The 57,671-nt window shown below is 43.1% G+C and carries 49 protein-coding genes (1 of these 49 running past the window's edge); 2 read left to right on the forward strand and 47 right to left on the reverse strand.

The window, feature by feature from the left end:
- From MHH50_RS28530 to MHH50_RS28545, 4 genes are all read right to left on the reverse strand, one after another.
- On the reverse strand, positions 1-137 hold the start of the coding sequence (locus MHH50_RS28530) for a prepilin-type N-terminal cleavage/methylation domain-containing protein (RefSeq protein ID WP_076303612.1). 340 nt of this gene lie to the left of the window's left edge; 137 of the gene's 477 nt are visible here — the first part of the coding sequence; its start codon is at positions 135-137; its stop codon lies beyond the left edge, outside the window.
- A 190-nt stretch (positions 138-327) separates the two neighbouring features.
- Complete coding sequence (locus MHH50_RS28535; RefSeq protein ID WP_076123841.1) at positions 328-1,533, reverse strand: type II secretion system F family protein; 1,206 nt, start codon at positions 1,531-1,533, stop codon at positions 328-330.
- Positions 1,533-2,582, reverse strand: coding sequence for a type IV pilus twitching motility protein PilT (locus tag MHH50_RS28540; RefSeq protein WP_076192431.1), 1,050 nt, complete (start codon positions 2,580-2,582; stop codon positions 1,533-1,535). The genes MHH50_RS28535 and MHH50_RS28540 overlap by 1 nt, the downstream gene beginning before the upstream one ends.
- A gap of 43 nt (positions 2,583-2,625) precedes the next feature.
- On the reverse strand, positions 2,626-4,290 hold the full coding sequence (locus tag MHH50_RS28545) for an ATPase, T2SS/T4P/T4SS family (RefSeq protein ID WP_076099665.1): 1,665 nt from the start codon (positions 4,288-4,290) through the stop codon (positions 2,626-2,628).
- Between the two features lie 364 nt (positions 4,291-4,654).
- On the opposite strand from MHH50_RS28545, the gene MHH50_RS28550 reads away from it, so the two are divergent.
- Complete coding sequence (locus MHH50_RS28550) at positions 4,655-9,259, forward strand: DUF5057 domain-containing protein (protein WP_340033756.1); 4,605 nt, start codon at positions 4,655-4,657, stop codon at positions 9,257-9,259.
- An 85-nt stretch (positions 9,260-9,344) separates the two neighbouring features.
- Here MHH50_RS28550 and MHH50_RS28555 read toward each other — a convergent pair whose 3' ends face one another.
- Genes MHH50_RS28555 through MHH50_RS28565 form a run of 3 tightly spaced genes read right to left on the reverse strand, consistent with a single transcriptional unit; the run spans position 9,345 to position 12,236 of the window.
- Entirely contained in the window at positions 9,345-11,144 is a 1,800-nt protein-coding gene (locus MHH50_RS28555; RefSeq protein ID WP_340033757.1) for a hypothetical protein, read from the reverse strand.
- A 14-nt stretch (positions 11,145-11,158) separates the two neighbouring features.
- The gene (locus MHH50_RS28560; RefSeq protein ID WP_340033758.1) at positions 11,159-11,701 is read right to left on the reverse strand and encodes a prepilin-type N-terminal cleavage/methylation domain-containing protein; all 543 of its coding nucleotides are present in this window, start codon (positions 11,699-11,701) and stop codon (positions 11,159-11,161) included.
- A complete protein-coding gene (locus MHH50_RS28565; RefSeq protein WP_340033759.1) occupies positions 11,685-12,236 on the reverse strand; it encodes a type II secretion system protein in 552 nt (183 codons plus the stop codon). Before MHH50_RS28565 ends, MHH50_RS28560 begins: the two co-directional genes overlap by 17 nt.
- Positions 12,237-12,424: 188 nt before the next feature.
- Between MHH50_RS28565 and MHH50_RS28570 the strand changes: the two genes are divergently transcribed.
- Positions 12,425-13,213 carry an alpha/beta hydrolase family protein gene (locus MHH50_RS28570; protein ID WP_076123851.1) on the forward strand — a complete coding sequence of 263 codons (789 nt, stop codon included), beginning with the start codon at positions 12,425-12,427 and terminating at the stop codon, positions 13,211-13,213.
- 113 nt (positions 13,214-13,326) lie between these two features.
- Here MHH50_RS28570 and MHH50_RS28575 read toward each other — a convergent pair whose 3' ends face one another.
- From MHH50_RS28575 to MHH50_RS28770, 40 genes are all read right to left on the reverse strand, one after another.
- Positions 13,327-14,163, reverse strand: coding sequence for a phosphoenolpyruvate hydrolase family protein (locus tag MHH50_RS28575; protein ID WP_038573568.1), 837 nt, complete (start codon positions 14,161-14,163; stop codon positions 13,327-13,329).
- A 43-nt stretch (positions 14,164-14,206) separates the two neighbouring features.
- Complete coding sequence (locus MHH50_RS28580) at positions 14,207-15,415, reverse strand: Tm-1-like ATP-binding domain-containing protein (RefSeq protein WP_076220518.1); 1,209 nt, start codon at positions 15,413-15,415, stop codon at positions 14,207-14,209.
- Between the two features lie 149 nt (positions 15,416-15,564).
- The gene (locus MHH50_RS28585; protein WP_076303606.1) at positions 15,565-16,764 is read right to left on the reverse strand and encodes a phosphoenolpyruvate hydrolase family protein; all 1,200 of its coding nucleotides are present in this window, start codon (positions 16,762-16,764) and stop codon (positions 15,565-15,567) included.
- Between the two features lie 138 nt (positions 16,765-16,902).
- Positions 16,903-18,318 (reverse strand): argininosuccinate lyase, encoded by a 1,416-nt coding sequence (gene argH / locus MHH50_RS28590; RefSeq protein WP_036678523.1) that lies wholly within the window; start codon positions 18,316-18,318, stop codon positions 16,903-16,905.
- Positions 18,319-18,412: 94 nt separating this feature from the next.
- Positions 18,413-19,648, reverse strand: coding sequence for an argininosuccinate synthase (locus MHH50_RS28595; protein ID WP_076123861.1), 1,236 nt, complete (start codon positions 19,646-19,648; stop codon positions 18,413-18,415).
- A 293-nt stretch (positions 19,649-19,941) separates the two neighbouring features.
- Positions 19,942-20,910: an ornithine carbamoyltransferase gene (argF, locus tag MHH50_RS28600; RefSeq protein WP_076182119.1), complete on the reverse strand. Its 969-nt coding sequence runs from the start codon at positions 20,908-20,910 to the stop codon at positions 19,942-19,944.
- Positions 20,907-22,193, reverse strand: a complete 1,287-nt coding sequence (locus tag MHH50_RS28605) for an aspartate aminotransferase family protein (protein ID WP_340033760.1) — start codon at positions 22,191-22,193, stop codon at positions 20,907-20,909. Before MHH50_RS28605 ends, argF begins: the two co-directional genes overlap by 4 nt.
- A gap of 69 nt (positions 22,194-22,262) precedes the next feature.
- The gene (gene argB, locus MHH50_RS28610; RefSeq protein ID WP_339188732.1) at positions 22,263-23,093 is read right to left on the reverse strand and encodes an acetylglutamate kinase; all 831 of its coding nucleotides are present in this window, start codon (positions 23,091-23,093) and stop codon (positions 22,263-22,265) included.
- A 41-nt stretch (positions 23,094-23,134) separates the two neighbouring features.
- Complete coding sequence (argJ, locus tag MHH50_RS28615) at positions 23,135-24,367, reverse strand: bifunctional ornithine acetyltransferase/N-acetylglutamate synthase (protein ID WP_339188734.1); 1,233 nt, start codon at positions 24,365-24,367, stop codon at positions 23,135-23,137.
- A gap of 20 nt (positions 24,368-24,387) precedes the next feature.
- Entirely contained in the window at positions 24,388-25,437 is a 1,050-nt protein-coding gene (argC, locus tag MHH50_RS28620) for an N-acetyl-gamma-glutamyl-phosphate reductase (protein ID WP_217696596.1), read from the reverse strand.
- Between the two features lie 183 nt (positions 25,438-25,620).
- Complete coding sequence (locus MHH50_RS28625) at positions 25,621-26,505, reverse strand: YitT family protein (protein WP_076305772.1); 885 nt, start codon at positions 26,503-26,505, stop codon at positions 25,621-25,623.
- Positions 26,506-26,607: 102 nt separating this feature from the next.
- Positions 26,608-27,721 (reverse strand): peptide chain release factor 2 gene (gene prfB, locus MHH50_RS28630; RefSeq protein WP_139329815.1). Its coding sequence is split into 2 segments (ribosomal slippage): positions 26,608-27,648 and positions 27,650-27,721, totalling 1,113 coding nucleotides; the frame shifts between segments, so codons are not numbered across the junction.
- 365 nt (positions 27,722-28,086) lie between these two features.
- The gene (gene secA, locus MHH50_RS28635; RefSeq protein ID WP_036678509.1) at positions 28,087-30,594 is read right to left on the reverse strand and encodes a preprotein translocase subunit SecA; all 2,508 of its coding nucleotides are present in this window, start codon (positions 30,592-30,594) and stop codon (positions 28,087-28,089) included.
- Positions 30,595-30,863: 269 nt separating this feature from the next.
- Entirely contained in the window at positions 30,864-31,412 is a 549-nt protein-coding gene (raiA, locus tag MHH50_RS28640; protein ID WP_036678506.1) for a ribosome-associated translation inhibitor RaiA, read from the reverse strand.
- 229 nt (positions 31,413-31,641) lie between these two features.
- Positions 31,642-33,078 carry an S-layer homology domain-containing protein gene (locus tag MHH50_RS28645; protein WP_340033761.1) on the reverse strand — a complete coding sequence of 479 codons (1,437 nt, stop codon included), beginning with the start codon at positions 33,076-33,078 and terminating at the stop codon, positions 31,642-31,644.
- Positions 33,079-33,395: 317 nt separating this feature from the next.
- On the reverse strand, positions 33,396-33,593 hold the full coding sequence (locus MHH50_RS28650; protein WP_019915069.1) for a cold shock domain-containing protein: 198 nt from the start codon (positions 33,591-33,593) through the stop codon (positions 33,396-33,398).
- Positions 33,594-33,828: 235 nt separating this feature from the next.
- A complete protein-coding gene (locus MHH50_RS28655; RefSeq protein WP_340033762.1) occupies positions 33,829-34,176 on the reverse strand; it encodes a hypothetical protein in 348 nt (115 codons plus the stop codon).
- Entirely contained in the window at positions 34,157-34,546 is a 390-nt protein-coding gene (gene fliS / locus MHH50_RS28660; protein WP_076220647.1) for a flagellar export chaperone FliS, read from the reverse strand. Before fliS ends, MHH50_RS28655 begins: the two co-directional genes overlap by 20 nt.
- Before the next feature lie 123 nt (positions 34,547-34,669).
- Positions 34,670-36,403 (reverse strand): bifunctional glycosyltransferase family 2 protein/class I SAM-dependent methyltransferase, encoded by a 1,734-nt coding sequence (locus MHH50_RS28665; RefSeq protein WP_076220648.1) that lies wholly within the window; start codon positions 36,401-36,403, stop codon positions 34,670-34,672.
- A gap of 165 nt (positions 36,404-36,568) precedes the next feature.
- Positions 36,569-37,117: a CatB-related O-acetyltransferase gene (locus MHH50_RS28670; protein WP_076220649.1), complete on the reverse strand. Its 549-nt coding sequence runs from the start codon at positions 37,115-37,117 to the stop codon at positions 36,569-36,571.
- A 514-nt stretch (positions 37,118-37,631) separates the two neighbouring features.
- A complete protein-coding gene (gene fliD / locus MHH50_RS28675; protein WP_076220909.1) occupies positions 37,632-39,134 on the reverse strand; it encodes a flagellar filament capping protein FliD in 1,503 nt (500 codons plus the stop codon).
- A gap of 15 nt (positions 39,135-39,149) precedes the next feature.
- A complete protein-coding gene (locus MHH50_RS28680) occupies positions 39,150-39,542 on the reverse strand; it encodes a flagellar protein FlaG (protein ID WP_076107013.1) in 393 nt (130 codons plus the stop codon).
- Positions 39,543-39,621: 79 nt separating this feature from the next.
- Positions 39,622-41,499, reverse strand: a complete 1,878-nt coding sequence (locus MHH50_RS28685) for a glycosyltransferase family 2 protein (RefSeq protein WP_076310002.1) — start codon at positions 41,497-41,499, stop codon at positions 39,622-39,624.
- Between the two features lie 126 nt (positions 41,500-41,625).
- Entirely contained in the window at positions 41,626-42,522 is an 897-nt protein-coding gene (gene hag / locus MHH50_RS28690) for a flagellin Hag (protein WP_076220360.1), read from the reverse strand.
- 232 nt (positions 42,523-42,754) lie between these two features.
- Positions 42,755-43,651, reverse strand: a complete 897-nt coding sequence (hag, locus tag MHH50_RS28695) for a flagellin Hag (protein WP_076220359.1) — start codon at positions 43,649-43,651, stop codon at positions 42,755-42,757.
- A gap of 211 nt (positions 43,652-43,862) precedes the next feature.
- Positions 43,863-44,102 (reverse strand): carbon storage regulator CsrA, encoded by a 240-nt coding sequence (csrA, locus tag MHH50_RS28700; RefSeq protein WP_076107006.1) that lies wholly within the window; start codon positions 44,100-44,102, stop codon positions 43,863-43,865.
- A 1-nt stretch (position 44,103) separates the two neighbouring features.
- Positions 44,104-44,550 (reverse strand): flagellar assembly protein FliW, encoded by a 447-nt coding sequence (fliW, locus tag MHH50_RS28705; protein WP_076220358.1) that lies wholly within the window; start codon positions 44,548-44,550, stop codon positions 44,104-44,106.
- Positions 44,551-44,753: 203 nt separating this feature from the next.
- Positions 44,754-45,320 carry a DUF6470 family protein gene (locus tag MHH50_RS28710; RefSeq protein ID WP_340033763.1) on the reverse strand — a complete coding sequence of 189 codons (567 nt, stop codon included), beginning with the start codon at positions 45,318-45,320 and terminating at the stop codon, positions 44,754-44,756.
- 15 nt (positions 45,321-45,335) lie between these two features.
- Positions 45,336-46,253, reverse strand: a complete 918-nt coding sequence (gene flgL / locus MHH50_RS28715; protein ID WP_076107000.1) for a flagellar hook-associated protein FlgL — start codon at positions 46,251-46,253, stop codon at positions 45,336-45,338.
- A gap of 15 nt (positions 46,254-46,268) precedes the next feature.
- Positions 46,269-47,852: a flagellar hook-associated protein FlgK gene (gene flgK, locus MHH50_RS28720; RefSeq protein ID WP_340033764.1), complete on the reverse strand. Its 1,584-nt coding sequence runs from the start codon at positions 47,850-47,852 to the stop codon at positions 46,269-46,271.
- A gap of 54 nt (positions 47,853-47,906) precedes the next feature.
- Positions 47,907-48,407 (reverse strand): flagellar protein FlgN, encoded by a 501-nt coding sequence (locus MHH50_RS28725; protein WP_036678457.1) that lies wholly within the window; start codon positions 48,405-48,407, stop codon positions 47,907-47,909.
- A 12-nt stretch (positions 48,408-48,419) separates the two neighbouring features.
- Positions 48,420-48,707 (reverse strand): flagellar biosynthesis anti-sigma factor FlgM, encoded by a 288-nt coding sequence (gene flgM / locus MHH50_RS28730; RefSeq protein ID WP_036678454.1) that lies wholly within the window; start codon positions 48,705-48,707, stop codon positions 48,420-48,422.
- 103 nt (positions 48,708-48,810) lie between these two features.
- Positions 48,811-49,221, reverse strand: coding sequence for a TIGR03826 family flagellar region protein (locus tag MHH50_RS28735; protein ID WP_076124340.1), 411 nt, complete (start codon positions 49,219-49,221; stop codon positions 48,811-48,813).
- A gap of 169 nt (positions 49,222-49,390) precedes the next feature.
- Positions 49,391-50,245, reverse strand: coding sequence for a ComF family protein (locus MHH50_RS28740; protein WP_256716000.1), 855 nt, complete (start codon positions 50,243-50,245; stop codon positions 49,391-49,393).
- Positions 50,242-51,192 (reverse strand): helicase-related protein, encoded by a 951-nt coding sequence (locus MHH50_RS28745; protein WP_340033765.1) that lies wholly within the window; start codon positions 51,190-51,192, stop codon positions 50,242-50,244. Before MHH50_RS28745 ends, MHH50_RS28740 begins: the two co-directional genes overlap by 4 nt.
- A 391-nt stretch (positions 51,193-51,583) precedes the next feature.
- Positions 51,584-52,252 carry a hypothetical protein gene (locus MHH50_RS28750; protein WP_340033766.1) on the reverse strand — a complete coding sequence of 223 codons (669 nt, stop codon included), beginning with the start codon at positions 52,250-52,252 and terminating at the stop codon, positions 51,584-51,586.
- A gap of 138 nt (positions 52,253-52,390) precedes the next feature.
- Positions 52,391-52,834, reverse strand: coding sequence for a glycosyltransferase family A protein (locus MHH50_RS28755; RefSeq protein WP_076123908.1), 444 nt, complete (start codon positions 52,832-52,834; stop codon positions 52,391-52,393).
- A gap of 135 nt (positions 52,835-52,969) precedes the next feature.
- The gene (locus MHH50_RS28760) at positions 52,970-53,692 is read right to left on the reverse strand and encodes a response regulator transcription factor (protein ID WP_036681509.1); all 723 of its coding nucleotides are present in this window, start codon (positions 53,690-53,692) and stop codon (positions 52,970-52,972) included.
- A 4-nt stretch (positions 53,693-53,696) separates the two neighbouring features.
- Entirely contained in the window at positions 53,697-54,857 is a 1,161-nt protein-coding gene (locus MHH50_RS28765; RefSeq protein ID WP_076309999.1) for a sensor histidine kinase, read from the reverse strand.
- 57 nt (positions 54,858-54,914) lie between these two features.
- Positions 54,915-57,647 carry a stalk domain-containing protein gene (locus tag MHH50_RS28770; protein WP_081386181.1) on the reverse strand — a complete coding sequence of 911 codons (2,733 nt, stop codon included), beginning with the start codon at positions 57,645-57,647 and terminating at the stop codon, positions 54,915-54,917.
- Between the last annotated feature and the right edge of the window lie 24 nt (positions 57,648-57,671).

The following is a 57,671-nucleotide window of genomic DNA, read 5'->3' on the forward strand; positions in this document are numbered from 1 at the left end:
ATTATTCCACCAATCATCGGAATTGCAATAACCGCAATAATCCCTAAAATAACGATAACCGCCAGCAACTCAATCAGCGTAAACCCCTTTTGATTTTCCTCTTTGCTTAATCTTCTCTTAATGGCTTGTGCTAACATTTGATTTCCCCCTCTAAGTGGTGTGTGAGTGATAAAACCTATATTCTTCATTTCAGTGAATCCAGCATCATCTTTCTTGTGCTTACGGAAACAGCTCGTCCATCGTCGTCTAAATGCCAGCGTAAGTTCGTGGATCTTGCCCCGCCTCCCCGGCGTCACCCCTCTCAATATATACAAGGAACCAAGAGGTTCACATATTACCGTACAGACTGAACATCGGCAGCATAATGGCGGCTACAATGACACCTACAACAGCGGCTAGAAAAGCGATCAATAGTGGTTCAAGCAGCGATTTCAGACGGTCAACGGTATTCTCCACGTCCATCTCATAAAAATCAGCTACCTTGGACAACATCGTGTCGAGCGCCCCCGTCTCTTCGCCAATCGCTATCATCTGCGTAACTAGTGGCGGGAAGACCCAAGCTTTTTTTAGCGGCTCAGATAGTGGATTTCCTTGTCTCAGCGAATCCCCTGCACTACGGATGAATTTCCCGATGACCTTATTTCCTGCTACCTCCTCAACAATCACCAAGGACTGTAGGATCGGTACAGAGCTGGCATAAAGAGAAGAAAATGTGCGCGTAAACTGAGCAATCGAGCCTTTTTGATTCAGCTTACCAAACACAGGTATCTTAAGCTTGGCATAATCCAGAGCGTAAGCACCCTTTTCCGTACGTTTTGTAATCTGAAAAGCTATCACTAGGAGGAGTACTCCGAGTATCCAGAAATACCATTGACCTTGAATGCTTTTGCTAAGTGCCAAGACCATCTGTGTAATTGCCGGAAGCTCGGCATCCATCGATTCGAACATGGTCACAAATTGCGGCACAATCGCCCAAAGTAGATAGATAACCGCGGCAATCGCCATAACCCCTACGGTAATCGGGTACGTAAGCGCTGATTTTATCTTCTCTGTCGTGGTGTGCTGTTTCTCAAAAAACATAGCCAACCTGTCCAACGTCCCCTCAATATCACCGGATTCCTCACCGGCACGGATCATACTGACAAATAGCTGCGGGAAGATTTTTTTATGATCCTGAACGGCTTGTGAAAACGATATCCCGCGCATCAGGCTGGAATTAACATCTACTAACGCTTTGCGCAGTGGCTTACTCTCGGTCTGCTCTGCCAAAATACGCGTTGCATCCACAATCGATACCCCCGCCCGCATAAGCGTGGCAAACTGCCTGCAATAAATGATGAAATGAATCGGCTTAACGGGATTACCAATATAAATGTCCATCGATAAAATTGTGGTTTTGCGTTCAATCAGTGAAAATACCGTAAGTCCCCGCTTGCGTAGCTCCTCCATCGCCGTAGGTTTATCGGTTGCCGTTAGTTTCCCTTTGATAGATTTGCCTGCGGATGTCTTCACCTGATATTCAAAAAGAGGCATCAGCTGCTCACCTCCGCCATAAACGCCTTAGCTGCTGTTGGATCAATAAGCCCCTGCGATAAATAGTCACGGATGCTCATGTCCAAGGTGTGCAAGCCTTGTGAGCGTCCCGTTTGCATCACATTTTTGATCTGATGTGTTTTTTCGGTACGAATAAGATTGGCTACGGCTGGTGTATTGATCAAAATTTCCGTAGCGCATAAACGCCCCCGACCTCCAGCCCTTGGGAACAACCGCTGACTGACTACTGCCAGCAGCACTGATGCTAGTTGTGAACGAATCTGTCCCTGCTGATGGCCCGGAAAAGCGTCGATAATTCGGTCAATCGTCTGTGGTGCGTCTGTTGTGTGTAAAGTTGCCATCACAAGATGACCTGTCTCTGCGGCCGTAACCGCTGCTGAAATGGTCTCCAAATCCCGCATCTCACCAACGAGAATGACATCCGGATCCTGACGTAAGGCAGCACGCAATCCATTAGCAAAACTAGCCGTATCACTTCCCACTTCACGTTGATCTACTAGACAGGTTCCATGGTTATGTAGAAATTCTATCGGATCTTCCAACGTCACTATATGCTTGCTCTCCGTCTGGTTAATATAATTCAGCATAGCTGCAAGCGTAGAAGATTTGCCGCTGCCTGTGGGTCCTGTAACCAAAATTAGACCTTGTGGCTTAAGCGACAAAGTAGTTAAAATCGAAGGCATCGACAGCTGTTCCAGACTCGGAATCTCTGCAGGAATGGCCCGGGCGGCGATACTAACCTCGCCCCGCTGACGATAAACGTTCACCCGGAATCTTACCCCACCATCAAGCGGATATGAAAAATCCAACTCGCCCGCATTCCGAAATGCTTCAATTCGTTCATTACCAAGTAGCATTTTGGCCATATCTGCCGCTTCTTCAGCAACCACGGACTCACCCTCAAGCGAGTGCAGCTTTCCATCCATCCGAATAACCGGCGGTGATCCTACGGAAATATGTAAGTCAGAAGCTTTGGAGGAGTAAGCCGTTTGTAATAGTTGTCTAATATCCCGCGTATACGTTGGCATTAGCCGCTCCCCCTAAGTTAGAATGCTAAATCGCTGTTAACCTCTAATGTGAGACCGTCTCGCGCATGACTTCTTGAAGCGTTGTAATTCCTTGACTGACCTTGAGTAGTCCGTCATCCATCAGTTGAACAAGCCCTCGCGCTTTACCTGCTGCACGCAGTTCCTCTACTGAGGCAGTGTTTGTAATGAGCTGCCGTAAGTGATCATCAATACTGAGTACTTCATGAATCGCTATTCGTCCACGATAGCCAGAATTGTTACAGCTACCACAGCCGCGTCCACGCTGTAACTCTTCCGCAGGTAGTCCTAGGCTACGTAGCATAATTGCTTCCTGTTCAGATGGTTTGTAGGTTTCTTTGCAGTCAGTGCAAATTTTGCGCACCAGCCGCTGTGCTACCACACCAATCAGCGAAGAAGCGATCAAATAAGGTTCTACCCCCATATCCCGCAATCGGGAGACGGAGCTAATCGCATCGTTTGTATGTAAAGTAGACAACACTAGATGACCCGTTAATGAGGCGCGAACAGCAATTTCAGCAGTTTCAGCATCCCGTATCTCACCGACCATTACGATATTCGGATCTTGTCGAAGAATCGAACGTAGCCCAGCTGCAAAGGTTAGTCCAATAGCCGAGTTTACGTGCACCTGATTTACTCCTTCAAGCTGGTATTCCACTGGATCTTCGACTGTGATAATATTTGCGCTTTCTACATTAAGTTGATTTAACGCTGAATATAAAGTTGTTGTTTTTCCGCTACCTGTAGGGCCCGTGATTAGCAAAATCCCATAAGGACGAGCTATCATCTCCTTAAAAGCTTCTGCATTCCCCTCACTGAATCCCAAAGCATCTACGGATTTGACCCCTGTGCTTAAATCTAGCAGCCGCAGCACAATCTTCTCTCCGTGCATCGTTGGTAATGAAGACACACGAATATCTACCATTTTGTAATCGAACTGCATTTTGATCCGCCCGTCCTGCGGCAAACGCCGTTCTGCGATATTCAGGCGGGCCATTATTTTCAGACGGGCGGTGATAAAGCCCTGCATCTGCTTAGGAATAATCCGCTCTGTCCGTAAGGTTCCGTCAATGCGGTAGCGGATGGTTAAATTATTTTCACCTGGATCCATATGTATATCAGACGCCCGCAGGGCAACTGCCTGCTGAATCATCTGGTTGACCAAACGTACGATCGGAGAGTCCTCATCTGTAATCTCGGTCTCTTCTATTTCTTCCTGTGTCGGGAGTTCTACCAGCATCTGATTCATAGAATCGCGCATGCCATAGTGACGCGCAATCGCCCGCTGCAGCTCATCTCTCGTAGAAATAGCGGGTTCGATCCGGAAGCCAGTACTCATACGTAAATCTTCTATCGCAAAATAATCCAGCGGGTCCGCCATCGCAACCATCAGCTTGCCGCCCTCTTTTAAGAATGGAAGCACCTGATATCGCTTAGCCATACTTTCAGGGATAATCTGCGTGATTGCGGGATCTATCTGGTATTTAAATAAACTGACATGCGGGATGCCGAGTTGAAATTCAAGCACTTCAATCAGCTGCTGCTCCGTGATATAACCTTGAGAGATTAGCAGATCGCCGAGCTTACGTTTGCTCTTACGCTGTTCCGCGAGAGCCTCAAGCAACTGGTCCTGCGAAATAATATTATTTTCTACCAGCAAGTCGCCCAGTCTCTTTTTCGCGATAGCCAAGTCTATTCATCTCCGTATGCCGTTATTTATGCCGGCTGAAATAATGGATATTTTTTATAGAAATAGAAATCAAACTCCCAGCAAAATTCGCTCAAAAACGAAAGATATAATTACCATAAATACACCTTCCATAAATTTGTCAATTTTGAGTATTTTTCAATCTAACTAGGACTTTAGTTATAATTTAATAGGTATATTTCAATAGATTTATGTTGTCTATCAATGCTAAATGTCCTAGAATGTATATAACATAGATTGGATAATTTTACAACGACACGGAATGAAAAAGGCTGTCGGAATCTAGCATATACGAGACGGAATACGACCATATCTGCCAATAGTTAACAATCAGGGAGAGATGACAATGAAACTTGCCAGTAACAAAAAAGTTTTTATTTTTACAGTAACTACCCTGCTTCTCCTTCTGCTTGTTCTGCCAATCAAAAATCACTTTATGAATGTCGATGCCAGTTCTAATGAATACCAAATTCGTATGCTGGAGGTTACAGAGAGTGGGGTTAGTGAGCTTGCGTCTCTAAAAACGGGAATATCTAACCTTACCATCGACACGATGAGTATGAAGCGCTTTGTGGCGCTGCGGGATGATCTGGACGGAAGATATGATGCGGTATATATCGGGAAGGGGACTTACAATCCTGCACAGGTAAGTAATCAACAACCCGCCTCGGAGGAAAATAGAGCTAAGGCCCTTAATACCAAAAGTATGAAGAATGACATTACTCATCTGAAGGCTGATCAAATTACGAAGGAATTTATCAACAAGGGATTATATGTTTTTTTTCATAGCCAGCCCTTTAAAGACAAAGATGCAAAACCTCAAACTGAGCAAGGTATACTGTACAGCTCTTTTAACAGTTATCGTCTTTCCACCTCCAACCCAAATGTTAAGTTTGTAGATGACAGTGAACTGGCGGATATTTTTGCCGATTTAAAAAAACAAGACTCCAAATACATAAGCGACTTGAAGAAACGCCCTCGTCTACAAATTACGAATAGAATTCCCAACTATGACCCTAATGCAACTAACAGCAAAATCTATGTTCCTGGGGAGAAGCTTTCTTTTAATTTCAATGTCACCACACCCTCTACACAAAATAGTGCTCCACTCTCAGTCAAACTGTACGTTGGTCTTGATAAATCCATCAAAATGGGAGAAGAACAGGTCGTTGCTGAAACTGAGATTAGTACGTCCAGCGGAACTATTGAATACACTCTGCCAAAAACATACTCTGGGTTGCTCTACTGGAAGCTAGAAGTTAATGATTATCACAGTAGACAATTAAAAGACTTCGACAGCGGTGTAATTCGTTACCGTGGCGAGAAAACCATAGTAAATATTCTTCAGATTATGCCTGACACTCTAACGGAAAGCAGCCTCCTAGACACTAGTAATATGAATCCAAATTTTCTCGATACATCTGACTATAAGCTCGATATAAAAATCAAAACGATGACTGAATTTAAAAAATATGTTGATGACAGCTATGCTGCAACACATAGTTACGGATTAAATGGCACCTATGACATGCTCATCTTTGGATTTGTAGACGAATACTACAAAAAATCTAATTTAAACACTAATGCGATTAACGCTATTACACAATTTACTGGTACTTTCAAGCAAAGCGCCTTGTTCACTCACGATACCATCATTAATTTAGATGCAAATAAAAAGAACTGGATCAATAATTTCATGGGGATTACTGGTCAGGTGAATCCTGAGACCAACTTAGGCCATAATGCCATCAATCTTTCCACCAAGGTTAAGCCGGTGAATGACGGGCTTTTGATGCAATATCCTTTTTATCTAAGCAAGAGGGACGACAGCAACCAGCAAATCGATATTTCCACACCACAAATTGCACCAACACATAACCAGTACTTCACACTTAATCTGGAAGATCCTGAAGTAGTATCTTGGTATAACATTCAAAGTGAAGCATCAGGTACGAGGATAAAACCAAATGGAGAATATAATCAATACCAACGTGATACCGAGGATAGCTGGAATCAATATTACACATATTCCAAAGGAAATATTACCTATTCAGGTACAGGTCACTTTTTTGGAGTAAGTGATATTCCAGCCAATCTAAAGAAATTCCCTGTCTGGGAACAACAATTGTTCGTTAATACTATGTATCGTGCTTTTATTGGTGCCAATCATGCTCCAGAGATTACCGTGCATACGCCGGCTAATGATTCATCGATTCCGTCTTATCAAAAAACACTCCTTGTCGACTATACAGTAACTGATCTGGACTTTAACGATCGTGATCTAACAACTGAAGTCCGTTTCAAATCAGGGAACACATACTTTCCTATGAATGAAATAAGCAAGATGGACATCAAGTCCGGTCAAAATATATATAGAACAGTTGACAATCCGCTTCCTAACGGAGGTCTACTCGACATCGAAATTAAAGCTTGGGATCAAAATGGGGCGCTCTCAATTAAAACGCTCAGAGTAAATGTCCTGCCGTCGAACACCAATTTGAGTGTAACACGATCTCTCTCTCAGAATGTTGTGAATGGCAAAATAGAAAAGGGAGAACCGGTCACTCTTAGTTATTCCATCACCCCAAAATCTGTACCGTTTGATAAAGTCGGCACGGTCAACCAGACCTCTAACACACAATTAATATCGGATATTGTATTTACCGAGAATCTCCCACCTAACCTGGAGATTTCAGGAGAATTACCAGCCGGTACGATAGTCACTGGAAATGCAACCAGTGGGTTTAGATTGACACGCAATCTAAATAACATAACCTATTCATTGAAAACGGTGAACGGCGCCCAAATCTATAAACCAGACTCTGAACAGCCTATAACGTTCCAAATCACAGTTAAACCGACCGAGACCCAAACCTATATTTTAAATGATTCCAAACTTAGTTATGTCGATATTCATGCCACATTGCCACCTCTGGGAATCTTAGGTAAATACAACGCATTTATCCTTCATACCACTTCACTTCGTGGAGGCACTATCAAGGGACCACTGGCTTCCGGGGGAACAGTCAACTTCAACAACGCTGGTATTACAGTAAATGAACAATTTAAAGACCAAGTGCCATATGGTATTGTCACGGGCGGAGATGTTTCCCTTCCTGAAGGAACAGTTTACGGAAACCTAATGGTTAAAGGCACCGTTAAAGACCAACGTCCTGGTTCTATCCAAAATGGTACCATCAATTACGGAGAACTTCTCGATTTCAACAAGCAAGAGAGTTATCTCCTTGGACTCTCTGATGCTATTGCCAAGTTGCCTTCCAATGCCACGGCGACTCATGAATACGGAAAACTTACGGTCACAGGTAACTCAGATATCAATATTGTTAATATTTCTAGTTCAGCGTTAAATACGCTTAACAGTTCCGAGCTTAAGGTTCCGCAAGGATCAACGGTAATTGTTAATGTACAACAAGACAGTAACAGTGAACCATTCTTACATTTCCCACTGGGGAGCGACGGTAGCCGTGTGCTATACAACTTCCCTAACGCCAAGCCTTTGCTAATTTCCCAAGCCAACGTATACGGAACCATTCTGGCACCACGATCTACTATAAACTTTGATGGAGGACAGGTGTATGGAACAATCATTGGAGCTTCAATGAATATGAGTAGTGCCACTTTATACCATTTCCCTTTTACCGGTGGCCTACCAGCGGAAATCTATCCGCTACCTGTTCCAATCCCAACAGATCCTTCATCGACTAATTTAGCGCGGACTACGGTTTCGTTTGAGACTTTAACTTTTACAGCCGAATATAAAATTAAAACCCTGCAATTGGATGACAAAGCTATTTATGTAGGAGATAAGATTCGACTAATTCCAATAGTTACGCCTTCTGATTTAAGTAATTCTGCATTCCTCTGGACAACTAGTAATGCTTCAGTTGTACAAATAGACTCCAGCAGTGGCGATATTATCGGGTTGGCCAAAGGAACAGCACAAGTCACTGTTAAGGCTATTGATGGTAGCGAAGTTACTGGTACTGCATTCATAACTGTAGAAGAACGTAATTCTCGTTCTCTATCAATTAAAGGATATGAAACAGCGAGAATCTATGAATCCATTACGTTAAGTGCCTCGTACGTCCAAGACAGTAAAGAACCTGAGACCAACATAACCTATATCTGGTCCGTTAAAAACATTACCTCTGGGGCAAGCACTGCTGTAATTAATACCAATCCAGAGTATCCCGGTGATGATACCGAAAAGATTTTCAGTGCAACGCAGTCAGGAACTTACCTAGTAAGTCTTACTGTAAATTCAAGTAACCCGGTTCCAATTACCCAAGATAAAACCATAACAGTTACTAACCCACTAACCTCATTGTCGATTACAGGTCCAACAACGGTATTGATAGGAGGACAAATCGACCTAAGCGCAAGTAGAAATCCTACGGATGCTGATCCAGCAACGCTAAGATGGAGATTCGTGAAATCAACGGATAAAAATATTACGGATGACACTATTACGAATGATCATATTGCTACTCTTACGCCTTCTAGTGATGGATCGACCGCTAAATTGACGGCTGGTGATACCGCTAAAGAAGGACTGCTGATTGAGGTTTCATTCAAAGATATGACTTCAACACACGAGGTTAACATCGTTGATGCTTTGAAAGGGTTACGATTTAAAGAACAGTCCATTACTATTGAAGTGGGCCATACTTTCCCGTTAACCAATATTTTATGGGCATTCCCTACCTCCATCTCGATCGAGCAAATCAAAGGTAACTTGAGTTGGGTAAGCGACAATTCTGGAATCGCCAGTGTCGATAATGGAACCAATATTGATAGCAGAGGAATTGTTACAGGTGTCAAAAAGGGATCAACCACCATTACAGTTACTTATACCGGAAGCACAGGCACAACAGCAGAAGCAGATATTACAGTTAAGGTTGTAGCACCCCAGAATGACGATCGTTACTAATCTTTACATTTAAAAATAAGAAACTTCCAACGAAAAAAAGGGTATCCCTAAGCACTCGCTTAAGGATACCCTTTTTCAATTGGTCTCAATGACTCACAAGCTCCAGAGAGCCTACAGTTACATTCACCTGCTGCACACGCGGGAGGCTAGACTGCTGATGAGTAAAAACATCCTGATTATATTGAATCTGAAAACGGTGACCCAAATTATATCGATCCGCATCCTGATTTTCAAAATTAAAGCCGAGAGCCGGATCTAAGGGCTCAGTTACTCCTCCTAGTACTGCGTTTACTGTAAGATTCCCTTTGGCAAAGAAGCCACCATTTAACCAAAAGATTGACCCCACTCCGTACAAATCAGCGTCACTATCCGTGTAAAAAAAAGCTTTCATATAAAATGAATCCTGCTCAACTTTTTTCTTAGGTGGGTTAGTAAAAGTATCAATTCGGTTAATGAGCACATCTCCTTGAGATATGAGGACTAACTCCTTACTACTTAAACCTTGGATCACGGCGTCCTCTACTTTCGTTTCTCCTAAAACAAACATAGTAGAGTTGAATTTCACCTGTCCTTTAATAGTAACATTACCTGTAACTAGAATATTAGCTTGAATCTCCAAAAAATTTGTTATATCTGGACTATAGTTATTTACCTCCAGATCACCATTAACAATAACCCATTTGGGCTTATTAGAAGGATTACCTGTTTTGGCTTCATCACTAAACTTTAACTGTTTGTAATCAATTCCATCGATAAGCAAATTACCGTTATAAATCGTAGAATTATTCAAATCTTTATCCAACAAGGAGTTCTGATATATTCTCAATTGTTCTTCGTATTGGCTGCACTCTAGTTCATACTTATCCTTTTCTTCTTTTGTCGGATTATCTTCAAGTACTGGCTCAGTGTAGGGTGGATTCTCATCGGGTAGTCTATCCAATGCTGTTGCACTTAAGTAATTACCCAATCTTCCTTCCACAATAGCTTGCTCAAGTTCAGACCTTTTCCCGGTCAACCCTGTCGCTTCCTCCACTTTATCAAGAAACGATTCCAGCACATTAATCTGCACGAACTTTTTTTGTGGTTTGATAAACACCTGCTCTTTATTAACTCCCAGTATGTTAGGAAGAATAATTGAGGCATTGTTTTTATTTACTGCTGCGTTAATAATTCCATTTCCGGAATATTTAATACTTTCAAGTGATTGCACATGCACCTCAGGAAGAGGTTCCGTAGATGCTGGACTGGCAGAGTCTTTTAGTAATTCTACTTTAGGATATTGAGTCTTTTCTTTAAGATCTTTCACTTTCTTATACGTATAAACAGCCGTATCACTGACGTTTAGTTCTTCACCCGCATATATATTGCCATGGAGACCAGGTGCTCCGTTTAATGTTAATACTTTTTCCGATCCAAAAGCATATTTAAGAAAATCAGGATAGGTATCAATGACAATCTTTTGTCTCAGCTGTCTGATGACGCCATTAACTGTGGCTTGTGCTTCAATATCTACATAATATTTTTGCTTATCCTGCTTCTCATAAGTGATACTTTTGATCGTACCGCCAGCTCCAGATAATCCCGTACTTACGCCATTGTTAACGCCGACAACTTTGGTGGTCACCTCATTAACAATACTTTTAATCTCATCTTCCATATGATCAGGATCAATATCCGTACGCCCGTCCAACTTGGTCTGTATGTATGCCGCTGCTTCATCGAGCCCCTTTTGAGCCAGATGCAGGCTCTGCACGTCGTTTTCCCTTGTCTCCGTTCGTTGTGCGCCACCCATCGTTGCCCCGAGTACAGCTACTCCGAGTATAGTAAGTAGAAGAGCAACAAACATAACTAATACTAGAGCTGAGCCTCTTTCATTATTCTTCATCCCTCCTGCTCCTCCTAGAATCCGAATTTACTTTTCAACTCCAATGGGTAATCCCTTCCGTCGTAGCTCTGAACTAGCGATAAATCTATAGATATCAAGCCGCTACCACAAGGGATGCTATTCTGACACTCTAAAGTTATAGCAGAACCCTGTTCTAATTTAGATATCGTCTCAGTTCTTGCATCTACTGGTGGATCGACTACATCAGGATTTGCTATTGTAAGAGCACCATTAACAATACGAATCTGAGACTTAGTTCCATCCTGACGTTCTAACGTAATGTAGCTATCAATAATAGTCCCTGCATCATTTTTGAGAATAGTTGGAGTGACCTTCTCAGGAGCAAATGTATACAACTCCGTTATAATCGCCGACATTAACAAATCACCTTCGTCTCGTAATGAGTTTTCAATCGATATTTTATGATAGCTTCGTAAGCCCAGCATTGTTATCCCCGAAATAATTCCCGCTGCAACTGTAAACAACAATAGTGCCACAATTAGCTCCACTAAGGTAAAGCCGCCTTCTCTGCGAAGAAGATTAACGAATTTTCTCATCGGTAATATATCCCTCCACAACAGATTCACTTTCAGGTCCGCCAGAAGAATCCGCTCTGCTGACTTTGACCAACACAGGTAACAAATATACTGCCATATTTTGTTTCTCCGGATCACTAGATTCCAAGCTTTGGTTATGTAGATCACGCTGATATTTAATATCTATTTGATAGTTCACACCATTTATTGCAGGATTCAAAACCTGGTTCAAGATTTCTGTATCCTGAACAAGCCCCTTGTAATCCTCACATTTCAGAGAATCATCCGTATCCTTTTGGCATTTCGCCGCCTCTATCGCATCATGATTCTGCTTTATAAAAAATTCCTTCATCGCCTTAAAATCCTGCTTCTCCACATAAAACAGCGCGTTCCGCGCCAGATTGACCATAATCGTTTTGTTCTGGTTCGATTTAGAGTAACTCATGGCGTTAGTAAAGTAAGACGTAAGCACCAGAGAAACTATCGATAAAATTACAATAGCGGCCAGAACTTCGATTAACGTAAATCCTTTTTCCTGCTTTAGGCCCGGTTTCATCCTACTTTCCGCCTCTCGCCTATGAAAATACTTTTCGTATTTGCACGTTTTTCCTAAATTTTCTACTTCCATTATATTCTCTCATATCCAGCTACAGCAATCCTCAAAACCCTTATAATTCAGATATTTCTACAATATCTCTCACTTTAGGTCTATGCTATGATTTGGAAAGAGAGGAGATGAATGAAATGGCTTTAATAGAGTGCAAATTTTATTCTGAAGTACTAGGTTTGAATACCTCAATGACTGTAATTTTGCCGCAAAAAACAACTACACAAATCGGGATGAGTAATGTAACAAGAGGTGATCTTCACCCTACTTTGTATTTACTGCATGGCTTGTCTGACGATGATTCGATCTGGCTGCGCCGGACTTCCATAGAACGGTATGTAGCGGAGATGGGGATAGCTGTGGTAATGCCGAATGTGCACCGCAGTTTCTACACAGATATGGCGATGGGAGGCCGTTATTGGACCTTCATTAGTGAGGAGTTGCCGATGCTGGCGCGCTCATTTTTCCCGCTTTCCGATAAACGCGAGGAGAATTTTGTAGCCGGGTTGTCGATGGGTGGTTATGGAGCAATTAAGCTGGGACTGCGTAAACCCGAGTCTTTTGCAGCGGCAGCGAGTTTGTCTGGAGCACTTGATATGGCGCATAATTTCTTGAACGGGGAAGGTGCTACCACTAAAAGTAAAGAATACGAAATGATCTTCGGAAAAGAAGATACCGCCGGAACGCCGGAAGACCTTCTTTGGCTGCTTGAGGAAGTGAACCGCTCCACGGGACCAAAACCAGCTTTGTATCAATGCTGTGGCACAGAAGATTTCCTATATACCGATAACTTGAGATTCCGCGATGCCTGCCAGGCAACCTCACTTTCTTTAACCTATGAAGAAGGTCCGGGGACACATGAATGGGGATACTGGGATGCCAAAATCCGCGATGTGCTGGCATGGCTACCTTTAAAAAGTAACTAGCTGTACCTAATAGACAACAAAAAGATGCAGCCATAAGCTGCATCTTAATATCTGTTCTACTCAGATTACCCTCTTCGGAGGGTTCTTTTTAATTATAAGGACGCCGAAGGCAATTATGCTTGTTTGGTGATATTTTTAAATAATCCAGTCTGTTCTGTGATTCCTTTTTCAGCAGCAAATCTTTCAATACTCGATGCACCAAAGAATCCGTCTATGCCTTCTGTCCGTTCAATTACGTACGCCGCATCTTCCGGCTCTGCAATCGGTCCACCGTGACAAATCACCATAATATCTGGATTTACTGCTTTCCCTGCTTTAATAATCGCTTCGATTCTTTCTACACAATCATCCAATGTCAGAGCGGTCTTAGCTCCAATTGTACCTTTGGTAGTCAAGCCCATATGTGCCACCAAAATATCTGCGCCTGCTTCTGCCATGGCTTTTGCTTGCTCAGGATCAAATACATAAGGAGTGGTGAGCATATCCAATTCATGCGCAGCTCTAATCATATCTACTTCTAAACCATATCCCATGCCGGTCTCTTCTAGATTCTGTCTGAACACGCCATCGATCAAACCTACGGTTGGGAAGTTTTGCACGCCGCTAAAACCTTGTTCCTTAAGTTGTTTTAAATAAACTTCCATTACTCTAAAAGGGTCCGTTCCGCATACGCCTGCCAATACAGGGGTGTTTTTAACAACAGGCAATACTTCCGAGCCCATTTCGACTACAATTTGGTTGGCATCCCCATAAGATAATAACCCTGCCAGTGATCCCCGGCCTGCCATTCTGTATCTTCCTGAATTATAAACAATCAGCATATCCGCTCCGCCAGCTTCGCTGCTTTTTGCAGTAATTCCAGTGCCGGCTCCCACGCCTAAAAGAATCTTTCCATTTGCCACTTCTTCTCTAAACTTCGCCATGATTTCAGTTCTTGTATTTTTGTTCATGTGTAGCGCCTCCATTTAAATATTTATTTATCTTATAAAAGCCTTATTTGCTCATGAGATCTATTAGCTTCTGCGCTGCTGCTTCTGCAAACTCCATATCATTAATGGCACAATCCATTTCGATAACCTCGACAACATTTCTGTTTACACCATTTCTTAAGGTATCAAATAACATTTGATCTTCCTCTACCCCATAAAAAGCTTCCCCTGCAACATCAATGCCGGATATCCCTTTAAGCGGCAGCATTAACACCGTTTTCTCTTTGGCCATATTTAATTTCTCGACAAGCTTTTTGCCGATAGCTTCATTTTCTTCTACTGTTGTTCTCATCAGAGTAACTGTTGGATTGTGTTTATAAAACTTATGCCCAGCAAATTTCGCTGGTACCGTATCATAAGGACCAAAGTTGCACATATCAAGCGCGCCTACCGAGACAACCTGTGGAATATGATGTTTACCAGCAGCTTCTAACCGATGAGGTCCAGCATTCAGCACGCCGCCAATAATTTCGTCCGCCCATTCTGTTGTGGTCAGATCCAATACACCTTCAATAAAACCAGCCTCGATTAACGCTTCCATGGACTGGCCACCTACACCTGTTGCATGGAATACAAGCACTTCATAGCCTCTAGCTTCAAGATAGTTACGGGCTGCCGTCACACAGGGGGTTGTTACCCCAAACATTGTTGTAGCTATTAATGGTTTTTTCTCTATCACTTGTTTATTCTCAAATTTAAGCATACCGGCGATGGCGAAAGCTGCATTGGTAAAAATCTTTGTTGAAATAGAGTTTAGTCCAGCAACATCCACTACGGATGGCATCATGACAATATCACTAGTGCCTACATATGGAGCAGTATTCCCTGAAGCTACGGTCGAAACCATCACTTTAGGTACACCAATAGGTAATGCCCGCATACCCGGTGTTACAAGTGAAGTGCCTCCAGTGCCCCCAAAAGAGATAATTCCATCAAATTTGCCTTGCTTATATAATTCAGGTACTAATTTTTCCATACCTTTGGCTAATAATTCTGTTGCTAGTGCTCTATCTTTTTTGGCAACGAGCTCATCTATACTTACACCCGCGGCTGCTGCTACTTCTCTATTAGAGATATCCGGTGTAAAAGTGGGCTCAAACACACCTGTATGAATTGTAAATGTACCCAGCTCCAAGCTTTCCAGTAAATTTTTAATGTAGAGATATTCTTCACCTTTGGTGTCAAAAGTTCCGGCAATAGCAATCGTCTTCATTTCTTCAACCTCCTCTTCAAATATCTACAACAAGAAATATAAGGATAATGTATAATGTGAAACTTATACTTTCTTATATTAAAAAAAGCATGATCAACTTATGAGTTAATCATACTTCTTTGATTTATGGATGAAAACGCTTTTATGTCTTATGTTTTTGTGTTTATGTTAGATTTATATTGTTTTGGAGAGAACCCTTTATACTTCTTGAACATTTTGCTAAACTGCGCATAATCCTGGTATCCAACTAATGGCGCTAGCTCAGATAACTGGATAGGGTCTCTATGTAATATTTCCGCCGCCTTATCCATCCGAAATTGCACGAGATACGTTTGGAAGCTGCAGCCTACTTTTTTGGTGAACAAACTACTCAAGTAACTTCGGGATACATGTGCCACCTTAGCTAAATCTGCAAACAAGATCTCATTCCTATAATTTTGAGCTACGTATTCTTTTACAAATTCAACATAATCATAGTGCTTTGTGATGCCGTCTAACATTTTGACCATAAAATCATCTTCATCCAGCGTCCCCGACACTTTAAAAGCTTTGGTTATATTCGTAATGGACTTCTCCGAGGGAATTCTTTCAAAAGCAGAGCCCCCGATATACCCCATCAAGTTTTGATTATTGCTGTACATATATTGCACATCAATTGGCGTTTTCACCGGACCACCGTAAACCAGCTTAATTAAATCTGGCTTTAGCTCATTGCATGTATTAAATATCTTGTCCGCTTTAGCCTTGGCAGCTTCCAGAGAGAATACTTTTTTAGCGCCTAATAACCCGCCTTCTGTTAGACCTAGATGTGCACAAATAATATCCGCTCCAGCCTCGATCATCTGTGCTGCCTGGATTTCGTCAAATACAAAAGCAATGGTAAACAAATCCTTCTCATGGGCTATTCTTATGGCTTCTACTTCAAGTAGATAACCATTCCCCTCTTCTTCGAGCGCTTCTCCAAATTGACCATCTATTAAACCCACCGTGGGGTAATTATTAATGCCGGCAAAGCCTCTATTCTTTATTTCACTTATATAGGATTCCATATCTTTGGTCGGATCAGTTGCATTGAGGCCAAAAATAATAGGGATATCTCTGACCAACGGTATGATCTCTCTAGATGCAAAGTCCATCACCATATCATTGCTATTACAAAATGGTAAAATACCAGCGAGAGAGCTCCTCCCCATCTGGCGAAATTTACCCGAGTTTAACATCAGAATGAAATCAGCTCCACCCTGCTTCGCATACTTTGCCGTTATACCAGCACCGGTGGCTACTCCAATAATATGATTGCCTACTTTTAATTCCGATCTAAGCTCGTCTAGGATTTGCTCTCTGTTCATACCTACGAACCCTCCTATCTCTAACCTAAGGATAACCGTAAAGAACACTGCTAATCCAGTCATAGTTCATTTAGATAATAAAAAAAATCCCGCCTGATACCTATAAAGGTCTGAGGCGAGATTTGATATTGATACGGTTTACAATATAGCGTCTCCGTGTTGTACAACCCATTCATTAGCTTCGTGCAATGCCAGCTCTGCCCGTTCAATTGCAGCCTTCACCTGAACGGTGGCTGTGCCGCCATAAACGTTACGAGCGTTAACTACAGCTTCCGGTTGAAGAACAGCATAGATATTCTCGTCGAAAAGCGGTGAGAATTGCTTGAACTCTTCCAGCGTCAAATCCAACAAGAATTTGCCTTCGTTGATGCAGTAGAGTACCGTTTTCCCAATTACCTCATGCGCTTGGCGGAAAGGAAGCCCCTTACCTACCAAGAAGTCGGCTATATCCGTTGCATTCGAGAAATCCGTGTTCACAGCTTCACGCATACGACCTTTGTTCACCTTCATAGTGGAGATCATCGGCGCGAACAATTGCAGTGCACCAGTCAGCGTAGTAACCGTATCGAACATGCCTTCTTTGTCTTCCTGCATATCCTTGTTGTAAGCCAGTGGCAATGATTTCAGCACCGTCAGCAAGCCAATCAGGTTGCCGTAAACGCGGCCTGTTTTGCCCCGTACCAGTTCTGGTACGTCAGGGTTCTTCTTCTGCGGCATAATGCTGCTGCCTGTGCAGAAAGCATCATCCAGTTCTACAAAGCTGAACTCCGTGCTGCTCCACAGCACCAGTTCCTCACTGAGTCTGGATAGATGTGTCATGATAAGGGAGGCATTTGCCAAGAACTCCACGATGAAATCGCGGTCGCTGACAGCATCCAGACTGTTCTCATACACACTGTCAAAACCCAGTTGTTCCGCTACAAAATGACGGTCAATCGGGAAGGTCGTTCCAGCAAGCGCTCCTGCTCCGAGTGGCAGCACGTTGATCCGTTTGTAGCTGTCCGTCAGACGTTCTGCATCGCGGCGGAACATCGATACGTAAGCCAGCAAGTGATGAGCAAACAGGATCGGCTGTGCCCGTTGCAAATGCGTATAACCAGGGATGATGGTCTCCACATTATCTTTTGCTTGTTCGATCAAAGCTTCCTGCAGCTCATGCAGCAAACTAACCAGCTCAACTACACGGCCACGTAAGTAAAGGTGCATGTCCGTCGCCACTTGATCGTTACGACTACGTCCTGTGTGCAGCTTACCACCAACTGGACCGATTTCCTCGATCAGATGTTTTTCAATATTCATATGGATGTCTTCATCCGATACTGAGAAAACAACCTCTCCAGCATTGACCTTGTCCAATACTTTGTTCAGACCTTGCTTAATCGTCTCTACATCTTCTTGTGGAAGGATTCCGCATTTGCCCAGCATTGTGACATGCGCCAGACTGCCTTGTACATCCTCTTTGGCCAAAGCCTTATCAAAGCCAATGGAAGCCGTATATTCCTCTACCAGCTTGTTTGTTCCTTTAGTAAACCGTCCGCCCCAAAGCTTGCTCACCTGTAGTTTCCTCCTCTTGGACGCCAGAGGGCCGCTCCTATCCTGACGGGAGGAACGGCCTTCGGGGTTGCCCGTTTAAGTTTATGTTATCGTACTATTTAGAAGCTCCATTTACACCTGTAGAAACTTTAAGGCGCAATGCGTTCAAGTGGATAAAACCAGTGGCATCCCCTTGATCATAAGCTTGTGTAGGATCAGCTTCCATCGTTGCAATCTCAGGATTGTACAGGCTGACTGGGCTCTTCACTCCAGCGCCGATGATGTTGCCTTTGTACAGTTTAAGACGAACAGTACCCGTTACATTTTGTTGGCTCTGTGTTACAAGAGCTTGCAGTGCGATACGCTCTGGAGCGAACCAGAAACCATTATACACCAAAGTGCTGTAACGAGTGATCAGGCTGTCACGCAGGTTCATCACTTCACGGTCCATCGTGATGGATTCCATTTTGCGATGAGCGACAAAGAGGATCGTTCCACCTGGAGTCTCATACACGCCGCGGCTCTTCATGCCGACAAAGCGGTTCTCAACCATATCCACACGCCCGATACCGTGTTTACCACCTAGCTCATTCAGTGTCTCCATAACTTGAAGTGGGGATAAGGATTCACCATTCAGGGCTACACAGTCTCCCTTAACGAATTCGAGCTCCAAATATTCCGCTTCATCCGGAGCATCCTCAGGAGCGTTGCTCAGCAGGAACATTCCTTTGTTCTCTGGTGCACTTGGATCGAACCAAGGATCTTCCAATACGCCGCTCTCATAGCTGATGTGCAGCAGGTTACGGTCCATCGAATACGGCTTCGCCGCAGAGGCTTGTACCGGAATATCATTAGCTTCCGCATAAGCGATCATTTCCGCACGACCTGGGAATTGATTGCGGAACTCTTCTAGACGCCAAGGTGCAATCACCTTAATGTTCGGAGCCAATGCAGCTACACCAAGCTCGAAACGGACTTGGTCGTTCCCTTTGCCTGTCGCGCCGTGCGCGATAGCCGTTGCGCCTTCAGCGATGGCGATATCTACCATGCGCTTAGCGATCAATGGACGAGCAATACTAGTTCCGAGCAAGTATTGGCCTTCATAAAGTGCGCCAGATTGGAACATCGGGTAGATGAAATCGCTAGCGAACTCATCGCGCAGGTCGTCGATGTATACTTTCGATGCGCCGGTAGCGAGTGCTTTTTCCTCCAAACCGTCGAGCTCTTCCTTTTGGCCGATATCAGCAGTGAAGGCAATGATCTCCGCGTCATAAGTTTCTTTAAGCCATTTTAAAATAACAGATGTATCCAATCCGCCGGAATAGGCGAGTACAATTTTTTCTTTAGCCATGGTGTGGCAACTTCCTTTCGTGTGGGCTATATAAATTAAAATAAACGTGCCTTTGCCAGCACTCTGACGATAAATCGCAATTACACTGAATATTTGGACTTCCGGTCGCTGTTATCATCAGATTTCTTTTATTTCAAACCGCATTGTGCGGATAAAATCTGATGATAAAGGCGAACGCTACGCTCCTACAGTTCCAAAAATTCCGCTCCATTACTCCATCGTCCAAAGTCTAACTTCGCCCAACATTAATTCAATTTATATAGTGATTTATATTTTATATTTTTTTAAATTCCTTAACTCATCAACGCAGCCATTAAAGCTTTTTGCGCATGCAGGCGGTTCTCAGCCTGATCAAAGATCACCGAGTTAGGGCCGTCAATCACGCCTGTGCTGACCTCTTCCTCACGGTGGGCTGGCAGGCAGTGCAGGAAGAGATAATCGCTCTTAGCGCCTTTTACAAGCTCCTCATTAACCTGATAGTCCTTGAATGCCGCTTCACGTGCCTTTTGCTCCTCCTCGAAGCCCATACTCGCCCATACATCTGTATAAATGACGTCAGCGTCTTGTACAGCTTCTTGCGGGCTGCGAGTGACCACAATCTTCGCTCCGGTTTCTTTAGCGATCTCACGAGCTTCTGCGACAACCGCTGCATCTGGCTCATAACCTTCCGGTCCGGCGATAGATACGTCCACGCCCAGCTTAGCTCCGCCAATCATTAAGGAATGCGCCATATTGTTGCCATCGCCGATGTAAGCCAGCTTCAGGCCTTTGAGCTTTCCTTTGTGCTCATAAATCGTTTGATAATCCGCCAGCACTTGGCAAGGATGTGCCAGGTCACTAAGACCGTTGATTACGGGAATAGAAGCATAACGAGCGAGATCTTCAACCTTGTCATGACCGAAGGTACGGATCATAATTCCATCGAGATAACGCGACATTACTTGCGCTGTATCTCCAACAGTTTCTCCGCGTCCAAGCTGGATATCATTTTTGCTCAAGAAAAGGGCATGCCCTCCCAGCTGATACATTCCAACTTCAAACGACACACGTGTACGTGTAGAGGATTTTTCAAAAATAAGTCCAATCGTCTTTCCCTTCAGCGGCTGAAATTCTTCGCCATTTTTCTGCTTCTTCTTCAGCTCAATCGCCGAATCAATCAGATACGTAATTTCCTCCGGGCTGTAGTCGTTCAGCTCCAGTAAATCACGGCCTTTCAGTTGCTGCGCAATGTTGTGCTTGTTACTCTGTACGCCCTGACTCATGAGCTTACCTCCCCGTTTGCTTGTTTAGCATAAGTATGAATGAGTTCGCATAGGATGTCCACCGCTTGGTCGATCTCCTCTTTGCTTACATATAGATTAGGCAGCAGACGAAGGACATTAGGACCGGCTGTCACGAACAACAGGCCTTTCTTTTGTCCAGCCAGTACAATATCGCCCACTGGGGATTGACATTCAATCCCGATCAACAGCCCTTTACCACGGATATCCTTCACAAAAGAACAGTCCGCCAGCTTCTCTTTCAAAAGATCTGTCAGGTACTTACCCATATCTTCGGCACGCTGTGGAAGCTCATCTTCCAGCATCGTCTCAATCGTCGCTGCCATAACAGCTGTTGCTAGCGGTGTTCCCCCGAAGGTGGACGCATGGCTGCCCGCTGAGAAGGCTTCACGCAAATACCCTTTGCCAAGCATTAAACCTGCCGGGAACCCGCTAGCTATCCCCTTAGCCAAGGTGAAAATATCCGGTTCAATTCCATAATGCTGATGAGCGAACAGCTTGCCTGTACGTCCCATACCTGTCTGTACCTCATCTACAATCAGAAGCAATCCGTGTTTCTTACACAAGGCCACTACAGCGTTCAAGAACTCAGGTTCTACCTCAAGCACGCCACCCTCTGCAAGCACCATCTCCAGCATGATAGCAGCTGTATGATCTCCGATAGCAGCTTCTAACGCTGGGAGATTATGCAAGGGTACGGTCTTGAAACCTGCTGGAAGCGGCAGGAACCCTTCTTTCACCTTTTGCTGGCCTGTAGCTGTTAGTGTGGCCAGTGTACGTCCATGGAAGGATTGTTCGAATGTGATAACCTCATAACGGTCGACACCCTTAATCTTCTGATGGTAACGGCGGGCCAGCTTAATAGCAGCCTCATTCGCTTCTGCCCCGCTATTGCAGAAAAACACTTGATCAGCGCAGCTATTCTCTGTCAGAAGGTTGGCAACTTTATCTTGTCCCGGAATATGGAACAGATTCGAGACATGCCAGAGCGTATCAATCTGATCCTTCAGCTTAGCGCCGACTTTTTCAGGAGCATGACCTAGACTGGTCACAGCCAATCCACTGGTGAAATCCAGATACTTATTGCCTTTATCATCCCATACCCAGGTGCCCTTGCCTTTAACTAAGCTGAGATCATATCTGGCGTAAGAAGGGAACACTGCACTCAGCTTGCTTGTTGCAACATCCGGTGTACCTGATCCTACTGTATCGGTCTGCTGTGCCCCTGCTTGCGAATCCAACTCCGCTTGTGTAAGCTTGCTCATTCTAAGTCACTCTCCCATCGGCTGCTCCTGTGAACAGGCTGCGCCTCTAATTTGTATTCATCTATGATTCTACGAACGAATAATACGTGTACCTATCGCTTCACCTTGCAGGACTCGACTAAGCACCCGCGGTTCTTTTCCATCCACAATGATAACCTCTGATACGCTGCCCTGAATGCAATCGATAGCTGCCCGCACTTTGGGGATCATGCCACCGTAGATTTCCCCACTTTCGATCAAGGCTTCGATTTCCTGTACAGTAACGGAGGGAAGCGCAATCTTTTCACCTTCCACTGTACTCATGATGCCTGGAACATCTGTGACGACAATCATTTTGGGAGACTCCACATAGGAAGCAACTGCCCCTGCTGCCGTATCTGCGTTAATATTGTAGCGCTGACCTGCTGCATCTACTCCGATAGGTGCAATGACAGGAATATAACCCATCCCAACAATACCAGTTATGATCTCAGCCTTAACTTCCGTTACTTCTCCTACCAAACCTACTTCGGCGCTGTTCGCCACTGGTTTAGCAATAATCATATTGCCATCGATGCCCGAAAGCCCCAGAGCTAGACCACCGCTCCCTTGAATTCGCCGGACAATCGCCTTGTTTATACTTCCTGCCAGCGTCATCTCTACAACATCTAGTACTTCCTCGGTGGTTACTCGCAGGCCATTCACAAAGCTGCTTTCAATGCCCAGTTTCGCTAGATTCTCGGAAATGGCTGGCCCTCCACCATGAACAATTACTGGCTGAATGCCCTCCTCCTGCAAATCTCGCAAATCCTCAAAAAAAGATTCAGGTAGAGCCGCAAGCGTACTGCCGCCGCATTTCATTACAAACAATCCACTACCATCTAAAGCATCTATAAGTTCAAGCTCGCTATTTAGCGTCATATAATCGATATCCTTCCCTTATGGGCTTAACACGCCATAAATCAAGTGCGATATGCGGCGTTAATACGCACATAATCGTAAGTTAGGTCACAGCCCCAAGCCGTTGCTTTTCCGCTTCCATCATGCAGATCTACAGTGATCAGCACAGTTTCACTTTTTTGCAAATAGGCCAAAGCCTTTTCCTCGTCAAAAGCAACTGGCTTCGAGTGCAAAAGCACCTCAATATCCCCTAACGAAATGTTCACATGCTCCGGCGATACCGGAACACCCGCGCGTCCAACCGCAGCAATAATCCGTCCCCAGTTCGCATCCGCTCCAAAAATAGCAGATTTCACTAGACTAGAACCAACCACTGTTTTGGCAATCGCTGCCGCCGCCTCATCATGAACAGCACCATTCACTTGAACCTCAATCAGGTGAGTTGCACCTTCGCCATCACGAGCAATCGCTTTGGCAAGCGTCTGGCAGACATACGTGAATCCAGCAGCAAAAGCGTCCCAATCCGGATGCAGTCGTGTCAGCTTCTCATTACCGGCAAGCCCACTCGCCATCGACACTAACATATCATTGGTGCTAGTATCTCCATCGACTGTAATCATATTAAAAGTAACATTCGTAGCTGAACTTAAAAGACTAAGTAAATCCTCCGCTGCAATATCAGCATCCGTGGTCATAAAGCCAAGCATGGTAGCCATGTTAGGATGGATCATCCCTGAGCCCTTTGCAGCTCCGGCAATTGTAACTTCTACACCGCCAACGAGCACCTTCACGGCGATCTCTTTTTTAACTAAATCAGTGGTAAGTATAGCTTGGCAGAATTCCTCCGCGCCAATAGCTCCTCCGTCCAGCTTCTCTGGTATTGCAGTAATTCCGCTACGTACGCAGTCCATCTTCAACAGTTCACCGATAACTCCAGTCGAAGCAACAGCCACATCATTAACGGCCACACCTAAATGCTGAGCCGCAGCAGCGCGCATCTCATAAGCATCTGCTTCACCTTGTTCGCCTGTGCAGGCATTGGCATTCCCGCTGTTCACGATAACCGCCTGCAATACTCCGTTCGAAAGGCTTTCCCGAGTCACTTTCAGCGGAGCCGCCTGAAAAACATTCGTCGTATACACGGCCGCAGCCGTTGCCGGAACTTCACACAGAATCACTCCGAGATCGTTGCGATCTGTTTTTTTTAATCCACAATGCAATCCTCCGGACTTAAAACCCTTAGGTGAAGTGATGCTTCCACCCTCCAAGGTGGTAAATAACTCAATCTCGCTCATATTATTTGTACCGCTGATCCTTATGGATACACAGGTGTGTAGCCGAGGCCAAGGGTTTCCTCCCATCCCATCATCAAATTAAGGTTCTGTATTGCCTGCCCTGCCGCACCTTTTACAACATTATCAATGACGGAGACTATGGTCACCCGCCCTGTACGAGCATCTGTTGCAAATCCGATATCACAATAATTAGAGCCGCTAACTTCTTTTGTCGCCGGAATCACACCTACATCACGCACCCGCACATATGGCCGGCCCGCATAATATTCACGGTACAAATTCACAAAATCCTGCTCCGTATAATTGTCCGTCATCCCTGCATACATCGTACTCATAATTCCCCGGCTCATCGGCACGAGATGTGTGGTGAACGTTACCGTTACCTTTTCTCCAGCAACCTCTGTGAGTGTCTGCTCAATTTCTGGTATATGTTGATGCTTATTGATTTTATAAGCTTTAAAGTTCTCATTAATCTCTGCATAATGTACCATCAGGCTTGTTCCGCGTCCTGCTCCAGTAACTCCTGATTTCGCATCAATAATAATACTGTCGTGCTTAATCCAACCTGCCTGAATTGCAGGAATTAGTCCAAGAAGTGTAGCTGTAGGATAACAGCCTGGATTAGATATAAAATCAACCCCTGCCGCACGCTCTCCAAACACCTCGCAAAGTCCGTATACAGCCTGCTCTAGATATTCATCAGCCGGAGCGGGATGTTTATACCAGTGCTCATACTCTGCACCATCCTTCAATCGGAAATCACCGGACAGATCCACGACCTTAAGTCCAGCTTCCAGCAGCTGCGGCACCAGCTTTGCGCTCACACCCGACGGCGTCGCCGTAAATACCACATCCGCCCGCTCAGCCATCTGAGCCGGGTCAACGCCATCCAGCCTTCGATCAATGATGCCCGTCAAATGCGGAAAACCTTCCTCTATAGCATCCCCTGCGCTTGATGAGGAAATTACCGAAGTAATCTCTACCTTAGGATGACTTTGTAGCAGCCGAATCAGCTCTACGCCCCCATAACCCGTTGATCCAACAATCGCCGCTCTCAGCTTGCCTTCCACTGTCATCCCCACTTCCTGCTTATCCTGAATTATAATAAATAATATAATGCATACCGTCTTAGAAATATGTATTATTATACGACTCAATTAATATAAATACAACACATAGTGTTAACTTTCTTTATTCTTAAATATAATTCTATTTACAAAAAAAGAGAAGCGTAGCTTCTCCTTTCGGAGAAATTACACTTCTCTTTTAAAGCCTTCACCCAGCACCTCATGCGCCTCAGTTATAATCACAAAAGCACTAGTATCTACCGATTGAACAATCGCTTTTAATCTGGAAACCTCATTCTGACCTACTACAACCATTAGCACCGTACGCTCATCACCAGTATAACCGCCATGTGCATCCAGCTTCGTCAGACCCCGATCCAGATCATTCAAAATCGCCTCAGATATTTCTTCCGTCTTGTCCGAGATTATGTAAGCCACCTTTGTATAACGGAAGCCTACCTCTATCGCATTAATCGCCTTACCTGTAACAAACAGACCGATCAGTGCATACAGTGCTTGTTCCATACCGAGTATAAAAGCAGCCAGCACAATGACCGTCCCGTCCAGCAGCACTACAGAAATCGAGAAGCTGAGACCGGATATCTTTTGAATAATCTGCGCCAAAATAGTAAGTCCACCTGTCGAGCCCCGTCCGCGGAACACAAGACCTAACCCCACCCCCACACAGATACCGCCATAAATGGAGGCTAAGAGTGGATTGGTGGTAGGTGCAGGCAAATCTTTTGTCAACAAGATAAAGAGCGGCAACACAAAGCTCCCAAGGAGCGAGCGAACTCCGTATTGTTTACCCAAGAAGATTACCCCGAGTACAAACAACGGAATATTAAGCGCCCATTGCGTAAATGCCGGTTCAGCTCCAAACCAAGCTTCAGCCAATACCGACAGACCGGATACACCACCAGAAGCAATATGACTAGGCAGAAAAAAAAGATTAAACCCCAGCGCTGTAACTAGCGATCCGAGCAAAATTAACATCGTATCCACCACATGTCGGAGTGGCCCATTCAGAGGAATCAGTGGGGGTTTATTACGTGAATTGACTTTTTGCATTTCAAAGGCTCTCCTTAAAGTGTCATCTTGCTCTACGAAAGAAGAAACGGCCATCCCATCCTAATCCATGAATGGTATCCGTTTCCCCCGAAACTCTCTCTTTTATTCTGCCTCAATCTTGATCTGGCTACGCAAGTAACCATCAATGAATACATCAATATCTCCGTCCATCACAGAACCCACATTCCCCGTTTCCACGGAAGTACGGTGATCCTTAACCATGTTATACGGATGGAATACATAGGAACGGATCTGACTGCCCCAAGCAATATCGGATTGCTCGCCGCGAATCTCATCCAAATGCTGTTGCTGTTCTTGCAGTTTACGCTCATACAACTTGGAACGCAGCATCTTCATTGCTTGCTCGCGGTTTTTGATCTGTGAACGTTCGTTCTGACAGGTTACCACCACACCCGTAGGTAAGTGGGTAATCCGCACCGCAGAGTCTGTGGTATTAATATGCTGTCCACCCGCGCCGCTCGCCCGATACGTATCGATCTTCAAATCCTCAGTACGAATTTCAACTTCTACATCATCGGCAATTTCCGGAACGACATCACAGGATACAAAAGAGGTATGCCGTCTGCCCGAAGAGTCAAACGGAGAAATCCGTACTAGCCGATGTACACCTTTTTCAGCTTTCAGATATCCGTAGGCGTTGAAGCCTTTAATAAGTAGTGTAACACTCTTAATTCCCGCTTCATCACCTGGTAAGTAGTCCAGCACCTCAACCTTGAATCCACGTTTTTCAGCCCAACGGGTATACATCCGCAGTAGCATCTGGCCCCAGTCTTGGGATTCCGTACCGCCCGCACCCGGATGGAGCTCAAGAATAGCATTCAGCTTGTCATACGGCTGGTTAAGTAGCAATTGCAGCTCGAATTCATCCACTTTGCTGCCTAAACTGCTGATCGTCTCCCCAATCTCTGCCGCAAGATCTTCATCGCCCTCTTCATCCGCAAGCTCTGCCATCATCGCAGCATCGTCGTATTCTTGTTGCAGCTTCTCGTATTGATCCACGGACGATTTCACGGCATTCATCTCGCCGATCACGCTCTGTGCCTGCTCTGGATTATCCCAGAAGCCTGGAGCAGCCATTTTTTCTTCAAAGTTCGAGATCATCTCTTGCTTAAGATCTAAGTCAAAGAGACCCCCTAAGGTCAGTTAGTTTCTTGCCTATTTCACGCAGATCCTGCTTTACATTAGCTTCAATCATATGGTCACTTCACCTTTCAAAATAGGTTGTTACGGTCTTCGCTATTGGAAAGTTAGTAATGAGTGAATGTTCAGCCATTCCGAGAAGGATTGGACTTCCGATCGCTGTTGTTTCCAGATTCCTTGAATTGATAACCGCATAGCGGTTGGAATCCCGAAATAAAGGCGAACACTCCGTTTCTCCAGTTCCAAACCTTCTCTCCATTCCACATTCACTCAAGTGCTAAATATCCAAAAAAGCGACTGGGCCGTAAACGGGGGATACCCCCGGGCCCAGCCGCTCTTTATGGTTAGTATACCCATAGAGATCAGGGCTAAAGACTTACATCTTCAACACCTGAATATGAGCGCTACTAAACGTTTGTCTTATGCGTTTTGACCGTGGCAGTTCTTGTACTTCTTGCCGCTTCCGCAAGGGCAAAGATCATTACGACCAGCTGCCGCCTCAACATGTACCGGACGTTTCTCAGCAGGTTCGCTGTTAGTGGAAATTTTATTTTCCTCTACAACGGATTGACGCTCCTGATTTGTCTCGATGTGAGCCTTCATAATATAAGTAGCTACTTCTTCTTGAATCGTAGCCGTCATAGTATTAAACATTTCGAATCCTTCGAATTGATACTCGCGAAGTGGATCTGTACCACCGTAAGCACGTAGGTGAATCCCTTGACGCAATTGATCCATCGCATCGATATGATCCATCCACTTGCTGTCCACGGAGCGCAGCACAATTACCTTCTCGAATTCACGTACCAATTCTGAACCCAGACGTTCTTCACGAGCAGCATATTTCTCAAGTACACGTTCGAAGATGTACTCAATGATCTCTTCTGCTTCTTTGCCCCACAGAATATCACGAGTCAAAGCACCTTCTTCAAGCAGCTTGCTGTTAACGTAATCAGCAACTTCTTGCAGCTCCCAGTTTTCAGGAATATCGTCACTGCAGTGTGCATGAACAATACGTTCGATAACTGGCTTGATCATCTCAAGTACGATATCTTTAATATTTTCAGACTCCAGAATCTCACGGCGTTGTTTATAAATAATTTCACGCTGTTGATTCATAACGTCATCATATTGCAATACGACTTTACGAATATCAAAGTTATTACCTTCAACACGTTTCTGAGCAGATTCCACAGCACGCGTAATCATGCGGCTCTCAATCGGCTGATCTTCCTCAAAGCCAAGGCGATCCATCATACTCAAAACGTTGTCAGCGCCGAAACGCTTCATCAACTCATCCCCAAGGGACAAGTAGAATTGTGTAGAACCTGGGTCTCCTTGACGACCCGCACGACCACGCAGCTGGTTATCAATCCGGCGCGATTCATGACGCTCTGTACCAATGATATGCAGACCTCCAAGATCTGTCACACCTTCACCTAGAACGATATCTGTTCCCCGACCAGCCATGTTGGTAGCAATCGTAACTGTACCTGGCTGACCTGCATGTGTAATGATTTCAGCTTCCGCAGCATGATGCTTCGCGTTAAGCACTTGGTGTCTAACGCCTTTGCGCTTCAGCATTTCAGATACGAGCTCTGAATTCTCAATCGACACTGTACCCACAAGTACAGGTTGGTTCTTTTTGTGACGCTCTACAATTTCTGCCACAACAGCGTTGAACTTACCGTTCTCACTCTTGTAGACAACATCCGGCATATCTATGCGCTGATTCGGTTTATTCGTAGGGACTTGAAGAACTTCAAGACCATAAATCTTCTTGAACTCTTCTTCCTCAGTTTTAGCTGTACCTGTCATACCGCCCAATTTGCGATACATACGGAAATAGTTCTGGAAAGTAATCGTAGCAAGCGTCATGCTCTCATTCTGTACTTCGATTTCTTCCTTCGCTTCAATCGCTTGGTGCAAACCGTCACTATAACGACGGCCTGACATTAAACGTCCTGTAAATTCATCAACAATAACGACCTCACCCTCGTTAACAACGTAGTCTACGTCACGACGCATAATTACGTTTGCTTTCAGGGCTTGGACGATATGGTGATTCAAGGTTACATGACTGTGATCATACAAGTTCTCAATACCAAAAGCGCGTTCAGCAGTAGCTACACCTTTTTCAGTCAAGGCTACGGACTTCACTTTGATATCAACTGTGTAGTCTTCTTCAGCTTTAAGCTTTTTCACAAAACGGTCTGCTGCAAAGTACAATTCAGTAGACTTCTCAGCTTGTCCGGAAATGATAAGAGGTGTACGTGCTTCATCAATAAGAATGGAGTCCACTTCATCAATAATACAGAAATAAAGAGGGCGCTGAACCATTTGTTCTTTATAAAGCACCATGTTGTCACGCAAATAATCGAAACCAAATTCGTTGTTCGTGCCATACGTAATATCGCAGGCGTAAGCATCTTGTTTATCAGCATGGTCCATACCGCTTAGGTTAACCCCAACCGTCATGCCCAGGAAGTTATAGATTTGTGCCATTTGTGCGCTGTCGCGCTGAGCCAAATAGTCATTGACCGTTACTACGTGTACGCCTTTACCAAGCAAAGCATTTAAGTACACTGGCAATGTTCCTACTAGAGTCTTACCTTCACCAGTCTTCATCTCGGAGATTCGGCCTTCATGCAGGGCCATACCACCAATTAACTGTACATCAAAATGCCGCATGCCAAGCGTCCGTTTGGAAGCTTCACGTACGGTTGCAAACGCCTCAGGAAGAATTTCTTCCAAGGTTTCGCCTTTCTCAATACGGGCGCGGAACTCTTCCGTCTTAGCTTTTAAAGCTTCATCGGATAGTGCTACAAATTCCGGCTCCAATCCATTAATTACATCGACTGTCTTCATGAGACGTTTAACGTCACGATCGTTTGTGTCTCCGAATATTTTCTTTACAAGTCCTAGCATGGTTAACCCCTTTCATGCAACACAGATGGTGGAACCGAGCCCATCCTCACAAAATTGAAAGGGCCATTTATAAATTCGATTCCGCTGCTTCATAAATTGTAACAGTTTGTAAGAGATGCCGCAATACAAGGTGTAACAGCCACATTTTTCATATATACGCACAAGAGCCCTATTCGCTATAAGCGAATAGGGGCTCGGTTTAAATTTCTTAGGTTCTGACTAACTCTCGAGGCCCTTTATACTTAGAGCATAACTGGCATCATTATAACTTAGCCCTGTTCAATCAGTCCATATTTACCATCATCACGTTTGTAAACTACGCTAACTTCCGAGGTGTCGATATTGGAAAACACAAAGAAATTATGTCCTACCATGTTCATTTGCAGAATCGCTTCTTCCACATCCATCGGCTTCATCGTAAAGCGTTTGTTCCTAACCACTTCTAAATCATCATAATCTTGTTCTTCTACAGCAACAGCGGCACTAGCTCCATCCACAAACAGCGTCTTGAGTCCCTCTTGACGGAACTTCCGATTCAGCTTCGTTTTGTGTTTGCGAATTTGGCGTTCCAGCTTGTCCACAACGGCGTCTATGGAAGCATACATGTCATCGCTGCGATCTTCCGCACGAAGCGTCACGCCAGCAAGCGGAATGGTTACTTCCACCGTATGAAGGCCGCGAACTACGCCAAGCGTCACAGACCCTTCAGAGGTAGGGGGTGCTTCGAAATACTTCTCAAGTTTGCTGAGCTTCTTATCAACATACTCTCTCAAAGCGTCGGTCACGTCAATTTGTTGACCTCGAATGGTGAATTGCATGGCCACTCCTCCTTTAGTTACACCTTCATTATACCAAATTGTAAGCGCTAAGTAAAAAGCAATTCCTTACAGCCCTTACATTTAGATAACAAATGTTGTCATAGCGTTCACAAATAAAACAAGTCCGGTAAGAGCAACCAATCGCCCTACCGGACCAAAAGTAAACCTGTCGTTATTATAGTACGGATTCCACTCTTATATTCTCCGAATGAAATCACATAAGGTCAGGCTATTTGGTATGAATTTGAATGATTTCTACAGGAGACCATTGAGAACCCGATCCTGCAATAACATATACCTTATAGGCAGTATTTGCTGCTAAACCAGTTAGGGTCTGTGTACGTTTTACACCAGAAGCAAACGTAAGTGTGTCCGTCCATGGAGCAGCCAGTGCAGTACCGCTACCATTTTGACCTAAAGCAATCTGCGCTGCAGTAGGTGCCTTCTCATTTGCTGGCAATACTACATATCTAACTGGGGTTGTATCGCCACCTGTTACACCATATTTAACATATACATCTGCTGTAACTGTACTAACTTGTCCCGGCTCAAAAAGCGAAATCGAGCTAGCAGTAGCTTGAGCAGTAGTCAACCGAACTGTCGTTACAGTAGACAAGTTACCAGCTGCATCCGCAAGCGTGATATATGTTGCATATTCTGTACCAGGATTCAATCCGTAAACAGAGAATGTAACCGTTGTTTTAGCTATAGTCGCAACACTACCATGGATAACACTTGCAGTCCCGTTACTAATTTGTCCTTTTTCCACCTGCAATGCAGTTGGAGCAGTTACATCAGCATTATAAGGAGCTACAACATAGTATACTGCACCAGTTACGGAAGGTGTCAGGTATACATCCGCTGTGACCGAACCAACATTACCGTAGGTTGCCCCACTTACTGTTGGCGCTGTGCTACTTTCGCCACCACCGTTACCACCACCAGAACCTCCGCCAGTACTGCCACCTGGAGCAGCAGTTGGGGTTGGTGTAGCTGTTGGTGTCGGAGTAGCCGTTGGAGTTGGTGTAGGTGTTACACCACCACCTGTGCCACTACCAGGATAATAAATAGCTGAAGTATTGATAATACCTACAGCCTCGGCACGTGTTAACGATCTCTTAGGACCAAAGGTTCCATCTGGATAACCGTTAACAATCTTCTTTTCCACTGCGGCTGCTACAGCACCTTTTGCCCATGCTGCAATTTGTGCATTGTCTTTAAATTTGTTCGAAGTTGTATTGGTGCTCAATTTAAGTAATTTTGCAGTAATTACAGCTGCTTCTTCTCTTGTAAGCGGATTATTAGGACGGAACGTATTATCCTCGTATCCTCCGATATATCCAGCTTCCACAGCTTTAGCCACTTCACTGTAATTCCAGTTTGTGCTCTTCATGTCTTTGAAAGTTACTGTTGCTTTAGTTGTAAACCCTAACAGGCGATTTACCATAGTCACATACTCACCACGCGTAATTGCTTTGTTTGGTTTCACCGTTCCATCTGGGTAGCCTCCAAGGTAACCTCTATCTAGCCATTCCTGCAGCTGACCTTGTGCCCAGTGGCCTTGAATATCCTTAGGTACAGTTGCAGCAGATACGCTGCCGAGAGACCCCAATAACATACTAGTACCTAATATTCCGGTCATAAGACCGCGCCACATCTTCTTCATCCTGCTAATCACCCTCCTAATTGTTTTGATAGCTTAGGCTATATTGAATTTCTTCGTGAATGTAGTAACCTAGGCTAACATAGTGTGTGTCGAGGTAAGATAAACAGCTCAACGTATATCTATTACCCACCTTTTGCATAGTTCTAACATTTTCCATAAAATGAATTTACAAAATAGGCTATTTTCTTTACTAGGATTGGCTATACTAGACACATATGAACGCACAAAAAAAGGATCTTGGAAGATTCCAAGATCCCTGCTAGCGCTGTCTAAATTGCTAACCATCTACTTATATGTAGTTCGGCTTCGCCGGATGATTATAATTTGATTACGTTAGCTGCTTGTGGTCCACGTGCACCTTCAACGATATCGAATTCTACGGATTGACCTTCATCCAATGTCTTGAAACCATCAGTTTGAATCGCGGAAAAGTGTACGAATACGTCGCCACCGTCTGCAGTCTCGATAAAACCATAACCTTTTTCTGCGTTAAACCATTTTACTTTACCTTCCATTGATTAAACATTCCCTTCGTCATCAGATGAACGTGAGTCTTGCTCACAATTCGACTATACCACCGTAACTTCTTTATTGTCAATTGGAAAAGAAAATGTTTACATTCAATAATTTACCACGTAAAATAAACTATTAAATTTTCCATAAACAAGAAATAGATTCGGTACAATGATCAAAAAAAGGAGCGGACGGTATTTAATACCCGTCTACTCCTATAGTGAAACACCGATAAAATTATTTTTTGCGATCCATAAGAAAACTGTCTGGGGTGTAGGCGGCCTCGTAGGCGTTGCGTTGGGTTTTGGCCATTTCTCGCTGTTGAAGCCACTTAGCTGCCTCACTTTTAAGTTGTTGCATCCTTGCAATTATCTTAGGATCGGCCTCTAACAACTCTCGTAACTGATGCTGCTGGTTTACACCGATCGACTGTTTTTTCACATGCTGTTCGAGTTGATCTATCAAATTTTGACGTTGTTCGACGAAATCATTTAATTCTTCATATGAACAATTACCTAGTCTATTAATAATATCTTGAGTAATCTTATTTAACTCTAAGATACAATTATCCATGGGTCTTCTCATGTGTTGGTACCAGCTTTGACGCCTCTAACCAAGTTACTCGAAACTCAGTCAAATACTGTAACGCCTCTTCTGCAGGAACCTTGTCTTTCTTCACATTCGCCTGAATCAACAAATGATTTATATATTCGTATAGATCATACAAACTTTTAGATATGTCATAGGTAGGATCCAGTGTTGACATCAATTCACTAACAATTGTCTGCGCTTTACCCAGGTTAATGTTTGTCTTTTGATAGTCAACTGAATCGATTCCTTCCATACCCGCCCTTACAAATCTAATCGCTCCATCAAATAACATAATCAGTAACTGTGAGGGGGTCGATGTTTTTACCGATGACTGACGGTATTTTTCATAAGGAGAATTTATCATTTGTGTCACCCTTTACTAAAAATTAACTAAAGCAATCAAAAATCGACTTAACATCTGATGAGTATCTCAATTGAATTAAAATTGCCAACTCTTTTACTCTGATTATCTTCGGTGTAACTTCATTTAAATTAGAACCTTCAGAAACTCTTTATATAACATCTCATCTGATAATTTCAATTTTTCTAAAAAACTATGTGCTAAGGAAGTTTCCCCTACCATAGATAAAGCGTAAGTAAGATTATATAAAACTTCCGCGTTACTACTATTTAGATAATATGCATTTTTCAAAAAAGCAATTGCTTTTGCCGATTTTCCTTCTTCAAAAAATTTAGCTCCTAACTGGTTGAATATTTCTTCCTTCATTTCATTTTCCCAGTTCTTAGTAACAATTATTTCGATAACTTCTTCTACAGAGAAATGATCCACCTTTTCCCAATGTGTTAGATTTACTTCCCCATCTAAAATAAATAAATCCATAAGATCAAACACCTTATTCTTAGAAGCAGAAATCAAATATTGATACACATTAAATTGATCCTTCAAAGCGTCGTTGTCATTAATTGTAAGTAATTTCCGAACAAAATCTTCGCTGTCTTTTGATGAACCGATAGAATTCCCACTTAAGTGATCTATTTTGTACCCCGTACTTATGATCATTTTTTTTAATTCATAAAGAGTAAAAAAGCGCATGTGAGTTTTGTCCAATATTCCAGCATCAGTGTAAGTCCAAAAACCATTTAGTAATCCTTGAATAACAGAATGGTGCATGATGTTAGGAATACTAATAAGAATACGTCCAGATGGTTTCAGAGATTTCCTCAGCTTTTCCAATACTGACCATGGGTCAACAAGATGTTCAAGTACATCGGCTAAAATTATATAATCGAATGTATTCTCCTGATAAGGAAGTGCTTCCTTCTCGATATTAACAGTACTGACATCTGCAATTAATGATGAAACCTCTGCAGCTTCTTTATTAATCTCGATTCCGAATACAGTACTATTTTTATAACGATTTTTCACCTCCAATAAAGTCCCACCACATGCGCAGCCTACTTCCAGAATTACAAGTTCAGTATCAGGGGAGTCCTGAATCATATTTAAGACATCAAATCGAATATGTTGCGAATAAAGAGGACTAAATCCCCATTTTTTCTCGAAGAGGACAGCATTTCTGTTTAATAACTTAGCATACTTTTCTTTTTCCTCAATAAAAGAAACACTCCCAAAATGATGAATAAATGTATCTTTGCAAAGTAACAACCGATATCCGGCTTTTCTAATTCTTAAGGAGAAATCATCATCTTCAAAGTTACCTGGAGAAAACTGTTCATCCAACATACCAATTTCATTAATCACAGATTTTTTAATTAAATAGCAAAATCCGATTAATTTAATTCTCTCGTTGTACTCCCCGAGATTATTTGTATTAAAATTCTTAGAAAACTCATGCATTTCTTCTATATTTGCATAACTATAGGGTACACTCTGTGCATATGAACAGTTATTAGTTACACAACTAACCGCACCCACAGAAGGGTCTCCATTTAATGCAACCAATAGATTATCCAACCAATTGTAAGTTACAATAGTATCATTATTTAGTAAGAGAATATTATCTCCAGTCGATATCTCGATTCCTTGATTACAACCCTTAGGAAAGCCCAAATTACTGTCATTCTCAATCAACTTTATATCACTTTGTATTCTTAACCAATCACGAGTTCCGTCACTAGAATTATTATCAATTACAATTAACTCGTATGAATTAAGGTCTGTATATTCCCTTATACTCTCAATACACATCTTAGTATACTCAAGCTGGTTATACGCTAGTATGATAATACTTGTCATCATAAATTGCCATTCTCCATTCTCTACCTCAAGTGAAACTTCAAGTTAACCATTTATTATGCATATCTAAAAATCCCTATAACTATATATATCGGTCAGAGTTTATTTCTTTTTAATCCATTAGCAGAAGTGGAAAAATGAAAAATCTAGAATGCTATTTTTCTATCTTCAACGATCATAACGCTTTATAAATTCATTAATATTATTACTTTGCAATAGTGGAACTGCATTTGCTATTTCCTTAACATCCCAATCCCACCATTTTAATTTATTCATTTTTTTAATTTCATCTTCTTTAAATCTATATTTAATAATCCTTGCAGGATTACCCGCTACCACTGCATAAGGGGGGATATTTTTACTTACTACAGATGATGCACCAATAACAGCACCATCCCCTATACATACTCCAGATAGTATAGTTACTCCTGATGCAATCCAAACGTCATTACCAATGGTGACATCTCCTTTAGTTCTCGGATGCCCTTCTATATAGGAATAATGTTGACTTAATACGTTAAAAGGATAAGTTGTGATCCAATCTGTCCGATGTTCACCTCCTAAAAATATAGTTACTCTATCCGAAATCGAACAAAATTTACCTATTTTCAGAAACGTATTTTCTCCGAAACTTTTCACTTCTGGGGTCCCATATGTAAATGGTCCTATTTGAACCCTACTATTTCCGACTCCAGGATAAGCGTTTTCTAATTCCATTATAGCTTCTTCCTGTTTCAAAAGATTAATCATAAATTCCACCTTTGGAGTCAGGGACTTTGTAAAAATCACCTTTGCTTTTGTGATATTATGATCATTAAAGGCCTCAATTAAATCAACGAGAGTTTCAATAAACTTTTCGACACTATCAGTCAAAATTTTTCCGAAATGGTCTTCATTCATTGAGTTATTAAGTATAACGGCATACTCTGCAATAACATTTATGTTGTCGATAACTTCATTATCAAATTCATTTTCAGCTATTTTATTATAGGTACGGTTTATTAAAGGGATAATTAAGCTAATAACTTGGCCAAACGTTTCGTTGTTACTTTTCATTCATTCATCTCTTTTCCCAAGTTTAAGAGCCACCCTTACAATAAAATAATAATTAAAAACCGAAAGCAGCATCTTATACGCTAGCATTCGGTATTAATATTTTTTATTAAATATATAGCGTAGCTATCTTTTACAGAAGTTTATCAATATTTCGCATAAATATTTATAGATTAAATTATCCCGATATAAAATTAGTCAAGCTTGTTGATTGTGCATTATACTTGCTCATTGCTTGTTCCATGGCAGCATACTGTTTATAGTATCTTGTCTCTAGATCATTCATACGTTGAGTCATATCATCAATCCGTTTATTATAATTCTTCAACATATCTCCCATAATACTATTTGTTTTAAACACATCTGTAACACTCGTTGAAAATTTAGATGTACCGACTTTGTCAACTAGCTTTTGAAGCTGTCCATCAATTTTAGTGGAAATTTGTGAGAATATACCTTTTTGTTCACCCGAACCTTGAAATAACTGAGTAACAAAGGTAGGATTGTTCTCCAATATTTTATTCAGGTCATCTTCACTTTTAAGAACTAATTTACCGCCTTCGAAATACTGACCAGTATCGATTCCCATTTTACTAAGGTCACCCAAATTTGCAGAAATAATCTCACGCATACTTGCGACCGTTGCCGCCAGAATTGTATCGTTTTTAAGAAGACCACTTTTAGCCTTTGCATCCCAGTTTTTGATATCATCCTCTGACATTTCTTTTCTTTGTTCATCCGTTAGAGGAGGGAAGTCTCTATAAGTTTTCTCACTAGTTTTTTTATTCATCAATTCAATTAACTCATTGTAGTCATTTATAAATGATTTAATTGATTCAATTGCTTTGGTAGGTTCCACCTGAACTGATATTTTAGATGAAGTCGCTTCAGTTGAAGTACTTAGAAGCGAGATACTTATTCCGTTAATACTAGTTTTATTACCATTGAATTCCACTTTTTGAAAGGAAGCTTCACCTTCAGATTTAACATGTATAATTCCTTTTTTTCCATCAGTTATACTTAATGTATCCGTAGGTGCTGCATTGAACAAACTCAATAAATTTCCACCTACAGCACCAATCTGTTTGTCACCATATTCTTTTGCAGAGAGAATTAATTTACCTGTCAATTCATCAAAACTTGCAACTACATTCGCCTTTTTTTCACCTGCATCAGCATTAATTCTCGATAAAACCTGAGATATTGAATAATCCTTGTTAAAGATAAATTCAGCATCACCAATTGTTAATGTATAATTGCCTTGTGCATCGGCATTACTTGTCCCTCCTGGCAAGGCACTTAACAGAGTACTTGATTTATACCCGTTGGCATAACTGCCTGTTATACCTGTAGTAGTGATCGTAGTACGCGTGGAAAGCTGTTCCACATACAGTTCCATAGGAACAGGTGTTGCATCTGCATTCGCCTTCGCACTGATAGCAGTATTATTTCCAGTTAATACTGCTTTTTGAGGATTCATCTCTTCGCCCTTATTATATTTAGCTAATTTATTTATTTTGAAATCCACCAGTTTGCTATTTATCTCACGATAACTTTCTCTCTGCCATTCAAAGGTTTGCTTCTGTTGTTTAAGCTTATCCAGTGGAGCCCTTTTGGCCGTCATAATCTCCTTAACAATTGAATCAATATCCATACCGGATCCAAATCCAAATACCCGCATCTTTAAACCTCCTCTTTATACTTTTTCATCTACTAATATCCCAGCGATCTCCATCATCTTAGCTACTAAATCCAGCGTTTTTTCTGGAGGTATCTCACGTATAAGTTGACCTGTTTCCTTGTTAATTACCTTCACCATAATAGCATGTGTTTTTTCATGAACACTGATTTCTAAGGATGTAGAGGGTCCCTCCAGTGCTTTAACAGCCCTATCTATATTACGTATCAGTTGCTCTTGTCCTACCGGAATCTGAACCCCCTGCTTCTCCAGAACAGATAGTTTCTCTCCACTCTTCACTGCGTTTACTAATCTAGTGTCCTGGTTTTGAATATTACGTTCACTAACCTGGCGCTGATCAATAACAGAATTATCATATTTGTTACTGGTCAAGGAAAATTGCAGATTCATAGAACAACCTCCGATGCATATTTATATTATTTTTATCGGTTAAATATTCAAAATATTAAGAGTACATCAATACGAGAATTTAAATCACCCACAAAGATCTAGGAAATTTAATCTTAATGCTATCTATCGTTCTAGACATTCCAACACGATCGTTCATTTTTTCATATAATCTATAACATCTTTCATAGGAACCGTAATCTGGCGTTAACTCTAAAAGCTTGGAATAAAAAAGCTGGGCATCCTCCATATAGTTGCAAGAAAGACACAAATCGCCCAATAATCGTATAGTCTCCACATTATTAGGATTTTTTTTAAATAGCTTAACAAAAAGATCAATAGCAACCTCATTGAAGCCATATGATATCAAGAGACTGTAGCTATTAATTTTACTCTTCAAAGAAGTCACCGCAATATATTCTAATAGGGTCTGCAAGCACTCATATTCCTGAAGTTTAAGTAAATGAGAGGCAATATCCCCGAGAATTTTTTCTGTATAGGAAGTCATTTTATTAGATGAAATCACTTCTTTTCTTATTATTTTTCTAAAGAGTTTTTCTTCCTTTTCACTGAAGTTTAGATGAGGCTTAGCCAGATTAAATAATTCCTCATTATCTAATACAAACGACAGTAAAAGAATGTCTACTGCATTTTCAATCTGTATATCTTCCATACTTAACCACATATCTTTAGCTTCAATATATTTCTTATCATATTGCATTGCCGAAGCTGCAACATTCGGTTGAGCTGTAATGCTATACACTGATATAAATCTATTCAATAAAGGATGTCGTAATCCATACAGAACATCTAGTAAAAGCTGTAAATCATTAATATTCGATATATTATACAGCTGTATAATATTCTGGTACACATCGTCTAGTGGTATATTTGATTTAGTCACAATCTCGAAGTATTTACTTAATCCAGGCGCAAAAGTCTTTTTCTCCTGAAGAACCTCTACTATATATTTATAACTTTCGTCTAATTGATTTTGGTCTTCATATAGTTCCGCTAATACAAATCGGGTCATATATCCCCCGGTTCCTTCTGTAACACTCACACCCAGGTCACCACCGAACTCTAAGCATGATTTAAGAGTTATTTCAGCATCCTTGATGTATCCTGCATCCATGAATATTCTACCCTGCATATAGCGCATATCCGTCTCAAGTGGATATACTTTCACTGCATCATTTAAAATTTTCAAACTATCGTCATATTGATTAAGTTCACCTAAGCAATAACACAGTTTAGTAATAAGCTCAGGTAAAAACATACGTCCAGAGCTTAGTGGATAAGCTCTCTGAAAATATTCAATTGCTTTTGCATTTTCATTAATAGATAAATAAGTTTTTCCCATATTATACAGGTTGTAAGCTCCAGGGTTTTCCTCAACTTCTTGTAACATAAGGGGTAAATTCCGTTTTGTTTTTTCCTTCTCTTGCATAATTTCATCAGTGTATCCAGTATGATGAATAATTACTTCTCCATATTGGCTTTTATAATTCGTTTTAGCATCCAATATGTTTAAATGTTCATGTAGACGGTTATTGTAGTGTAATCCTCTATTGTTAGCAAAGAGTCGTACCGCAGTATGTGTAAATGCCCTGCCATAGGAAACATCATTATATATTTTCAATAAAAAATAGTCATAGTCAGGCTTTATATCTTTCTGCAAATCTGCATCTGACTCTAAGTATTCGTCTGCATCCAGTACCAAAATATATTCTGAAGTAGCATATTTTAAAGATTCATTTCGAGCAGCTGCAAAATCATCAACCCATTTAAAATGGTAAATCTTCGTAGTATATTCTTCTGCTATTACTAGAGTCCCATCCGTTGACCCGGTATCAACAATTACGATCTCTGACACTTTATCTTTTACACTCTCAAGACATCTCTTCAAATATTTTTCTTCATTTTTTACAATCATGCATAAAGTAATTGTCTTATCCATATCATTATCCTCTCAAACTCATAAATTCTGTTATCTTATATATCGGCTTTGTCATAATCAAACATTAGAATGATAGGAAAAAGGGACCCCTTATGGAGTCCCTTTTTCCTATCATTCTGCTTACTATTAACGAAGCAATTGAAGTACAGCTTGAGGTTGTTGATTAGCCTGAGCCAACATCGCTTGAGCTGCTTGGGCAAGAATATTATTCTTAGTTTGATTCATCATTTCTTTAGCCATATCTACGTCACGAATACGGGATTCAGCTGCGGACAAGTTCTCAGAGGTAGTGCCCAAGTTATTAATCGTGTGATCTAGACGGTTTTGGTAGGCACCTAATTTTGAACGTTCGCCAGATACAGTCTCAATTGCAGAGTTAATAGTCTCAATAGCTGCATCTGCATTTGTTTGACTAGAGATATCAATACCGTCAACTGTAGTAGCGCCAGCACCCGCAACCGCTGAGCTATTGGCTGTCGATGCTCCATTTACTTTAAGCGTTGTAGCATCCATTGCTTTAATGGACAATGCAATGTTTTGACCTTTATTCGCACCAATATGGAATGTAAGGTCAGAAGCACCTGTAACACCTGATCCAGTAGATGCAGAACCATCCAGCAATTTTTTGGTGTTGAACTCTGTAGTATTGGAAATACGAGTAATTTCTTTAGCCAGTTCATTTACTTCTTTTTGAAGTTCGCCACGGTCTGAAGCGGTATTAGTATCATTTGCAGACTGAACAGCCAATTCACGCATACGTTGTAGAATGCTGTGGGTTTCATTCAGTGCGCCTTCAGCCGTTTGAATCAAAGAAATTCCATCTTGTGCGTTTTTAGTAGCCATATCCAAACCGCGAATTTGACCGCGCATTTTTTCGGAAATCGCCAAACCTGCAGCATCGTCACCTGCACGGTTGATACGCAAACCGGAAGATAGTTTCTCAACGGATTTGTTTGTGTTGGCGGTATTTACACCTAGCTGACGGTGAGTGTTCATTGCTGCAATATTGTGATTGATAATCATAATCTTATTTCCTCCCTGAAATTAAATGATTCCACATCCTTGTGGTGATATTGTTTCCTCAAGGTCGGCCGCCCTTCAGAAACAACCCTACTACTAATATCGACACATGATATTACATAGTTTATAGTGATTGAAATATTTTCCTATAATTTAATGGAATCTAATATTTTGAAGAATCACATTTCAAAAAAAGGGAAGAGCTTATATAAAGCCCTTCCCTTCAATTCAAATATTAACGAAGCAATTGAAGCACAGCTTGTGGTTGTTGATTAGCTTGAGCCAACATCGCTTGCGCTGCTTGTGCAAGGATGTTGTTCTTCGTTTGGTTCATCATTTCTTTCGCCATGTCTACATCACGAATACGGGATTCAGCTGCAGACAAGTTCTCGGAAGTCGTTCCCAAGTTATTAATCGTGTGATCTAAGCGGTTTTGGTACGCTCCTAATTTGGAACGTTCGCCTGATACAGTTTCGATTGCAGTATTGATAACAGTGATTGCAGCATCTGCAGCTGTTTGTGTAGAAATATCAATACCATCACTTGCTAATGCATCTACTGTCGATGAAGTCGCTGCGTTACTTGCTCCACCACCAGCTACTTTTAGTGTAGCAGCATCCATAGCATTGATATTCAAGGTAATATTTTGACCTTTGTTAGCTCCGATATGGAATGTAAGATCCTTTCCATCGACACCTGCACCACCAGTACTAGCAGAACCATCCAACAATTTCTTCGTATTAAACTCAGTCGTATTAGAAATACGAGTAATTTCTTTTGCCAACTCATTTACTTCTTTTTGTAGCTCACCACGGTCAGAAGCTGTGTTAGTATCATTCGCAGATTGAACTGCCAATTCACGCATACGTTGCAGAATGCTATGAGTCTCATTCAAGGCGCCTTCTGCTGTTTGAATTAATGAGATTCCATCTTGTGCATTCTTAGTAGCCATATCCAAACCGCGAATTTGACCGCGCATTTTTTCGGAAATCGCCAAGCCTGCAGCGTCATCGCCTGCACGGTTAATACGCAAACCGGAAGATAGTTTCTCAACGGATTTGTTTGTGTTGGCAGTATTTACACCTAGTTGACGGTGAGTGTTCATTGCTGCAATATTGTGATTGATAATCATAATAAATTTCCTCCCTGAAAATAAGTTAATCCACATCCTTGTGGTAATGTTGAACCCTTAAGGTCGGCCGCCCTACCCGTTCAACATCTACAACTTATATCGACTTGAAGCCACCTATAGTTTAGAGTAATTTAATTTTTTTCGAACTTATTTCTTACAAATCAAAAAACCTGAGTCTGCAATTTGCAGCTCAGGTATACTCGATCACATATTAGTGACTATTCGCTTTACGTAACCGATCCATCAATGCGTTCAAATCAGATTGGACAGGGGCAGCAGATTCTCGGTTAGCTTCCTGAATGGACAGATATATCTCTTTCCGAAAAATATCCACATGCTTAGGTGCGGAGATACCTACCCTTACTGTATCTCCTTCTACACTTAAGATAGTCAGCTCAATTTGATCTTGAATGATGATAGACTCTCCTTTTTTACGAGAAAGTACAAGCATATTAGTCTCCACCCTTTCCATCTTCAACAGATTTCTCTGATAATAAGGTATGCTTGGTGAGATAGGATGATTTATGAAGAACGACCTGCTTGCCCTTTCGATTACCAGGATTAAGCACAATTGGGGCCAATAAATTAATAGTAGACTTATCAACTTGATCCTTCAATGTAATAATACAACGAACAATAATATCAGATTGGATTTCCAGTTCCTCAGTCTCATCGTCAGGTAGTTCAAACTCGTAAGATGGATAAAAGGCAAAGGGATCTCCAAGCAAAAATGATAACTCCTTTTCTTTCGTAGATTGCAAATACCAGAAAGGAGTATCTTCCATAGCAATCAATGCAAAATCAGTTTCTTCATCAAAACCGGGGATTCCTTTATTGAAATGATATACTTGTTCTTCAGTTACTTCAAGTTTACCCCAAGACAGTGTTTCTATAATCAAAATTACCCACTCCTTTAACAAAAATCAACTTCCCCCGAAGACGAACAGTTTAATCCCAATTGCTCTGTTAGCATTTCTTGTAGCAATATTATGTCACCGACCTAATAAGAAAAAAACTTATTTTTTCAAAAAAATTCTATTATTGTAAAGACAACAGACCGTCTCCCAAAGACGGTCTGTCCGAGTTGCTACGGCATCTCATATTACATCTGAGCATCCACTTCTGGAGGAATAAATCTCAAAGATGCATATTGCTGCATATAGATATCCAGTTTGCCACGAGTATATTCTATTTCCGGACGATGAATGTTTACCTGAACATTTACCTTGCTAGGCGAAAATTCAATTTGAGGCGCTCTAGTTTTCACACGCACATCGACATTGTCAAAGGATGCCGGACCACGCATTTCAGGAAACGAATTGGGTTCAGTATCAGTACCATACACTTCAGCAATTGAGTTACCAGGTTTAAAAAATTCTGCCATTTGATTTCCCTGTTCTACTTTCCTTGCAATTCCTTGAAGATATAGTTGCTGGATACCAGAATAAATTCGTTTGTTCATTTCGAGCATATTACCACCATTATATGCCGCCCAAGCTCGAGATTGATCAATAGAAAGCTCAGGTTTAAACGTTTGGATATCCCATTTCCCCGCTGTTGTAGATATATTAACTTCTGCTTTAGGCTGAGTAATAGAAAAATCACCCAAGTCTGCATCAATACCAATAACTGCGGGAGTCTGACGAATTTGCAATATCGGCTGCAGCAACGAGAAGCACCTCCGTTATCTTATAAAATCCACCAAAGTTGTAGATATAATCTTTGCACCTACTGACAAAGAGGCATTGTATATATTCTCTTGGATTTTCGACTGCATAATCAATCCCTCGTAATCCGCATCCTCTGTCTTAGCTTGCAGATCCGTCAGATTGACATTCAAGTCACTTAAGCGCTCCTGCATGAGTTCCACTCGATTGGTTTTGGCACCAATTTCAGAACGGGCCGTCAAGATGGTTTCCATACGCGTGTCGATGTTATCTAATTGACCCGATATGGCTCCAAGATCACCAGCCTTTAATCCCGCAGAAATACTATTAATGATTGTATACAGATTATCTGAATCTCCCGTATTACCGAATACATCATTACCGGTCATACTAATCGGCATACGTACACCTTCACCGACAATAAATTGAATCTGCCCAGGATCCGTAGTAACCGGCTTAGACACATCATAGGTACCATCTGCACCTTTAGCAAAATCATAAGGTTTGGTGGAGTATTGCTCACCATTAAATATATATTTACCGTTCAGTGTACTGTTAGCGATATCCACAAGCTGCTCTTTTAGCTGCATCACTTCTTCATTAATACTATCAAGCGCGGACTGCGGATTAGTCCCTGTCGCTGCTTGTACGGACAGTTCGCGAATCTTTTGAACAACATCTCCGGCCTGTCCTAGAACTGTATCATTGTAATCAAGCCATGAAAGTGCGCTATCTACATTTTTAGTATATTGTTCGTTAGAGGAAAGCTCCGCACGGTAGCGCAGGGAATACGTGATTCCTACCGGATCATCGGAAGGCTTGTTGATTTTGCGTCCGCTGGAAAGCTGTAACTGTGTATCGTTCATCGTACGTGCATTGCGATTTAGGTTAAGCAGAAGCTGTGAATTCATCATGTTAGAGGTTACTCTCAACATACGCTATATCTCCTTTTATCTGCCGACTGTGCCGGTGGAATTGATCAATTTGTCGAGCAGTTCATCAAAAGTAGTCATAAAACGCGCTGCGGCACTATAAGCATGCTGGAATACTAGCATATTCGACATTTCTTCATCTAGGGATACACCGCTGACTGATTGACGACGGGAGTTAACTTGCTCTACGAGATAATCTGAGTTATCCGTCTGACGTGCAGCCTCTTGGGATTGAATACCCAGCTGACCAACCATAGAGCTGAAAAGCCCACCAACAGTGTTGCTCACACTACCGTCTGGCTTAGTAAATTTACTATCCTTCAAGTTCGTCAATAGAAGCGCCAAGGTGTTATTTCCTTTAACGACTTGCGTATTTCCATTCGCATCAACAGTTGTACGTAACGAAGTTGCAAATAGGTTTACGTCAGCTGCAATTTCCGGATTCAGTTTGATCGTTCCAGCCTCACCTGATGTTACAAAGAAATCGCGTCCGGCGCTTCCATCCATCGCGTAACCTAACTTGTGAAGTCCGTTAAACCCTTTGACAATGGTCCTGGCGTCCTCATACATTGTTGCGCCCTTAGGCATGGCCTGACCAGCGGTCAAAGTAACTACGGTACCGTCAGCTTGTGTAATCTTGGCATCACTAGTCAACACTGTGCCCTCAGGAAGATTGGAGCCAGCTGGCACTGTAATTTCAACGTCACCTGTAGCAATAGTGCTCGCCAAATCATTGAGCTGTTTCTTGTAATCGGCAACATAGGTATTATTGGAAAAAATCATTCCGTAAGCCTCGCCGCCCTTCAAGGTTCCGGAGGCATAAGCATTATTAAGAAACGCGCCATCTACGGTTGCAGTTACTTCCCCACCCTCTACGAGAGGTTGTCCCCCTAAAGAAATGTTATAACCTGCTTCCGTCTCTACAACAGTAATATTAGCAATTTTGGAGAGCTTGTCCGCCATCAAGTCGCGTTGATCACGTAGATCGTTCGCATGATCCCCCATACCCTCAATCTTATAGATCGATTTATTTAGATCTGCGATCGCGGTCAGGTAACCCTGAGCTTCTTTTGCCTTAACATCTATATTAGTGGTTAGATCCCGCTCCAGATTATTCAGTTGCGTGCTCATATAGTTCATAGCATCCGTCAAAGATTGTGCAGTTTGCACTACAATCTTACGGGCCGTTGGATCTTCAGGGTTCTTACTTAGATCCGACCACGATTTCCAGAAGTTATCCAGAACTGTACGAATGCCTGTATCCGATGGCTCATTAACGATAGCTTCCAGCTTAGAGAGCGTATCTGCTTGAAGACTCCAGTTGCCGAAAGCAGCGTTCTCACCACGGTACTGATCATCCAGAAACATTTCTCGAATCCGATCGATAGATGAGAATTCCACCCCTGTACCCATTTGACCTGGAACAGTAGATTTTAACAATCCGTAAGCTTCAATAGGTAAAGAGGCTTGCATATTAACACGTTGACGAGTATAACCTTCGGTATTCGCATTAGCGATATTGTGTCCAGTTGTATTAAGAGCTGCGGTCTGAGTAAAAAGGCTGCGTCTCGCCGTCTCTATCGAGTGAAATGTGGATGTCATGCTTCTTACTCCTCCTTATGTTCTGCTCCGGCAGAACACTTCATCAGTACAATTCTAACCTCGTGCATCAAAAATCCCCGACCGATTTACGTTATTGCCTTTGTCGGACGGACGATGATAAGTGATATCCTGATTTGGTCTTCCGACCAACAGATCCAAAGAATAATCTATAAATGTAAGCGACTGCTCTATCAGCTTCTGATTTAGGTCATTGGCTTCTTTCAGGCGATGCAAAGTGCCCGAAAGCTTCTGCTGAATATGCAGCAGTCGTGCCTTGTCTTCAGGGTCAAATATAAGCCTGGACAGCTCCGTTAGGTTCAGGTTCAGGTTGGAACGAATACCCACACCTTGCAAAACGGTATATGCGGCTAATATTCGCTCTTCCTCGAGCTGCCCAATTACCTTCATTAGCTTGGATTCACGGTTAAGGATGTCGATTAACGCATCCACCTTGTTATCCATAATTGTCTGTTTCTTCTCAGCGGCCAGATCCAGCATTTGAACATGCACTCCATCTAGCCGCTCCAATAGTTCTATTAATGTCGTCAATGCCATGGATGTTTTCACCTAATTCTCGGAGGATTGCTTAAAGTAAGGGGCGAGTTTCTCTGCTAGCTTAGATGCATCAACTTGATAGGTACCTGCGGAGACCTGCTGCTTTAGATTGTCGATCTTAAGTGCGCGTTCTGGATCATTCTTGCCAGTGTTTTGTGCTTGCAAGAGTTGAATCGCTTCATCAGAGATCGAAACCTCATCCTTGCGTGTGCTTTTCTTCATTTGTTCCTGCCTTTGCGCTTCCGCGCTGCGTTGATACGGATTAATCGCGTTAATTCGTCCGGTCTCGTTAATTTTCATAACTTCCACCTTCCTTCTAATATAAAAAAGCCGATAATCTTTACTAAGTTTATCGGCGTAGACTGAAACATTCTTTATAGCTGCAAACGTTTTTTTGCAGATTTTATAGGTCACGCAGCTTATCTATGGCACGATATGCACCATCAGATGTCTTTTTAGTAGTATCCTCAGCAGAATTTTCCTTGACAGCATTCGTGAGATCTTTCCTGAGCCGGCTACGACAGCTGTCACACATATGACCATCCCGAATCAGTGTACCACACACTTCGCAAGGGTACATCATATTGGGTGCATTAGCTATAGAAATCCGGCCTTCTCGAATAAAGCGGGTAATCTCTTTAATAGAAATCCCCGTAGCATCGGAGAGCTCCTGAATGTTGGTTCCTTTGTTTTCCCGTAAATAATTCACGCAGATCTCATATTCATGCTCCAGCTCTTTGATACAGGCCGAGCACAACCCCATAAGATTCTTGACAAACAACCGGCCGCACCTTGGACAATTGTCTAGATTCATAACAAGCAGCCGCTCCTCTCCGTACATTCTGTGCAATGCATAATATTCTTATGCTCCTAGATTACATGATTGCAAGGAATTCGTCTATGGGACAGAAGAAACGCTACCAACCGCAACTAATCCTTAATGGAATGGATATAGCTGTTCACAATCATGCATTTTTCGCGTTTTAGGAACGCGCCCAGGTTAGGCTATAGATTTCTGCAACATAATCATAGTTAGAAACCATTTGTTTTAGAATTTCGGCACAAGCACGAATCGTGCTTCCGGTTGTATAGATATCATCAACAATAATAATTCGAATAGGACGGCTTATAGGTGAGTTATCTTTCAGCCAATCCTTAAATAGTGTGGAGACTGCCGGATTTGCTCCAAAAGCATTCTTCATATCTGCCAATCGCTCCGCACGTCCTTTAAAGCTCTGCTTACCTGTATGATGCGTACGAATTAGTAGTGGTAGCTGTGGAATCTTTCTATGCCGAGATAGGACATCGGCCAATCTTTCCGCTTGATTAAAGCCCCGTTCAAGAAACCTGGAATCACTGACAGGTACCGGAACTAATAAATCAGCTGACCAAAGGCTGTTTTTTATGTACCTTTTATGTTGAATAAGATGAAAAAAAAATGCTTTCTGAGATAAAAGAGCCCCCTGCTGCTTTTCCTCCTTTAGGGTTAAATATGCCCTATCCAGCATGAGTCCAAGCAGAGGGGCATATCGTTCATTCCCGCGATATTTATATTGACCGAGCCATTCTCTCATCTCATTAGTGTAGGCTACCGCACTCCGGTTACATACAATGGGTGAGGGCTCAGCGCTGCGAGTGCAGTCTGGACAGCCTACATGCCGCCCACATATCAAGCAACGTGGAGCGCGTATCCAAGGAATGGATTCCGCACAATTCTTACAGATACCAGGCAGCTGTGAGGACTGTGGGCTGTGCTTCCCGCAGGTTAGACATTGAGGCACGGAGGGGGTAAGGAGGAAAGACAGAGATTTTCGGAACCTTGTAAGCTTGGTATTCATATAGCCCCACCTTTACGAATATATCCTTGGCGGCGAGCAATGATATTCATAGTACGAATCTGAGCAATCGCTCCACGCTGGGATCGGCTCCACTGAGGGGAGGCAAATACAACATGGCCATCAGGATCATCTTTAGAACGACCAGCACGGCCTGCCATCTGTACCAAAGAGGCTTCGTCAAAAAGACCACTGTCTGCATCCAAAATAAATACGTCACTGCGTGGCACGGTAACTCCCCGTTCCAGGATCGTAGTAGTTACTAACAAAGAGATGATACGGTTGCGAAAAGCAGTCACCTTTTCTGCCCGAAATGAATCCTTGGACGAGGTGCCTTCAATAACCACGCCGGGAAAGCTACGACGAAGTAGGATCAGCAATCCTTCGATATGAGCTATTCGAGACACAAATAGAAAAATTTGTGCTTTTCGCTCCAGTGACTTTTGAAGATTTTGTATAAGCGATCTTGGCAAACTCCCACGCTTCAGACAGGTTAGAACTGAGGGTATACTCAAATGCTGCGGGATAGGCAAGGGATGACCATGGAAGCGGACAGGCACTCTGGCATGTGGAAGCTTGCCTAACCGGACCAAACGCTGCATTTCTTGTGGTGGCGTAGCTGATAAATAGATGAAAGAGCCGTCCACTTTACAGGCTTGTTCAGCGGCATAGGCCAACATAGGATCATTGTGGTAAGGATACGCATCCAGCTCGTCGATGATTACGAGATCATAACCTTGATGGAAGCGCAGGAGCTGATGGGTGGTTGCGAGCGTTAAGCGACCGCTCACCCAGCGATCTGCGCTGCCGCCATAAAGTACGGCGAGAACCTCCGCCGGAAAAGCCCGGGCGAGCCGCGGCGCGAGCTCAAGTACGACGTCGCGGCGCGGCGTCGCTACCAGCGCCCGCCCTCCGGCGGCGAGCACGGCCTCTAGGAGCGGGAAGATCATCTCCGTTTTCCCCGCTCCCGTTACCGCCCAGAGCAGAAACCGCTCTGGGCATGTACTGGCGGAGCGCTTGCGCGCCTCCGCCAGAAAACCCAGCGCAGCGCCAGCGGCTCCCGCCTGCGCTGGGCTCAGCCCCCACCGCCTGCGGCCGCGGCGGGGTCAAGGGCGGCCGTGCACCGCACGGCCGGAAGTGCTGCGCTGCGCAGCAGCAGCGCACAAGCCCGGCTGCGCCCAAGCGCGAGGCAGGCCTCGCAATAGGCGCAGCCCATAAGCCCGCACGCGGCGCATGCCGTGCGGCCGGCGGGCACGCTGCCGCAACGCAGGCAGCGCGAAACCGCGCGGCGAGCGACAGCACCGCGCCGCAATACGTGCGGCAGCTTAGCCGCCGCACGCATCATAACGCCAGCACCCGCAGGGAGCTGGCGGGCCGCGCCCCGTGCGCAGCCGGGGGCGCATTGCCTACGGCGGCTGTAAGCAACAGCCGCTCCTGCAGATACGCCAGTTGTGCCGCCTGGCGCCAGCAACCCCCTAGCTCTGGCAATTCTTCTACCAGCAGCGCTTCTACTTCCGGCTCCAATAAAGAGCGCCCGGCCACAGCCCGCAATAATTGTTCTGAATCCGATTCTAGTAATCCAGATTGAAAATCCTCTTTTTCACACCAATCGTATCTTTCATTCTTCTTATTGTCCTGATCTATTCCGAAACTTGATTCATTAGGCTTCCATATGAATATTCCATCATTCAACCACTGAGCCTCCCACAGTCCCCCTGCCTCTTTCTCCTCTCTCAACTCAGCCTCAAGCATACTATTAATATATTGCCCCCACTCCTTAATCCCCCAGGTGCCCATTGCGCTTCTTTGTTTAAAGTTGTCCCGGAGCTTCACAGCCCAACCTAGCGGCAACGCAGAAGAAAGCAGAACCAAACTATTCGCCGCTAAGGAACTCCCAGCTTTCTTCTCCGGTCTAGCTACAGACCACCACCATCTATCCACGCTAAGATCTAATGAAATTTCAACCCTCCAGCTCCCCCTGCATTCCACAGCATATACAGCGACTTGCATAATAATCCCTCCTACCTCTCGCTTGTACTTAGCAACTCCATATTTGATCCCAAATTCACGACTCCGTCTCCCCAAACGCAAAAAGCACACTCCCCCAGTTCTTGGAGAGTGTGCTTCACCCGTTACTTACATATTTACTTAAGATCTGTTGCGCTTTGATTCGCATCCCCTACTTCCTGCCATCCCCATAAAAGGCAGCGATACAGACTGCCCTGACAGCCGCAAGTCTACTACAATTCCTTCATGCTGCAATTCTTCACTCATCTGAAGAGAGTACATAGATGTTGCAAGATCGATAGAGCAGCCGCTAGCGGCCATTTTGGAAACTATCCCAAGTGTTCCATCGCTCGAACCATCATCCATGAACGTTACTCGCAATCGTTTTCCGGTTAGAAGAGCTTGAAATGTCAGTGCCCGAATGTACCATTCCACAACAGATTCATGATTGCGGGTAATAAAAATATAATGAATCCATTTTCCGGACTGCGGTGTTTTACGCACCTTCTGCCGGTTATGCAACATATGAATCATCACTGCAGCGGATACATAAACAACCGCAATCCATATCAACTGGGCTACCATGGAGATGCACCTCCTCTGTATACCAACACTATATGCCGGCATTAAAAGGTCGGTGACTGCCTAGAACACCCATCAGGGAAGCAAGCTGTGTCTACTTAATTTCTTTCCTATATGTAACGTATTACTGTGAAGCTTCTACAAGGTTACCCAGCCATATTTAATCGAATTAATAACAGCTTGAGTCCGATCATCCACTTCCATTTTTTGCAAAATACTGCTAACATGGTTTTTAACTGTTTTTTCACTAATGAATAAATATTCACCAATCATTTTGTTGCTCTTACCTTCAGCCATTAGACGCAGCACTTCTGCTTCACGACGGGTCAGAGGATTGTTGTCGCCAGCAATAAATTTAACACCAGCTTCCTTCACCACTGTATCTGTAGTTACACCAGTCTCGTTAAGGTAAGTCATACGCCGCAATTGATTGATAAGCTTTCCAGTAACCTTTGGATGGATAAAGGCATGTCCTTCACAGACCGAACGAATGGCATTAATAAGGGATTCAGCCTCCATATCCTTCAATAAATAACCATTGGCGCCCTTACGAAGGGTCTCAAATACATAACTCTCATCATCATGAATGGATAAAATAATTACCTTAACCTCCGGGAACATTTCCCGAAGTTTTTGAGTGGCTTCTACGCCGTTCTCAACAGGCATATTGATGTCCATCAATACGATGTCCGGTTTAGTCCCGTTACAAAACTCTAATACCTGAATACCGTCGCCGCACTCCCCTATGACCTCGATATCCTCCTCCATATTCAAAATGCGTTTCAGCCCTTCACGAAAAAGCTGATGATCATCCGCCAAAAGAACCTTAATGGGCGTTTTACTAGAGTTTAAGTTCTCCATCACACTACTCCTTCCCCTTCTCCACATTCGTCGGAATATGGATCACGATTGTTGTCCCCTGATTCTCGGCTGATACAATTTCCATTCTTCCTTCAAGCAGCTCTACACGTTCCCGCATACCTACTAGCCCGAAGCTTTCCCGATTACCGTGCTGATTTTTTAACTTTTGTACATTAAAGCCTAATCCGTTATCTTTAATCACAATCTTAATTAACTGCGCTTGGTATGTAATCTCCACCAATACGAAGCTTGGGTAGGCATGTTTTGCTGCATTAGACAATGCTTCCTGAACAAGACGATATACCGCCGCCTCCATCGCTGAGGATAGTCGGTGTTCCTGTCCCCGGGTTTCCAGAGTCGTCCGCAGTTTCGTCTTCTCTTCAAAATCATGCACATATTTCCGCAAAGTCGGAATCAAGCCCAAATCATCGAGAGCCATCGGTCGTAAATTAAAAATAACCTTACGCATTTCTTCCAGGCTGTTACGAACCTGCCCTTTTAAATCTACTACTTCGTCCTGCACCAGCCCAAATTCCTGCTTTACCAGCATTCTTTCTACAATTTCCGTCCTAAGGACTAGATTTGCCAGCATTTGAGCGGGACCATCATGAATTTCCCGGGCAATTCTCTTCCGTTCTTCTTCTTGAGCCAGGATAATTTTGAGTCCGATCATCTGTCTGTTCTTCGCAGATTCGACAATTCTCGTCACTTGGCCTAGTTCTCCCGACAAATATTCGAGCACTACGCTCATTTGCGAACCAATTGACTCTGCACGCTCTACAGAATTTTCGACACTGCGCACTCGCATTTGTAATTCATCACGTCTGCTTCGAAGATAGACCTCTCGCTCACGCGTCATCATGAGTTCGAGCTGAAGCTCCGTAGCCTTCTCATAAGCAATACGGATATCCTTCTCTGAGTAGCGGACAAAGTCCCGGCTGACCTCTGTCAGCCGGATTCTGGAGCGGTGATACTGTAGCTCCAGCTTGTCTACCTTTTTCAACGTTTCATCCGTTTCGTCCATGACCCGCTGCAGTTCCTTGTTGAGTGCAGCAAGTTCATCACGTGCAACCTGCAATATTTCAAAAATCTGATACTTGCTGCTCTCCATCACGTCGATGGTATTTTTAATAACGCGATCAATCGCATCGGCTTGAAATTCCACGGATGCTTGCCCCTTTTCTATCGGATCGTATTAAGGTTTTCCTTATATATTAACATATCACGATTCGATAGTTACGGTCTTCGTTTTCTGTTCCCATTTTACAGTTAATCCTAACTGTTCAGAAACCAGTCTCAGAGGTACTAAAGTCCTACCCTGTAAAATAATAGGTGCTACTTCAGCACTTTGTCGCTTACCATTTAACAGGTATTCCTTTTTATTTACCGTCAGATCCAGTGCCTTGGCTCCGCGCAACACCATGATCTTCTTATTCACTTGATCCCAGGTAGCATTCCCTCCAAAAGCATCCAGCACATAACGGATCGGCACATAAGTACTGCCGTCTTTCACAATTGGAGCTACATCAATAGCCTTCTTATTTCCATTTACAGTCATTGCTTTGGAGCCGATGCTCATCGAAGCTGTACCCTTTGGTAACCCTGCATCACTGGAAAGTGAAGGCATTGTGAAGGTGATATTATCAAAAGCAACGGTACCTGTCTTCGCCCTTTCATCTTGACCTTCCTCTACGTTGACTACATAAAGTCTCTTCAGCGTAGCCGGGAATTTAATCCCTGATCCTGACAAGTCGATGTTTATGTTCTTCCAACCGTTCCAATCGATAATCTTCGCAAGATCTACATAGGCTGTAGCTCCACTATTGTCTACAAACTCAGCACGCAGCCAATTTAAGCTCATATCGCCCATCACATCAACTGACATCGAAGTTGCAAGCGCTGGAACGGCTTTTCCACTTGTGCCGTTAAGTTGAGCATAAGCGTACATTTTACCGCTGCCAGCCGTCATATCATAACTGAGTGACAGCACCTTGGAGCCTACTCTTTCAGCCGATCCGTCTACTATCGTTGCAGTCCCCTGTACCGCTGGCACATTGGTAGTAAAGTTGACTGGATAACTTACCTTCTCGAAATCTTCCCATGTTGTAGCTGCTGCTGTCGATAATACAACCGCTGTGCTAAATCCATCATAACGAGCAATAGCGTAACCTGTAGTAACCCCTGCATCCACAGAGTTTACAGTAAGCTTGCCATTTTGCACGACTCCCTTAAAGCCTACAAACTCCCACTTCAGCGCTGAATCTGGAACGCTTATGGTTGCTCCACTCTTCGTAGAGGCCTTTACAGGGACAGATACAGTTGTCCCAGCTGTCAGTGGCGCTGTAGCAGTGCCTACACTCATGCTGGATAGATCATCTCCACCCAAGACTGTAAGGGTTGTAGAAGCGCTTGCTACGCCGCTTTTAGCCGTTAAGGTAACGGTGCCTGGCTTCACTGCCGTTACTTCTCCTGCACTTACAGTTGCGCTTCCTCCGCTTGATGTCCAAGTAGGATTGCCTGCTGCTACATCTATAGGGTTATAGTAAGTGTCATAACCTTTTAACGAATAAGTAGCCTTTTGTCCAACTAATAGCGAAGTGCTTCCGCTAATTTTAATTCCTTTTACTTCACCTTGTGGTGCGTTAGTATAAACACCAAGCGCGTTAACAATGCTGCGCTGCTCTGTGCCATACTCTGTATTAAAGGTTAGTGTGGCTGAGCTTTCACCAAGAGGCCGGTCTACCATCGTTGTAGAGCCCCCTCCGTCTAAGTTAAGCCCTTTCCAGACTCCAATATTGGTCATAAAAGATTGCAGCTCGGTCAATGACATTCCGGAGCTGTTGCCATTTTTTTCAGTAGCTATAATATAAACATAACGTCCATCCTGAGAGTATCCTAAAGCCGTACGTGCACGATAACCGCCAATACTGCTAGTCGAGCGAGAGAACGTTGCTGCTTTTCCGTTATTTACAAGAATCGTATGTCCACCAATCATTGTTTGCAGATTAGCAGGATCTAGCGATTGCTGTGTAGTCTTGGATTTCAGGGAGTACACACTTGTTACCGGTTGTCCTACAGTCAGATGGGCAGTAACATACCGTGCGGCTAAGCCATGGGCCCGCAAAATATAAGCTCCCTTTGGAACCGCTGTAGGAAGCGCAGCATTTTCAGATATTTGAGTAACTACGCCGTTCTCAACGAGCACCTCTGTCGGTGTGGTTGAGCTGTTTTTGGGACGATCGAGTGCGGTCCATACATCCGTATAGATATACATTGCATTAGCATGGCTGTAAGTCGAGCTTCCACCTTCAGGGCTATAAGCACCTTTATTGATACCGGATATCTCAAACTGTGCGCCGTCAGGTGCGGTTATCATTCCTTCAAAGCTGAACTCATCAATAAGAGGCTTGCGGTCCTTAGTCACTGCAAAGGCATACATTCCATCCAATTGCGAAGGGGTGGATACCAATACTCCACTGGATACTTGTCCACCAATCGGAGCGCCTTCCCCGCCTGTATTAAAATAATCTCCGTTTACTGCAGCCACGGCTCCAGTTTCCTTAGCCATCCCGCCAGTACTTTGACGTGTTGTCAGGTTTCCACCTTTACCTGTCATAACATCTAATGAAACATATGGATTGTTGAGGTCAACGCGAATAACATCCGCCAAGCCAGAAGCACTCGCTCCTGAACGTGTAGCCGTATATTTGTATTTCATCATAATGGCGCCCGAAGTAATTACTTCTTCTCCCAGCTTGCTTACTTTAAAATTAGATGTGGCTGCGGCAGCAATTGGTGTGGAATTATGACCAAACACAGCTAAGCCTTCACTGCCAATTACCGGCATAATCCACAACACACCTGCTAATGAAGCGGCAACCCATTTTTTAGTAGATGATAATTTTATTCCCCGAACAACTTCTCTACTCTTCTTCTCCATGAAAACTTCATTCATTTCGACGTAACTCTCCCATCTCTT

This window comes from Paenibacillus sp. FSL H3-0302 (assembly GCF_037982245.1).
GTDB lineage: Bacteria > Bacillota > Bacilli > Paenibacillales > Paenibacillaceae > Paenibacillus_AQ > Paenibacillus_AQ odorifer.

Bases quoted from the DNA above. Each gene is read 5' to 3' on its own strand.
- MHH50_RS28535 (WP_076123841.1), bottom strand. From the start codon at position 1,533: ATGCCTCTTTTTGAATATCAGGTGAAGACATCCGCAGGCAAATCTATC.
- MHH50_RS28540 (WP_076192431.1), bottom strand. From the start codon at position 2,582: ATGCCAACGTATACGCGGGATATTAGACAACTATTACAAACGGCTTAC.
- MHH50_RS28550 (WP_340033756.1), top strand. From the start codon at position 4,655: ATGAAACTTGCCAGTAACAAAAAAGTTTTTATTTTTACAGTAACTACC.
- MHH50_RS28555 (WP_340033757.1), bottom strand. From the start codon at position 11,144: ATGAAGAATAATGAAAGAGGCTCAGCTCTAGTATTAGTTATGTTTGTT.
- MHH50_RS28560 (WP_340033758.1), bottom strand. From the start codon at position 11,701: ATGAGAAAATTCGTTAATCTTCTTCGCAGAGAAGGCGGCTTTACCTTA.
- MHH50_RS28565 (WP_340033759.1), bottom strand. From the start codon at position 12,236: ATGAAACCGGGCCTAAAGCAGGAAAAAGGATTTACGTTAATCGAAGTT.
- MHH50_RS28570 (WP_076123851.1), top strand. From the start codon at position 12,425: ATGGCTTTAATAGAGTGCAAATTTTATTCTGAAGTACTAGGTTTGAAT.
- MHH50_RS28575 (WP_038573568.1), bottom strand. From the start codon at position 14,163: ATGAACAAAAATACAAGAACTGAAATCATGGCGAAGTTTAGAGAAGAA.
- MHH50_RS28580 (WP_076220518.1), bottom strand. From the start codon at position 15,415: ATGAAGACGATTGCTATTGCCGGAACTTTTGACACCAAAGGTGAAGAA.
- MHH50_RS28585 (WP_076303606.1), bottom strand. From the start codon at position 16,764: ATGAACAGAGAGCAAATCCTAGACGAGCTTAGATCGGAATTAAAAGTA.
- MHH50_RS28595 (WP_076123861.1), bottom strand. From the start codon at position 19,648: ATGGCTAAAGAAAAAATTGTACTCGCCTATTCCGGCGGATTGGATACA.
- argF (WP_076182119.1), bottom strand. From the start codon at position 20,910: ATGAGTCAGGGCGTACAGAGTAACAAGCACAACATTGCGCAGCAACTG.
- MHH50_RS28605 (WP_340033760.1), bottom strand. From the start codon at position 22,193: ATGAGCAAGCTTACACAAGCGGAGTTGGATTCGCAAGCAGGGGCACAG.
- argB (WP_339188732.1), bottom strand. From the start codon at position 23,093: ATGACGCTAAATAGCGAGCTTGAACTTATAGATGCTTTAGATGGTAGT.
- argJ (WP_339188734.1), bottom strand. From the start codon at position 24,367: ATGAGCGAGATTGAGTTATTTACCACCTTGGAGGGTGGAAGCATCACT.
- MHH50_RS28625 (WP_076305772.1), bottom strand. From the start codon at position 26,505: ATGCAAAAAGTCAATTCACGTAATAAACCCCCACTGATTCCTCTGAAT.
- secA (WP_036678509.1), bottom strand. From the start codon at position 30,594: ATGCTAGGACTTGTAAAGAAAATATTCGGAGACACAAACGATCGTGAC.
- raiA (WP_036678506.1), bottom strand. From the start codon at position 31,412: ATGCAATTCACCATTCGAGGTCAACAAATTGACGTGACCGACGCTTTG.
- MHH50_RS28645 (WP_340033761.1), bottom strand. From the start codon at position 33,078: ATGAAGAAGATGTGGCGCGGTCTTATGACCGGAATATTAGGTACTAGT.
- MHH50_RS28650 (WP_019915069.1), bottom strand. From the start codon at position 33,593: ATGGAAGGTAAAGTAAAATGGTTTAACGCAGAAAAAGGTTATGGTTTT.
- MHH50_RS28655 (WP_340033762.1), bottom strand. From the start codon at position 34,176: ATGAGAAGACCCATGGATAATTGTATCTTAGAGTTAAATAAGATTACT.
- fliS (WP_076220647.1), bottom strand. From the start codon at position 34,546: ATGATAAATTCTCCTTATGAAAAATACCGTCAGTCATCGGTAAAAACA.
- MHH50_RS28665 (WP_076220648.1), bottom strand. From the start codon at position 36,403: ATGATGACAAGTATTATCATACTAGCGTATAACCAGCTTGAGTATACT.
- MHH50_RS28670 (WP_076220649.1), bottom strand. From the start codon at position 37,117: ATGGAATTAGAAAACGCTTATCCTGGAGTCGGAAATAGTAGGGTTCAA.
- fliD (WP_076220909.1), bottom strand. From the start codon at position 39,134: ATGCGGGTATTTGGATTTGGATCCGGTATGGATATTGATTCAATTGTT.
- MHH50_RS28680 (WP_076107013.1), bottom strand. From the start codon at position 39,542: ATGAATCTGCAATTTTCCTTGACCAGTAACAAATATGATAATTCTGTT.
- MHH50_RS28685 (WP_076310002.1), bottom strand. From the start codon at position 41,499: ATGGATAAGACAATTACTTTATGCATGATTGTAAAAAATGAAGAAAAA.
- hag (WP_076220360.1), bottom strand. From the start codon at position 42,522: ATGATTATCAATCACAATATTGCAGCAATGAACACTCACCGTCAGCTA.
- hag (WP_076220359.1), bottom strand. From the start codon at position 43,651: ATGATTATCAATCACAATATTGCAGCAATGAACACTCACCGTCAACTA.
- csrA (WP_076107006.1), bottom strand. From the start codon at position 44,102: ATGCTTGTACTTTCTCGTAAAAAAGGAGAGTCTATCATCATTCAAGAT.
- flgL (WP_076107000.1), bottom strand. From the start codon at position 46,253: ATGTTGAGAGTAACCTCTAACATGATGAATTCACAGCTTCTGCTTAAC.
- flgK (WP_340033764.1), bottom strand. From the start codon at position 47,852: ATGACATCCACATTTCACTCGATAGAGACGGCGAGACGCAGCCTTTTT.
- MHH50_RS28725 (WP_036678457.1), bottom strand. From the start codon at position 48,407: ATGGCATTGACGACATTAATAGAACTATTGGAGCGGCTAGATGGAGTG.
- flgM (WP_036678454.1), bottom strand. From the start codon at position 48,707: ATGAAAATTAACGAGACCGGACGAATTAACGCGATTAATCCGTATCAA.
- MHH50_RS28735 (WP_076124340.1), bottom strand. From the start codon at position 49,221: ATGAATCTAGACAATTGTCCAAGGTGCGGCCGGTTGTTTGTCAAGAAT.
- MHH50_RS28740 (WP_256716000.1), bottom strand. From the start codon at position 50,245: ATGAATACCAAGCTTACAAGGTTCCGAAAATCTCTGTCTTTCCTCCTT.
- MHH50_RS28745 (WP_340033765.1), bottom strand. From the start codon at position 51,192: ATGATCTTCCCGCTCCTAGAGGCCGTGCTCGCCGCCGGAGGGCGGGCG.
- MHH50_RS28750 (WP_340033766.1), bottom strand. From the start codon at position 52,252: ATGCAAGTCGCTGTATATGCTGTGGAATGCAGGGGGAGCTGGAGGGTT.
- MHH50_RS28755 (WP_076123908.1), bottom strand. From the start codon at position 52,834: ATGGTAGCCCAGTTGATATGGATTGCGGTTGTTTATGTATCCGCTGCA.
- MHH50_RS28760 (WP_036681509.1), bottom strand. From the start codon at position 53,692: ATGGAGAACTTAAACTCTAGTAAAACGCCCATTAAGGTTCTTTTGGCG.
- MHH50_RS28770 (WP_081386181.1), bottom strand. From the start codon at position 57,647: ATGAATGAAGTTTTCATGGAGAAGAAGAGTAGAGAAGTTGTTCGGGGA.